The sequence below is a fragment of the Microbacterium sp. LTA6 genome (genome assembly GCF_045690355.1).
Taxonomy (GTDB): domain Bacteria; phylum Actinomycetota; class Actinomycetes; order Actinomycetales; family Microbacteriaceae; genus Microbacterium.
Window position 1 is genome coordinate 966,554 of record NZ_CP147855.1, and the last position, 57,671, is coordinate 1,024,224.

General features: G+C 67.7%; 52 protein-coding genes (2 of these 52 running past the window's edge). 19 read left to right on the top strand and 33 right to left on the bottom strand.

The window, feature by feature from the left end:
* The 13 genes from LTA6_RS04495 to LTA6_RS04555 all read right to left on the bottom strand — a co-directional run.
* Positions 1-279: the start of an SDR family NAD(P)-dependent oxidoreductase gene (locus LTA6_RS04495; protein ID WP_341976346.1), read on the bottom strand. The gene continues 1,239 nt to the left of window position 1, outside the view; 279 of the gene's 1,518 nt are visible here — the first part of the coding sequence; the start codon lies at positions 277-279; its stop codon lies off the left edge, out of view.
* Between the two features lie 160 nt (positions 280-439).
* Positions 440-1,411 (bottom strand): ROK family protein, encoded by a 972-nt coding sequence (locus LTA6_RS04500; protein WP_407358732.1) that lies wholly within the window; start codon positions 1,409-1,411, stop codon positions 440-442.
* Positions 1,408-3,075, bottom strand: coding sequence for an ABC transporter ATP-binding protein (locus LTA6_RS04505; RefSeq protein WP_341976348.1), 1,668 nt, complete (start codon positions 3,073-3,075; stop codon positions 1,408-1,410). The genes LTA6_RS04500 and LTA6_RS04505 overlap by 4 nt, the downstream gene beginning before the upstream one ends.
* Entirely contained in the window at positions 3,072-3,950 is an 879-nt protein-coding gene (locus LTA6_RS04510) for an ABC transporter permease (RefSeq protein WP_341976349.1), read from the bottom strand. Before LTA6_RS04510 ends, LTA6_RS04505 begins: the two co-directional genes overlap by 4 nt.
* Positions 3,947-4,963 carry an ABC transporter permease gene (locus LTA6_RS04515; RefSeq protein ID WP_341976350.1) on the bottom strand — a complete coding sequence of 339 codons (1,017 nt, stop codon included), beginning with the start codon at positions 4,961-4,963 and terminating at the stop codon, positions 3,947-3,949. Before LTA6_RS04515 ends, LTA6_RS04510 begins: the two co-directional genes overlap by 4 nt.
* Before the next feature lie 12 nt (positions 4,964-4,975).
* Complete coding sequence (locus tag LTA6_RS04520; RefSeq protein WP_341976351.1) at positions 4,976-6,787, bottom strand: peptide ABC transporter substrate-binding protein; 1,812 nt, start codon at positions 6,785-6,787, stop codon at positions 4,976-4,978.
* A gap of 154 nt (positions 6,788-6,941) precedes the next feature.
* Entirely contained in the window at positions 6,942-8,429 is a 1,488-nt protein-coding gene (locus tag LTA6_RS04525) for a M81 family metallopeptidase (RefSeq protein WP_341976352.1), read from the bottom strand.
* An 81-nt stretch (positions 8,430-8,510) separates the two neighbouring features.
* Entirely contained in the window at positions 8,511-9,683 is a 1,173-nt protein-coding gene (locus LTA6_RS04530; RefSeq protein ID WP_341976353.1) for an ROK family transcriptional regulator, read from the bottom strand.
* Between the two features lie 188 nt (positions 9,684-9,871).
* Positions 9,872-10,630: an SDR family oxidoreductase gene (locus tag LTA6_RS04535; RefSeq protein WP_341976354.1), complete on the bottom strand. Its 759-nt coding sequence runs from the start codon at positions 10,628-10,630 to the stop codon at positions 9,872-9,874.
* A 19-nt stretch (positions 10,631-10,649) separates the two neighbouring features.
* Positions 10,650-12,200, bottom strand: a complete 1,551-nt coding sequence (locus LTA6_RS04540; RefSeq protein ID WP_407358733.1) for an ATP-NAD kinase family protein — start codon at positions 12,198-12,200, stop codon at positions 10,650-10,652.
* Positions 12,197-13,813: an aminomethyl-transferring glycine dehydrogenase subunit GcvPB gene (gene gcvPB, locus LTA6_RS04545; protein WP_341976356.1), complete on the bottom strand. Its 1,617-nt coding sequence runs from the start codon at positions 13,811-13,813 to the stop codon at positions 12,197-12,199. The genes LTA6_RS04540 and gcvPB overlap by 4 nt, the downstream gene beginning before the upstream one ends.
* Positions 13,810-15,210, bottom strand: coding sequence for an aminomethyl-transferring glycine dehydrogenase subunit GcvPA (gcvPA, locus tag LTA6_RS04550; RefSeq protein ID WP_407358734.1), 1,401 nt, complete (start codon positions 15,208-15,210; stop codon positions 13,810-13,812). Before gcvPA ends, gcvPB begins: the two co-directional genes overlap by 4 nt.
* A complete protein-coding gene (locus LTA6_RS04555; protein WP_407358735.1) occupies positions 15,207-17,294 on the bottom strand; it encodes a beta-galactosidase in 2,088 nt (695 codons plus the stop codon). The genes gcvPA and LTA6_RS04555 overlap by 4 nt, the downstream gene beginning before the upstream one ends.
* 147 nt (positions 17,295-17,441) lie before the next feature.
* On the opposite strand from LTA6_RS04555, the gene LTA6_RS04560 reads away from it, so the two are divergent.
* On the top strand, positions 17,442-18,098 hold the full coding sequence (locus LTA6_RS04560; RefSeq protein WP_341976359.1) for a GntR family transcriptional regulator: 657 nt from the start codon (positions 17,442-17,444) through the stop codon (positions 18,096-18,098).
* Between the two features lie 48 nt (positions 18,099-18,146).
* On the opposite strand, the gene LTA6_RS04565 is transcribed toward LTA6_RS04560, so the two are convergent.
* The 5 genes from LTA6_RS04565 to LTA6_RS04585 all read right to left on the bottom strand — a co-directional run bounded on the left by LTA6_RS04565 (position 18,147) and on the right by LTA6_RS04585 (position 24,523).
* Positions 18,147-19,358 (bottom strand): MFS transporter, encoded by a 1,212-nt coding sequence (locus LTA6_RS04565; protein ID WP_363550547.1) that lies wholly within the window; start codon positions 19,356-19,358, stop codon positions 18,147-18,149.
* 191 nt (positions 19,359-19,549) lie between these two features.
* Complete coding sequence (locus LTA6_RS04570) at positions 19,550-21,307, bottom strand: amylo-alpha-1,6-glucosidase (protein ID WP_407358736.1); 1,758 nt, start codon at positions 21,305-21,307, stop codon at positions 19,550-19,552.
* A 2-nt stretch (positions 21,308-21,309) separates the two neighbouring features.
* On the bottom strand, positions 21,310-22,251 hold the full coding sequence (locus LTA6_RS04575; protein WP_407358737.1) for a carbohydrate ABC transporter permease: 942 nt from the start codon (positions 22,249-22,251) through the stop codon (positions 21,310-21,312).
* Positions 22,248-23,210: a carbohydrate ABC transporter permease gene (locus tag LTA6_RS04580; RefSeq protein ID WP_407358738.1), complete on the bottom strand. Its 963-nt coding sequence runs from the start codon at positions 23,208-23,210 to the stop codon at positions 22,248-22,250. Before LTA6_RS04580 ends, LTA6_RS04575 begins: the two co-directional genes overlap by 4 nt.
* Positions 23,211-23,212: 2 nt before the next feature.
* Positions 23,213-24,523: an ABC transporter substrate-binding protein gene (locus tag LTA6_RS04585; RefSeq protein WP_407358739.1), complete on the bottom strand. Its 1,311-nt coding sequence runs from the start codon at positions 24,521-24,523 to the stop codon at positions 23,213-23,215.
* Positions 24,524-24,670: 147 nt separating this feature from the next.
* On the opposite strand from LTA6_RS04585, the gene LTA6_RS04590 reads away from it, so the two are divergent.
* Positions 24,671-25,144: a hypothetical protein gene (locus LTA6_RS04590; RefSeq protein ID WP_407358740.1), complete on the top strand. Its 474-nt coding sequence runs from the start codon at positions 24,671-24,673 to the stop codon at positions 25,142-25,144.
* Positions 25,145-25,217: 73 nt separating this feature from the next.
* Here the strand turns inward: LTA6_RS04590 and LTA6_RS04595 are convergent, their stop codons facing one another.
* Complete coding sequence (locus tag LTA6_RS04595; protein ID WP_407358741.1) at positions 25,218-26,429, bottom strand: hypothetical protein; 1,212 nt, start codon at positions 26,427-26,429, stop codon at positions 25,218-25,220.
* Between the two features lie 40 nt (positions 26,430-26,469).
* The gene (locus LTA6_RS04600; RefSeq protein ID WP_407358742.1) at positions 26,470-27,687 is read right to left on the bottom strand and encodes a hypothetical protein; all 1,218 of its coding nucleotides are present in this window, start codon (positions 27,685-27,687) and stop codon (positions 26,470-26,472) included.
* Positions 27,688-27,819: 132 nt separating this feature from the next.
* On the opposite strand from LTA6_RS04600, the gene LTA6_RS04605 reads away from it, so the two are divergent.
* The 7 genes from LTA6_RS04605 to LTA6_RS04635 all read left to right on the top strand — a co-directional run bounded on the left by LTA6_RS04605 (position 27,820) and on the right by LTA6_RS04635 (position 34,696).
* Positions 27,820-28,920: a M4 family metallopeptidase gene (locus LTA6_RS04605; RefSeq protein WP_407358743.1), complete on the top strand. Its 1,101-nt coding sequence runs from the start codon at positions 27,820-27,822 to the stop codon at positions 28,918-28,920.
* Positions 28,895-29,311, top strand: coding sequence for a protealysin inhibitor emfourin (locus tag LTA6_RS04610; RefSeq protein WP_341976370.1), 417 nt, complete (start codon positions 28,895-28,897; stop codon positions 29,309-29,311). Before LTA6_RS04605 ends, LTA6_RS04610 begins: the two co-directional genes overlap by 26 nt.
* 51 nt (positions 29,312-29,362) lie before the next feature.
* Complete coding sequence (locus tag LTA6_RS04615; RefSeq protein WP_407358744.1) at positions 29,363-29,689, top strand: hypothetical protein; 327 nt, start codon at positions 29,363-29,365, stop codon at positions 29,687-29,689.
* Positions 29,690-29,797: 108 nt separating this feature from the next.
* Positions 29,798-31,357, top strand: coding sequence for a carboxyl transferase domain-containing protein (locus LTA6_RS04620; protein WP_407358745.1), 1,560 nt, complete (start codon positions 29,798-29,800; stop codon positions 31,355-31,357).
* Positions 31,358-31,362: 5 nt separating this feature from the next.
* Positions 31,363-33,399, top strand: coding sequence for a biotin carboxylase N-terminal domain-containing protein (locus tag LTA6_RS04625; RefSeq protein WP_407358746.1), 2,037 nt, complete (start codon positions 31,363-31,365; stop codon positions 33,397-33,399).
* Complete coding sequence (locus LTA6_RS04630) at positions 33,396-33,902, top strand: MaoC family dehydratase (protein ID WP_407358747.1); 507 nt, start codon at positions 33,396-33,398, stop codon at positions 33,900-33,902. Before LTA6_RS04625 ends, LTA6_RS04630 begins: the two co-directional genes overlap by 4 nt.
* Positions 33,902-34,696 carry an HpcH/HpaI aldolase/citrate lyase family protein gene (locus LTA6_RS04635; RefSeq protein WP_407358748.1) on the top strand — a complete coding sequence of 265 codons (795 nt, stop codon included), beginning with the start codon at positions 33,902-33,904 and terminating at the stop codon, positions 34,694-34,696. The genes LTA6_RS04630 and LTA6_RS04635 overlap by 1 nt, the downstream gene beginning before the upstream one ends.
* Before the next feature lie 277 nt (positions 34,697-34,973).
* On the opposite strand, the gene LTA6_RS04640 is transcribed toward LTA6_RS04635, so the two are convergent.
* On the bottom strand, positions 34,974-35,555 hold the full coding sequence (locus LTA6_RS04640; protein WP_341976376.1) for a TetR/AcrR family transcriptional regulator: 582 nt from the start codon (positions 35,553-35,555) through the stop codon (positions 34,974-34,976).
* Positions 35,556-35,660: 105 nt separating this feature from the next.
* Between LTA6_RS04640 and LTA6_RS04645 the strand changes: the two genes are divergently transcribed.
* The 7 genes from LTA6_RS04645 (at position 35,661) to LTA6_RS04675 (ending at position 42,125) form a co-directional block, all read left to right on the top strand.
* Positions 35,661-36,818 carry an acyl-CoA dehydrogenase family protein gene (locus LTA6_RS04645; RefSeq protein ID WP_363550527.1) on the top strand — a complete coding sequence of 386 codons (1,158 nt, stop codon included), beginning with the start codon at positions 35,661-35,663 and terminating at the stop codon, positions 36,816-36,818.
* 22 nt (positions 36,819-36,840) lie between these two features.
* On the top strand, positions 36,841-37,983 hold the full coding sequence (locus tag LTA6_RS04650; RefSeq protein WP_407358749.1) for a thiolase family protein: 1,143 nt from the start codon (positions 36,841-36,843) through the stop codon (positions 37,981-37,983).
* A gap of 277 nt (positions 37,984-38,260) precedes the next feature.
* Positions 38,261-38,488 carry a hypothetical protein gene (locus LTA6_RS04655; protein WP_407358750.1) on the top strand — a complete coding sequence of 76 codons (228 nt, stop codon included), beginning with the start codon at positions 38,261-38,263 and terminating at the stop codon, positions 38,486-38,488.
* A 61-nt stretch (positions 38,489-38,549) separates the two neighbouring features.
* Positions 38,550-39,323: a ribonuclease H gene (locus LTA6_RS04660; protein ID WP_407358751.1), complete on the top strand. Its 774-nt coding sequence runs from the start codon at positions 38,550-38,552 to the stop codon at positions 39,321-39,323.
* A gap of 191 nt (positions 39,324-39,514) precedes the next feature.
* Complete coding sequence (locus tag LTA6_RS04665) at positions 39,515-40,510, top strand: NADP-dependent oxidoreductase (RefSeq protein WP_407358752.1); 996 nt, start codon at positions 39,515-39,517, stop codon at positions 40,508-40,510.
* A 58-nt stretch (positions 40,511-40,568) separates the two neighbouring features.
* Complete coding sequence (locus LTA6_RS04670) at positions 40,569-41,429, top strand: alpha/beta fold hydrolase (protein WP_407358753.1); 861 nt, start codon at positions 40,569-40,571, stop codon at positions 41,427-41,429.
* 93 nt (positions 41,430-41,522) lie between these two features.
* Complete coding sequence (locus tag LTA6_RS04675) at positions 41,523-42,125, top strand: TetR/AcrR family transcriptional regulator (protein ID WP_407358754.1); 603 nt, start codon at positions 41,523-41,525, stop codon at positions 42,123-42,125.
* Positions 42,126-42,158: 33 nt separating this feature from the next.
* On the opposite strand, the gene LTA6_RS04680 is transcribed toward LTA6_RS04675, so the two are convergent.
* Positions 42,159-43,355, bottom strand: coding sequence for a sensor histidine kinase (locus LTA6_RS04680; RefSeq protein WP_407358755.1), 1,197 nt, complete (start codon positions 43,353-43,355; stop codon positions 42,159-42,161).
* 241 nt (positions 43,356-43,596) lie between these two features.
* Between LTA6_RS04680 and LTA6_RS04685 the strand changes: the two genes are divergently transcribed.
* Complete coding sequence (locus tag LTA6_RS04685; RefSeq protein ID WP_341976385.1) at positions 43,597-44,259, top strand: response regulator transcription factor; 663 nt, start codon at positions 43,597-43,599, stop codon at positions 44,257-44,259.
* 9 nt (positions 44,260-44,268) lie between these two features.
* Here LTA6_RS04685 and LTA6_RS04690 read toward each other — a convergent pair whose 3' ends face one another.
* From LTA6_RS04690 to LTA6_RS04715, 6 genes are all read right to left on the bottom strand, one after another.
* Positions 44,269-45,903, bottom strand: coding sequence for a PH domain-containing protein (locus tag LTA6_RS04690; protein ID WP_407358756.1), 1,635 nt, complete (start codon positions 45,901-45,903; stop codon positions 44,269-44,271).
* Positions 45,896-46,429, bottom strand: coding sequence for a PH domain-containing protein (locus LTA6_RS04695; RefSeq protein ID WP_407358757.1), 534 nt, complete (start codon positions 46,427-46,429; stop codon positions 45,896-45,898). Before LTA6_RS04695 ends, LTA6_RS04690 begins: the two co-directional genes overlap by 8 nt.
* Positions 46,430-46,526: 97 nt before the next feature.
* Positions 46,527-46,727 carry an aureocin A53 family class IId bacteriocin gene (locus tag LTA6_RS04700; protein WP_341976388.1) on the bottom strand — a complete coding sequence of 67 codons (201 nt, stop codon included), beginning with the start codon at positions 46,725-46,727 and terminating at the stop codon, positions 46,527-46,529.
* A 299-nt stretch (positions 46,728-47,026) separates the two neighbouring features.
* The gene (locus LTA6_RS04705; RefSeq protein WP_407358758.1) at positions 47,027-48,007 is read right to left on the bottom strand and encodes an SRPBCC family protein; all 981 of its coding nucleotides are present in this window, start codon (positions 48,005-48,007) and stop codon (positions 47,027-47,029) included.
* Between the two features lies 1 nt (position 48,008).
* Entirely contained in the window at positions 48,009-48,380 is a 372-nt protein-coding gene (locus LTA6_RS04710; protein WP_341976390.1) for a transcriptional regulator, read from the bottom strand.
* A gap of 350 nt (positions 48,381-48,730) precedes the next feature.
* The gene (locus LTA6_RS04715) at positions 48,731-49,270 is read right to left on the bottom strand and encodes a TetR/AcrR family transcriptional regulator (RefSeq protein ID WP_407358759.1); all 540 of its coding nucleotides are present in this window, start codon (positions 49,268-49,270) and stop codon (positions 48,731-48,733) included.
* A gap of 230 nt (positions 49,271-49,500) precedes the next feature.
* Between LTA6_RS04715 and LTA6_RS04720 the strand changes: the two genes are divergently transcribed.
* Together LTA6_RS04720 and LTA6_RS04725 are read left to right on the top strand one after the other, a co-directional pair.
* The gene (locus LTA6_RS04720; protein ID WP_341976392.1) at positions 49,501-50,250 is read left to right on the top strand and encodes an SDR family oxidoreductase; all 750 of its coding nucleotides are present in this window, start codon (positions 49,501-49,503) and stop codon (positions 50,248-50,250) included.
* A gap of 89 nt (positions 50,251-50,339) precedes the next feature.
* Entirely contained in the window at positions 50,340-51,077 is a 738-nt protein-coding gene (locus LTA6_RS04725) for an SDR family NAD(P)-dependent oxidoreductase (RefSeq protein ID WP_341976393.1), read from the top strand.
* A 108-nt stretch (positions 51,078-51,185) separates the two neighbouring features.
* Here LTA6_RS04725 and LTA6_RS04730 read toward each other — a convergent pair whose 3' ends face one another.
* The 5 genes from LTA6_RS04730 to LTA6_RS04750 form a co-directional block, all read right to left on the bottom strand.
* Positions 51,186-52,430 carry an MFS transporter gene (locus LTA6_RS04730; RefSeq protein WP_407358760.1) on the bottom strand — a complete coding sequence of 415 codons (1,245 nt, stop codon included), beginning with the start codon at positions 52,428-52,430 and terminating at the stop codon, positions 51,186-51,188.
* Between the two features lie 87 nt (positions 52,431-52,517).
* Positions 52,518-53,978: an aldehyde dehydrogenase family protein gene (locus LTA6_RS04735; RefSeq protein WP_407358761.1), complete on the bottom strand. Its 1,461-nt coding sequence runs from the start codon at positions 53,976-53,978 to the stop codon at positions 52,518-52,520.
* 302 nt (positions 53,979-54,280) lie between these two features.
* The gene (gene add / locus LTA6_RS04740; protein ID WP_407358762.1) at positions 54,281-55,258 is read right to left on the bottom strand and encodes an adenosine deaminase; all 978 of its coding nucleotides are present in this window, start codon (positions 55,256-55,258) and stop codon (positions 54,281-54,283) included.
* Positions 55,252-56,253: a nucleoside hydrolase gene (locus LTA6_RS04745; protein WP_407358763.1), complete on the bottom strand. Its 1,002-nt coding sequence runs from the start codon at positions 56,251-56,253 to the stop codon at positions 55,252-55,254. Before LTA6_RS04745 ends, add begins: the two co-directional genes overlap by 7 nt.
* Positions 56,254-56,264: 11 nt before the next feature.
* A protein-coding gene (locus tag LTA6_RS04750) for an MFS transporter (protein WP_407358764.1) crosses the window boundary here: on the bottom strand, positions 56,265-57,671 show its 3' portion. The gene runs 15 nt beyond the window's last position; the window shows 1,407 of its 1,422 coding nt (coding positions 16-1,422); its start codon lies off the right edge, out of view; it ends in the stop codon at positions 56,265-56,267.

The window sequence follows — 57,671 nt, forward strand, 5'->3', positions numbered from 1 at the left end:
GTCGTTGCCGCGCGTCTCGTCGTCGATGCGGTCCGGAGCGCCGGTCGCGGTGCGCGCGACCACGGCCTTGTCGGCCTCAGCGATGGCATCCCGGATCTGCTTGCGCCGGACGCGCTTGACGGCCTTGAACATCGCGGCTGTCGCGCGGCGCATGGTGACGAAGTCCGGATGCTCCTCGTCGAGCTGGTCCATCTGCGTGAGGACGCGCAACGCGGTGGCGAGGTCTTCGGGGTCGATGCCGGCGCCGTCGTCAGCGGGAGCAGTCGGGGCGTCGGTCATTGTGCCGATTTTACGCGACTGAGCTGGGCGTTCGGTCCGTCCGAGAGCGCCGCCTGCCAGCGCGGATCTCGGAGATCAGCAGCTTCTTCGCACGATGTGGCCGAATTCGTCCGAAGAACGTGCAGACCTGCGAAGAACGCGCAGCGCGCCGCGGGCCCGCTCAGCCCAGCGCGCGCTGCCGACGAAGCGCGGTGAGGACGGTCCCGTTCACGCCGGCCCACTCCCCGAGGGATGCCGGGATGATCGGCGGCACGCGGTGGAACGTCGCACGCTCCGCGACGTAGCGTTCCGCGAGCGTGACCAAGTGGTGCGGCGCCTGAGCGAGACCGCCGCCGATGACGATGCCTCCCGGGTCCACGAGAGCGCACAGCGTGAGGATCGCCTCGGCGAGCGCCGACGAGGCATGCTGAACGATCGTCGTCGCGGCCGTGTCACCCGCACCGAACGCGGCGAAGAGCGACTCCGTTCCGCCCGAGCCGCCGGCTGCCGTCCAGGCGGCATGCAGCGCCGGCGCACCGATGATCGTCTCCAGGCAGCCGAGCCTTCCGCACGAGCACATGCTTCCGGCCGGGTCGATCGTGATGTGCCCGAGTTCGCCGGCTGACCCGTGAGCACCGGGCACGACCCGGCCGTCGACCACGTGCGCACCGGCGATACCGGTGCCGAGCGCGAGCACGAAGATGTCCTCGACGCCCTTCCCCGCACCCCATGACGCTTCGGCGATGGCGGCGGCGTGGCCGTCGTTGATGACATCCACCGGAATTCCGAGTTCTGCTCCGAGCCGCTCGCCGAGGGCGCAGCCGTCGAGAGCGGGGATGTTCGTGGAGCGCACCACGACGCCGTTGCGTTCGTCGACGATCCCGGGGATCGAGAGGACGAGCCGGGTCAGCGTCCGTTCGCCTCGCACCGCCTCGGCGATCGCGGCGAGCCCGTCCACCGGCGCCCGCTTCGGCGTCGCGTTCCGTCCACGGGCCAGCGGTACGGGTGGCTCGGCGATCGAAGCATCCGCCCTGGCGAGCATATGCTTGACGCTCGATCCGCCGACGTCGATGCCGAGAACCACGGACCCGCCGTGCTCTGCGGCCGTTCGTCCCTCCGGGCCCTTCGTCGCGTCGGTGGCAGCGCCGATCACGACGCCATCGCCCGGGCTGCGGCCCGGGCCTCCCGCCGCAGCGCCTGTTTGTCCGGGTCGGGAACGGGAACGGATGCCAGCAGTCGACGACTGTACGGATGCTGCGGCGCGAGGAGCACGTCGTCGGCAGAGCCGGTCTCGACGATCTCTCCCTTCAGCATCACGGCGACGCGATCGGAGATCTCGTGCACGACGGCGAGGTCATGGCTGATGAAGAGGCAGGCGAAGTGCATCTTCTCCTGCAGCGTGCGCAGGACCTCGAGCACCGCCGCCTGCACGGAGACGTCGAGGGCCGAGGTCGGTTCGTCGGCGATGATGAGCTCCGGCTCCAGCGCGATCGCCCTGGCGAGGCCGATGCGCTGACGCTGGCCGCCGGAGAGTTCATGCGGGTACCGGGTCGCGTAGTTCGTCGGCAGCTCGACCGCGTCGAGCAGCTCGGCCACCCGGATTCGGCGCTGCGCGGCCGTCGTGGGGAACTTCCGTCGCTGCACCAGCATCGGCTCCGCGATCGCTTCGCCGACGGTCATCCGCGGGTCCAGGCTCGAACCGGGGTCCTGGAAGATCGCACCGACGCGTCCGCGGAGCTCGCGCTCGCGGCGACGCGATGCTCCGCCGCGGCCGACCTTCTCGCCGAACAGCGTGATCTCGCCACCGGACAGCGGCAGCAGGCCGAGGGCAGCGCGTCCGAGCGTCGATTTACCGGACCCGGATTCACCGACGAGTCCGAGGATCTCTCCCGGTTGGATGCGCAGGCTCACGCCGTCGAGCGCGAGGAACGGGCGTCCGGCGCGGCGATACGTCACGCTCGCGTCGACCAGCTCGAGCACGGCCGCCGTCTGGGGGACTTCGACGCTCCGCTCGACGACGGAGGCGAGATCGGGAAGCGACGGCACGGCGCTCAACAGCTTCTTCGTGTACTCCTCGCGTGGCGCAGTGAGGACAGTGCGGGTGTCGCCCACCTCGACCATCGTGCCGCGGAACATCACGGCGACGCGATCGGCGATGTCGGCGACGACGCCCATGTTGTGCGTGACGAGCAGGAACGCCGTTCCCGATTCCGCCGCGAGGCGCCGGATGAGGTCGAGGATCTCGGCCTGCACGGTGACGTCGAGCGCGGTCGTCGGTTCGTCGGCGATGATCAACTGGGGCTCGCACGCGAGGGCGATCGCGATGACGACGCGCTGACGCTGTCCCCCGGACAGCTCATGCGGGTAGCTCTTGGCCCGACGGACCGGCTCGGGGATTCCGACCCGCTGCAGGAGCTCGACGGCGCTCTCCCACGCGGCGGCCTTCGAGACGGGACTGTGGTTGAGGATCGCCTCGGTGATCTGGTCACCGATCCGCATGCTGGGATTCAGCGCGGTCATCGGCTCCTGGAACACCATCGAGATCTCGGCGCCGCGCACGGCGTTCATCTCGGACTCGCCGAGAGGCAGCAGTTCGCGCCCGCCGAGGCGGATCGAACCGGTGACGGTGGCCGAGCGCGGCAGCAGCTTCAGCACCGCCATGGCCGTGACCGACTTGCCGGAACCCGACTCGCCGACGAGAGCGAGGACCTCGCCCGGATGAACCTCGAGGTCGATCCCCTTCACGGCCTGGACGGGACCGTCCTCAGTGCGGAAGGTGACCTCGAGGTCGGTGATCGACAGCAGTGCGTCGCTCATGCGGCACGCCCCTTCACGTCGAAGAAGTCACGGAGCCCGTCACCGATGCTGTTGAACGCGCACACGGTGAGGACGATGCAGAAACCGGCGGGGAAGATCAGCCACCACGCGCCGGCGTAGGTGTACGTGATGCCGCTGGTGAGCATGGCACCCCAGTCGGTGGCCGGCTTCTGCAGGCCCATGCCGAGGAACGAGATGTACGCGACGAGCAGGATGGCGTCGGCGACCTGGAACGTCGCATTGACGACGATCGTGCCGACCGTGTTCGGCACGATGTGCTTGAGAACCGCACGGGGGTGGGTGCCGCCCATCGCGCGCAAGGCCAGCACGTACTCCCGCGACTTCAGCGAGATCGACTCTGCACGCACGAGGCGCGCAGGCACGAGCCAGGAGACGAGTCCGATGACGCAGATCATCAGCGGCACGCTCGGCCGCAGGATCGCGGAGAGGATGAGCAGCAGAAACGTCGCCGGGATCGCGATGCCGGCGTCGACGACGCGCATCATCACGGTGTCGACCGCACCGCCGACGTATCCGGCGATGGCTCCCCACAGCGTTCCGATGACCGTGGCGAGCACACCGGCGGCGAGACCGATGAGGATCGACACCTGCCCGCCCATCATCAGGCGACCGAGCACGTCGTAGCCGACATCGTCGGTGCCCAGCGGGTGACCGGCCGTTCCGGGAGGAAGCATCGTGCTGCGCAGGTCCGTGTGGATCTGATCGGTCGGGTGCACGAGCGGGCCCAGGAAGCAGAAGAGCAGGAACAGCACGATGGTCACGATGCCGAAGACCGCGAGCTTGTTCTGCAGGAAGCGCCGCATGCCGCGCTGACGCGGGGTCAGCGTGCGGGTCAGGATGGTCGTCGTGCTCACGAGAGCTCCTCACGGGTGCGCGGGTCGAGCAGCGCCTGGATGATGTCGGCGAGCAGCGAGCCGATGACCGTCGCGAGCGCGATGACCAGGATGCAGCCGAGCAGGACGGGGTAGTCGGATGTCTGGGCCGATGTCCAGAACAGCAGACCCATGCCGGGGTAGTTGAAGAGCGACTCGACGACGATCATGCCGCCGAACATCACGGGCAGGTAATAGCCCAGCATCGCGATCACCGGCGTCAGCGAGTTGCGGACGACGTGACGGGTGATCACGACGCGCACCGAGGTGCCCTTCGCCCGCGCTGTGCGGACGTAGTCCTCGGAGAGGTTGTCGATCGTGGCCGATCGCATGTACCGCGAGAACGTGGCGATGATGCCGAGCGCGGCGGTGAGCACCGGAAGCACCAGACCGGCCGGATTCGCCAGCACGTCGCCGATGGTCTCTCCCTGCGGCGCCTGCGCGGGCACGAGCCGCAGCCACTGCGCGAACACGATCACGAGGATCAACCCGAGGAAGAACGACGGCGTCGAGTAGACGATGAAGTTCCAGGTCGTCAGCACGTAGTCCGCGGTCTTGCCGCGGCGAACCGCCTGGAAGATGCCCATCGGGATCGCGACGATGAGCGCGACCAGCATCGAGATGAGGGCGAGGATCAGCGTCTTCGGGAGCCGCTGGCCGATGGCATCCGCCACCGGGCGATTGAGCTTGAACGAATCGCCGAGATCGCCCTGGACCAGCTGCCCGAGGAAGTTGAAGTACTGCTGCCAGAGAGGCAGGTCGAACCCGTTCTCACGATTGAACGCGTCGATCTGCTCCTGCGACGCCTGCATCCCGAGGATGCCGGCCGCAGGCCCTTGCGGCATGGCGAGGTGGAGCAGCGCGAACACAATCAGCGTCACGATGAGGATGACGATCCCGCCCTGGCCGACCCGTCGCAACAGGTACCACCAGAACCGAGAGCCGCCGGCCCTCTCCTTCTTCTGCGCGCTCGGCGCTGCTTCCACCACGCTCATGTCACCTACCTGTTACTTGGTCCAGGACCAGCGCTGCGGCAGGAACGACGCACCCGGGTCCTGGTGGGCGATGTCGAGTCCGTCGCGGACGACCGAGACCTGGTAGACCGGGTTCGGCATCCACATGACCGGAAGGTCGGTGGCGAGGAACTCCGAGTACTTCTTGGCGATCTCGGGGTCGGTCGAGAACGCCATCGCCTGGACGAGCTCCTCGGCCTCGGCGTTGTCGTACTGTCCCGCGTTCCACTTGGTGTCCTTCGCGAAGACGCGCTCACCAGTGGCGTAGGGCGGGAAGTACCAGCTGCCTGCCGTGCCGAAGAAGACGAGCTCCCACGTGCAGGTGGTGCCGGTCTTGCACTCCTGGGCCTGGGTGAGAACGCTGTCCAGCGGCTTCGAGTCGATCGTCATCTTGACGCCGACCTTGCCGAGCGAGGACTGGATCTCCGCCATCATGTTGTCGGTCTCCTGCGAGCCGCTCTGGGTGGTGACGACGATCTCCGCCTTCTCACCGGCAGCGATGCCCTCGCCGCACTGTCCGGCGCCGGCTCCGGCATCCACGCACTCGAGGGTGCCTTCGGAGTTCTTCTTCCAGCCGTTGTCCGTGAAGAGCTTCGCGGCCGCCTTCACATCGAAGGGGTACGGGTTGTTCTTCTGCACGTCGGACAGACCGATGGAGTCCGCCGTCTGCGGGATGGGACCGTAGTCGGGGGTGGCCGCACCGTGCCACACGACCTCGGAGATGGTCTCCTGGTCGATGGCCTGCTGCAGCGCCTGACGCACGTAGAGCTGCTTGTAGAAGGCGCCCTTGGTCGGGTTGGCGAAGTTGTACGGCATGTACGTGATCGACCAACCGGCCCACGGCTCGATGCTGTAACCCAGGTCTGTGAACTGCTTCTCGTTCGTCAGCTGCGAGCTGGTGACGTAGCCGTAGTCGACATCGCCGGAACGCACGACGTTCATCTCGGCGTCTGCCGAGGTGAACGGCAGGAACTCCACGTTCTCGATGCTGGGCTTGTCTTCACCCGTGTACTTCTTGTTCGCGGTGAGCTCGACGAGGCCGGAGTCCGACCAGCTCTTCACCGTGTAGGGGCCGGCGACGGTCTTCCACAGCTCGTTGGTGGCGTAGGTCTTCATGTCCTCGGCCTCGGAGAAGAGGTAGTCGAGCACCTGCGTCGAACCGGCGGCGTCGCGGTCGTGGTCACCGATCTCGCCGTCGGCGCTCGTCTTGTCCCAGACGTGCTGCGGCATCGGGTAGATGAGGCTGAGCTGGTTGCCGAGGAGGAACTCCTCGTTGTAGACCTTGTCCATCGTCAGCGAGAAGGTCTTCTCGTCGATGGTCGTGAACGCGACGATGTTGTCAGGCATGAGACCGGCCGAGTAACCGCCGGTCCGCTCGCCGTTGAAGCGCACGAGGTTGTACCAGAACTCCACGTCACGAGAGGTGACGGGCTCGCCGTCAGACCAGTCGAGGTCGTTGAGCGTGATGGTGATGGTCTTCTGGTCCTCGGAGAACTCGTAGGACTTCGCGGCGGAGGCGAGCTCGTCCCAGCCCATCTCTCCGTCGACGCCGTTGTATTCGAACAGGCGCGGCCACATCGTCGCCTTGATGGCGCTGTTGTGCGTGGCCATCTTGTCGGGCGACGAGATCGGCAGGATCCAGTTCGGTCCGGTGCCCACCTGGAGCGCGAAGCTGACCGAGTCCTTCTCGGACTCTGCTCCGTTGCCGCCCTGCGTGCCCGCCTGACAGGCGGTCAGGGCGAGGGTCGCGACGGCAAGCGCGCCCAGCGGGGCGAGCAACCGGCGACGCAGCGACTGAGTTCGCATAGAAACCTCCTTGTTCAACGCCTCACCGGGGAGACGTTCGTCCGAAATGTGACGTACTTTGCATCATGCCCGAAGTAAGTACGGGAAAATGGTCAGCCTTGTTACGTTTGAGTAACTTACTTAGTTCGCAATCGAAGAAACTCGACGGCTTCGCTCAGCGAACGATCTCGGCCTTCAGGTCCGGAGACTCCGCGAAAGCATCGAAGGGGTGCATCGGCCGCTCGATCCGGTGATGACCGAGTCGATCCAGATCCTGATCGACGCCACCGGGGGTGAGCGCCAGCGTCCAGCCGCGCATGATGGCGTAGAGCTCGGGCTCGAGGTAGCCGATCTTCGTCACCACGATCTGCGCGGATGCCGGGTCGAGTCCGATCGACGTGAAGTCCGAGACGTCGTGGTACGCCTTGCGGAACTCCGTCACGATCACGTGGAGGCCGCCCACCCGGATCACGGCGATGCCACCGGCATCCACGTCCCCCTCCTGCAGACTGTGCAGGATCCCGTCGACGACCACGGGACCATGCGGCCCGCTGTCGATGCGCGCGCCGACTTCGACCGAGACCCGATCCCCGATCCCATGGGCGCGCAGGACGTCGATGGCGCCCTTGTCGAACACCGATGCGCAGAGCGTCACCGGCGCATCGTCAGAGGTGAGCTCCGGCTTCTGCAGCAGCTGCGCGAGCGTCCAGGTGACGTCGCCGGTGCCGCCGGCGCCGGGGTTGTCGCCCGAGTCGCTGATGAAGTACGGAGTGTCGGATGCCGCCAGCCCCGCGGCCACTCCCTCATCGAGGGTTCCCGGAGGGCCGACGAACTCGAAGTCGTCGCGTACATCCCAGAACGCCCGCCCGAGTTCCTCGGCAGCACTCGCGGTCGCCGCCTCGTCGTCGCCGGTGACCACCACGGTGGCGTGGCAGCGCGGCTCGTCCGCCCAGGCGTAGCCGATCCAGATCGCGGCATCCGTGATGCCGGGACGCGCCTCGATCTCCGGGATGCGGGCGTACAGGCTCTTGGCCGGCTCGACGCGAGTGCTGGTCTTCTCGCCGGGAAGCAGGATCGGCACACGCACCCAGGCTCGGTGCGGCGTGACGCCGTCCTCCAGAGCGTGGACGAGGTTTCGGATCGCGCGGTCGCGGGTCTCCCAGGTGTCCTCATGCGGGGCGAGGCGGTAGCAGGTGATGATGTCGACGTTCTCGACGAGGGTCCGCGAAACATTGCCGTGCAGGTCCATCGATGCGGAGACGACGACGTCGGGTCCGATCACCGCGCGGATGGCGCTGATGAGGTCGCCCTCGGCGTCATCCATCCCGACGACGCTCATCGCGCCGTGGATGTCGAAGAACAATCCGTCGAGCGTCGCACCGTCGGCGACGAGTTCGGCAAGACCGTCGCAGATCCGCGCCTTGATGCTGTCGTAGACCTCGCGGAGCACCGCACCGCCGGGAATCGATCGCGCGTAGTAGACGGGCAGCCAATCGGCACGGTCCGTGAGCTCACCGTCGCGCAGGGCGTCGTAGCGATTCACCAGATCGTCGCCCTCGACGCGCTGGAAGTCCCGTTCGCCGGCTCGATGCGGCGAGAAGGTGCTGGACTCGATCGCCATGCCGGCGATCGCGATGCGGGGGCGCGAGGGGGTTTCCGTCATGCCTACGAGTTTAGGGCTCCACTCGAAGCCAAACGCAATACTTGATCCGAATCCGCGAAAACTTAGATCGATTGCCGCACTTTATGCCGGTGTGCGCAGTTCCTCATCGATTCGCGCCGGGTCGAGCATCCGCTCCAACAGCTCCCAGCCGACGCCGCGCGCGCCGGCAAGTGCACCGGCTCGGCTCACGCCGATCTCGAGCGAATCGGTCGACATCGGCAGGCAGAGCGTGAACAGCGCCTGCCGGACTCCCGCGACGAAGGCGTCGGCCGTGGCGAGCCGTCCGCCGAGCGCCAGCGCCTGCGGGTTGAAGAAGTTGATAATGGTGGCGAGCACCTCGCCCGTTCGAGCGCCGGCCTCTCGCAGCAGCGACGTGGCCTTGGGGTGCGCGTCCTGCGCGAGGGCGAGGACGTCGTCGAGCGTCTCCACCGACACGCCCGCTTCCTTCAACGCATCGACGATCGCCGCTCCGCTCGCGACCACGTCGAGGCAGCCCACCCGACCGCAGGAGCAGATGATCGGTGGGGCGTTGTGCAACGCCACGTGGCTGATGTCGCCGGCGACCCCGCGGAACCCCCGGTACACCGCGCCATCGAGAATGATCCCGCAGCCGATTCCGCTGCCGGCTTTGACGAAGACCAGCTGCTTCTCGTCGCCGCCCCGCTCGATGTACTCGCCGACGGCCATGGCGTTGGCGTCGTTGTCGATGAGGTACGGCAGACCGGTGACGGATCCGAGGACCTCGCCCACGTCGACACCGTTCCAACCCGGCATCCGGGTGGGGGCGAGCAGCCGCGAGGTGCGCGAATCCACGGGACCGGGCAGGCTCATCGCGATCCCCTCGATGCGCAGGCCATCGTGCTCCGCCGCCAACTGCTGCGCGAACTCCCAGACCTGGCTGACGACGCTCTCGACACCGTCGAACAGCGAGACCTGCACGACGGTGGATGCGACGATGTCCGCCCGGCGGTCGAGGAGTGCGATCGTCGCGTGGCGCTCACCGAGGTCGACGCCGGCGACGACGCTGCCGCCGCCCTTCACTGCCAGCACTCGCGGACGACGCCCTCCCCGGGATTCGCCCTGGCCGTTCTCCTCGATGAAGCCGTGGGAGATGAGCTCCTCGACCCGGAGCGCGACCGTCGACGCCGACAGTCCGGTCAGGCGCGCCAGATCAGCGCGGGATTGGGCACGGCCGGTGCGCACCAGCCGAAAGAGCTCGCCCTCGGAATGCAGGGTCTGTGTCGCCGGGGTCACGGTGTCCTCGAATCATCTTGTTCCGTTGATCAAACAAAGATACTCATAAGACTGGAGTAATGTCACGGATCCGGCCCGCCCGCGCATCCCCACCGCATCCGCCGCGCCCCGCTCCGGTCGCCCTTGACGTCGCCCGGCCGGCCGCACACCCGCACGAACTGCGACGGGAACGAGCACGGGAATGGTCGCTAGGCGATCCCGCCGCCGTCGACGACCAGAGCCGATCCGGTGACGTACGAGGACTCGTCGCTCGCGAGCCAGACCACGGCCTGGGCGACCTCGCCCGGCTCGCCCATCCGGCGCAGCGGACGGTCGGCGGCCTCGGCGAGGAATGAGGTCGGGTCCTGCCCCAGCTGACGGGCCTCCTCACTGAGCATTCCGGTGTTCACATCGCCGGGGTTGACCGAGTTGACGCGGATGCCGGCCGGACCGTGGTCGATCGCCAGGGCGCGGGTCATGTTCACGACGGCGCCCTTGGATGCGCAGTACGAGATCGCCTGGCCGCCGCCCTTGAGCCCCCATCCGGAACCCGTGTTGATGATCGAGCCGCCGCCCGCAGCCTCCATGATCGGCACGATGTGCTTGCACATCAGGAAGATCGAGCGCACGTTGACGCCGAACACGCGGTCCCACTCCTCGACGGTGGTCTCGACCGCGGTGGTGCGACGGATGATGCCGGCGTTGTTGAAGACGACGTTCACGCCGCCCAACTCGGCGACGGAGGCGGCCACGACGCGCTCGATGTCGGCCTCGCTGGAGACGTCGGCGGCAATGGCGATCGCCGTTCCGCCTGCGGCGCGGATCTCGGCCGCAACGGCCTCGGCGGCCTCGGCATTGAGATCGACGACGGCGACGGATGCGCCCTCCGCGGCGAGCGCGAGACAGGTGGCGCGACCGATGCCGCCGGCTCCGCCGGTGACGATGGCCTTCTTGTTCTCCAGACGCATGATGGTTCCTTTCAGGGGTTCAGTGGTTCAGCGCGGATGCCGCGAGTTGCAGCTCCGGCGCGATGACGGGGTACAGACTGCTGGTGCCGACGCCCGTGACGATGCGGATGTGTCCGGACAGCCGCGCATCGAGGTCGAGGTCGCCGGTGTCGACGATGAGAGGCCGACCGTGCAGGTCGATGAGCTTCTGCTCGGGTGCGACCACGACAAGCGGGTCATCGCCGAGCCGGGAGAGCACGGATGCCGAGAGCTGCTGGTTGCCTCGGCCGAGGAGGAAGCCCTGGCCGCCGATGACCGTGATCACGGCCTGCGCCGGCCCCCGAGCGATCTCGTCGAGGAGCTCGTTCTCACTGGCGCCCGCACAGACGATCACGCCGTCGAGGACCACGTCCACGCCGAGCGGGGTGCCCTCGATGCCGAGCTGTCTGGCGACCTCGGCGGTGGTGCCGCCGGGGCCGAGCAGGTAACGGATGCCCGGTCGCATCAGTCCGACGACTCCGCGGGCGGCCGCCGCCACGGAGGCGGCTTCGCTCGTGGGAGTCGCGGCCTTGCGTGCCTGTGTGCGACCGCTGCGGAACGGTACCCGGAGCATCCCGTGCAGAACGGGTTCGACCCGGGCACGACGCATCGCCGCCTCGTCGATGTCGAGCACCTCCTGATCGGCGGTGGGCAGGCCGCCCTGCGAGACCCAATCGGCCGCGATCGCTCCGGCCGCCGAGGGGCTGACAGCGAACACCGGCGAGTACATCTTCACCCCGGCAGGGATGCCGAGGACCGCCGGCGCGACGATACCGGTCGCCGGGACGATACCGGCCGCCGGGACGATCCCGGTCGCCGCCGGCATCCCGGCCTCCTGTGCCACTTGCAGGACGGATGCACGGATGTCGGACGATCCTTCGGCGTTTCGTCCTGCATCTGTTCTTTCGTCCTGCACGTGGTACACGTCGGAAGGCGACGGATCGGCGTCCGACGCTGAATGACGCGTTTCGTCTCGGTCGCCGAGGGCTCCCTCGCTCAACGACCAGGAAAAGGCTTCCGTTGCCGGGTGTTCATGACTCCGGAAAGACGTGCCGGAATCGGCCGAATCAGCCCGAGAACGGTCCAGCTCGGGCGATTCTTCCTGAGTTATGAACGGGGCGGCCGTCGCATCCGCACCCGAAAGCCGCGGCCGGACGAGTGCTGCCGCGGCATCGCGCAGCGTCCCATCGCCACCGACGACGAGCACCAGGTCGGCCCCGGAGGCGGCGACGGCGGCGACCGCAGCCGTCGTGTCGGCAGCATCGGTCGGCAGGGCGGCTGCGCCCGCGGTCGTAGAGCCTGCCGCGTACACGACCCGCGGCACGAGGCCGGCAGCGCGCACGGCATCCGCCCCCATCGCGCCGGCGGCCGTCAGGATGACGAGCCCGGGATGCTGCGCCCGAAGAACCGCCAGCGCCGTGGCCGTCCGCTCCTGCGCGCGCGAATGCGCACCTCGCGTTGCCGCAAGGCGCTGCACATCCGCGCCGTCGGAGCCGGCGAGGCCCGCAGGCCCGCCGACTCCGGCGACAGGATTGACGACCAGTCCGATCACGCGACGCCGACGCCCTCGGGGATCGGCTGCACCACGGCATCCGCCCGCACTTCGCCGAAGTACTTGCGACGGTAGGCGCGCCAGGTGACCGCCCATCGTTCCGGGTCGTCGAGATCGTCGTGATGGGTGTGATGCACGGTCTGGTTGTGCGGGGCCGTGCGCACGAGCTCCGGGTTCTCCCGCGCTTCCTGGGCGACGCGGGCGAGGGCGGCGACGTACTCGTCCATCTCCGCCTTCGAGTAGCACTCGGTGGGCTCCAGGGTGAACGGCTGCGGCACGACGTAGGGGTGGTGGCTCGTCCAGTAGTGGAAGCCGTAGTCGGCCATGCGGATGCCGATTTCCTCCGACGTGATGCCGGTGTCCTCGAACAGCTCCTGCCATGAGTAGCGAACCTGCTCGATGCGGCGGCGTCCGGTCGCGTACGGCGCGGATGCACCCGGGATCTCGAGCACCTTCTTCAGCAGGTAGTTGTTGTTCAGGACGGCGATCTGCGAGGCGGTCAGCATGCCCTCCGCGCCGAGCGCCATGATCCAGGCGTAGGCACGCACCACATGCAGGATGACGCCGTGCGCCGGAGCGACGTGCCCGATCGACAGGTCGCCGGGCTCGCGGACCACGAAGCGGCCGTCGACCTGCTCGACGCGCGGGCCGGGCAGGAAGGGCGCGAGTTCTGCCGTGACGGCGTTGGCCGCCGCACCCGGTCCACCGCTTCCGTGCGGCGCCGAGAACGTCTTGTGCAGGTTGAACTGGCACACGTCGAAGCCCGCGTCGCGGGCGCGGGTGATGCCGAGGATACCGGCGGCGTTGGCCTGGTCGTAGGAGGCGAGAGCTCCGACGGCATGCGCGGCGTCGACCCATTCGGTGATGGCCGGGTTGTAGATGCCGGTGTCCTCGGGGTTGGTCACCATGATCGCCGCGGTGCGCTCGGACAGGGCGGCCTTCAGCGCGTCCAGATCGGGGTAGCCGTCGGCGTCGGGGTAGATCGTGATGATCTTGTACCCCGCCACCTTCGCGGCCGCCGCATTGGACGGGTGGCTGAAGATCGTCGTGATGACCTCGTCGCGCTGATCGCCTTCGCCGCGCGACTCGTGGTACGCGCGGATCATCGCGATGTTGGTCCAGATCCCGGCCGACCCGCCGGGGGAGGCCAGTGAGACGGCATCCATCCCGGAGATCTCCGCCATCAACCGCTCAAGGCGCCAGATCATCTCCAGCGCGCCCTGGGTGTCGGCGGGGTCCTGCTCCGGATGCAGCGCACGCAGCTGCGGCACCTCAATGAGCTGATCGTTGATCTTCGGGGAGTACTTGATGGTGCAGGTGCCCTGGCCGATGTCGACGTTCAGGTCGGACCCGAGGTTCTCCTGCGACAGACGCAGGTAGTGCTTGAGCACCCGCATCTGCGCGATCTCGGGCAGCGCGGGCGGCGCCGGGCGGCGCATCCCTTCGGGCAGGGATGCCACGACATCACCGACCGCGTCGCGCACGGCGGATTCCACAGGCGTGATCGCGATGCCGCGCTCGCCGGGGGTGGACAGCTCGAACACGATCGGCTCGTCCCAGCTGGCCTGCTGGAATCGGCGCGGGCTGGTTTTGGGTGCGACGGGAAGGCTCATGCGCCGTGCTCCTTCGAGGTGTCAGTGGTGCCGTGGGTATCGAGCGCGTCCGTGAGTGCTGCCGCGAGGCGATCGATGTCGGCGGCAGAGGTCGCGTCGGTCACGCACACGAGCAGCGTCTGCTCGTCGACGACGACGCCCGGTTCGATGCCCTGCGCCCGCAGCGCGGTGACGATGTCGGCGGCGCGAACGCCGCCGAACCGCACCGTGAACTCGCGCAGGTGCAGCGCGGTGTCGCCGAGCGTCACACCGGGGATCGCGGCGAGCTTCTGCTGCGCGTAGCGGGTGCGCGCCAGAAGCAGCTCACCGAGCTCGGCCATGCCGGCGGGGCCCATCAGCGCGAGGTACACGCCGGTGGCGATCCCCCACAGCGCCGCTGCGGTGCCGACCCATTCCTTGCCCTCCTCGCGCTGGGCGAACGAGGTGCGCTCGTAGGCGACGTCGCCGAAGCCGTACTCACCCGGCACGTCAGTGGATTCCAAACCGAACAGTCGTGACGGCATCTCCATCACGAAACGCGGGTCGTCGTGCACGGCGATGAATCCGGCGTGAGCGCCGCCGAACCATTGGTGCAGGCCGAGGGACTGGATGTCGCCGGTGACGATGTCGGCACCCTGCATCGCGGGCGGGGTCAGCACGCCGTACCCGATCGGGTCGGTGCCGACGACGACGATCGCGCCCACCGCATGCGCGGCCTCCGCGATCACACTCAGCTGCGTCTCGACGGCGCCGGTCGCGCTCGGCGTCTCGATCCAGACGGCGGCGACCTCGTCATCCAGACGGCTCCGCAGCGCCACGAGGTCGGCGGTGCCGTCTGCCGTGGGGATCAGTTCGATGTCGAGACCCGTGCGGGTGTAGTCGTGCGCCTTCGAGAGCTTCTCCGGCAGCACGTCGCTGAGCGCGAGCACCCGGCGGCGGCCGGTCAGCCGGCCGGCCATCGCGAGTCCGGTGGCGGTGGCCTGATAGCCGTCGTACGTCGGCACGTTCACGACATCCATCGCGAGCAGCTCAGCCATCAGCGACTGGTATTCGAAGAGCGCTTGGAATCGCCCGTGGTCTTCATACGGCTCGCCCGCGTATGCGGTCAGGAACTCGCTCCGCCGAATCACCTCGTCGACCACGGCGGGCACGTAGTGGTTGTACGTCCCCGCGCCGAGGAAGCTCAGTCGCTCCTCGGTCGAGCGGTTCTTCGCGAGGATGCCGCGCACATGACGTGCGAGATCCTGCTCGGCCGGCAGCGGAGCCGGCACGTCGAGCAGCCGCCGCAGACGCAGCTTCTCCGGGACGTCGGCGTAGAAGTCCTCGACGGATGCCGCACCCACGGCGTCGAGCATCGCCTGCTTGACGTCGGGGGCGGTGTTGGGGATGTACGGATGCACGAAAGCTTCAGTCGTCATGCGTCCTCCTTCACGGGTGTGCGGATGAGGGTCGGAAAGGGGATGGCCGCGGAGCGCGGCGCGGCGAGCACGACGACGCCGAAGCGGCCGAGCTCGAGACGGTCCTCATGACGGATGCCTGTGAGCAGGTCGGTGCCGGGCATGTCGAGGTGGAACGTCACCGGGTTGCGTCCGTGGTTCAGGACGAACGTGTAGTCGGTGGTGTCGTCGGCACGGGTGACGACTTCGATGTCCACGTCGGTCGCATCACGGGCCGGGATGCCGGCGGTGCGCAGCACGTCGCGGAAGAGCGGGAGCATCCCGTCCGGGTCGACCATCGCGCTGAGGTACCAGGCAGAGCCGTTCCCCACCGGGCGTCGGGTCACCGCGGGGAGGCCGTCCAGCTCGCCGCTCGTGTAGCGACCGCGCACCTCGACGTCGGCATCCGCCTCGATCCACTCGCTCCAGCTCGGAACGGTGAGGGTCTCGCCGGCGTAGTCGATCTGCTCGGTGAGGCCGTCGGCGATCGGCCACTGCTCGTCGACCTCGATGCCGAGAAGATCGCGCAGCAGACCGGGAGCACCACCGTCGTGCACCTTCTCGGTGGCGTCCGCCACGCCCGAGAACGGACCGACCACGAGGTGCCCGCCGCGTTCGACGAAGGCGCGGAGCGCATCGGCCTGCGGCTGCTCGACGATGTAGAGGTTCGGCACCACGACCACGTCGTAGGCGTCGAACGGGCCGACGGCACGGACAGCATCCACCGGCTGCCCGAGCGTGTAGAGCGCCCGGTGCCACTCCCTCGCCTGGCGCGCCCACTGCAACCGCTGCGAGGGCAGCGACTCGGTGGCACTGGAGCCCCACCACGAGTCCCAGTCGACCACGAGCGCGACGCGGGAGCGCACCCGGGTGCCGCGGACGGGCTCCAGCAGCTTCAACTCGGCGCCCAGCGCCTTGGTCTCCTGGAAACTGCGGGACTTCTCGCCGCGGTGGCCGAGCATCGAGGAGTGGAACTTCTCCTGGCCGTACTTGGCCTGGCGCCACTGGAAGAACATCACGGCGTCCGACCCGTGCGCGACGGCCTGCAGGCTCTCGACGCGGATCTTGCCCGGCGCCTTCGGAACGTTGACATCGCGCCAACTCGTCGCGCTCGCCGAGGACTCCAGCAGCAGCCACGGCTGCCCGCCCTTGAGCGAGCGCATCAGGCCGTAGTTGAGGGCGGCGCCGACGTGCGAGGTCGGGTCGGCGGGTTCGGGGTAGGCGTCGTCGGTGACGACGTCTTCGACGGCGGCGAAGTCCCAGTAGTCCAGGTCGCGGAACATGCTCATGAAGTTCGTGGTGACGGCGATGTCGGGGGTGACTTCGCGCAGCCCGTCGATCTCGATCTGGAACAGCTCGAGCAGAGCATCCGAGCTGAACCGTTCGAAGTCGAGCAGCTGGGTGGGGTTGATCGGCCCCGGCGCCTTCTTCGGCGTCTCGATGTGCTCCCACGAGGTGTATCGCTGACCCCATACGTTCACGCCCCAGGCTTCGTTGAGCCCGTCGAGGTCGCCGTAACGGTTCTCCAGCCAGCGGCGGAAGTGCTTCGCCGTTTCGGGGCACCAGCAGCGGGAGGTGTGGTCGCCGTACTCGTTCGAGATGTGCCACATGGCAAGTCCCGGATGCTTGCCGTAGCGCTCGGCCATGGCCCGCGTCATGCGGGCGACGTTCTCGCGCCAGATCGGCGACGAGGGGCAGTAGGTCTGGCGCGAGCCGAACTCCAGTCGGTGCCCGTCGGCATCCCAGGGCGCCATTTCCGGGTGCGCCCGAAGCAGCCAGGACGGCGGCGTGGCGGTGGCCGTGGCGAGGTCGATCGCGATTCCGGCATCCCAGAGCAGATCGATGATGCGGTCGAGCCACTCCCAGTCGTAGACGCCGGGCTCGGGCTCGAGCTGCGGCCAGCTGAAGATCGGCAGGCTCACCATGTTGACGCCGGCTTCGCGCATCAGACGGATGTCTTCGTGCCAGGTCTCCTCCGACCACTGGTCGGGGTTGTAGTCACCGCCGTAGGCAAGAGCGTTCAGTCGCACGCGCCGGATCGACTGGTCACCGCTGGGTTCGGCCACGACGGCTCCTCTCTGAGTCTTTCGCCGCTCCGACATTGCTCTGGCGCATTCGTCGAGGCCGCTGTATTCTGTATACACCACACTAGATCGTCACCCCAGGGTCGTCAACCCATAGGCTGACGGCAGGCATGACGCAGAAGGGATGCCATGGCCATCGAACGCAAGAACCTGCGCTCGCAGGTTCGCGAAGAGCTCTTGGCCCGCATGAGGTCGGGGCTCGTCCAGCCGGGCGAGGGCATCAACGAGGTCCAGCTCGCCACGGAGCTCGGTGTCAGCCGCACCCCTCTGCGTGAAGCGCTCATCGCTCTGGAGTCCGAAGGACAGATCGAGAGCGAGAACGGCAAGGGCTTCCGCTTCGTACCGCTGAGCGCCTCGGAGTTCCAAGACCTCGCGCCGGTGATGGCTGCGCTGGAGAGCCTCGCCCTCGAGCTCACCCCACCCGACGACCTGCGCCGGATCGGGAAGCAGCTGGAAGAGCTCGCTGCCTCATTCGCCGACGAACTCGTCGAGCATCAGCTCGTGATCACCAAGGACGACGAGTGGCACTCGGTCATGCTCTCGGCCTGCCCGAACTCACGATTGCTCGCGGTGATCGAGAGCGTGCGCAGCTCGTTCCATCGTTATGAGTCGCTGCTCGTGCCGGAAGACGTCAAGGTCGAGCGCGTCGCCGCCGAGCACGCCGCGATCGCGAAGCACCTCGCCGCCGGCGACGTTCCGGCCGCCGTGGAGGCGCTGAAGGTGAACTGGATGCACGGCATGAAGCGCATCCTCGACAACGCCACGAGCTCCTACTTCACGGCGTAGTTCGCACCGACGCGCTGAGCGGGCTCACGCCCCGCCCCCGAGGAAGACTCAGACCGACGCGCCGAGCGGACTGACCTCACGAGCATCGGCCCGCGCCACGGACCGGACGCTGATCAGGTGCAGCACCAGGGTCAGCGCGACGATTCCGGCCGACAGCAGCGGGAGCCTGTCGGCGGCGACTCCGACGGTCAGCGCCAGCCCGCCCAGGGCACTGCCCAATGCGCTGCCCATCGACATCGCGCTGCCGTTGAGAGCGAGCACGAAGGCCGCCGATTCGGGCGCCATCGCGCCCAGGCGCGCCTGCAGCGGCACCCCGGATCCGCCGTTGAAGAACGCGCAGGCGACGAACCACAGCACCGCGGCGGTCGCTCCGAGCACACCCGGGAGGAGGAGTCCGGCCGCGCCCAGGAGCGCCGCGACGATGAGCGAGCCGATGATCAGGGTGATCACGCGGGTCGGCGAGATGCGGTCGGTGAGGTGTCCCGAGATGATGTTGCCGGCCAGGCTCACGATCCCGTACCCGAACATCACGGCGATCATCCCGAATCCGTCTCCCACCCGGGGGACGAAGATCAGCGTCGCGTAGGTGAAGCAGAAGTAGCTCGCGCACATGAGGCCAGCCGGAATCAGCAGGGCGAAGAGAATGTTCCCCTGCGTCAACGGCCGAAGGGATTCCCGCAACTTCAGCGGCGGAAGGTGCAGGCGCGGCACTCTCAGGATGATCCCGACGAGTGCTGCGGTTCCGGCACCCACGACCATGAACAATGGAACGCGCCAGTCCTGCTGGCCGACCACGAGCCCGATCGGCACACCCAGCGCGGTCGCCGCCAGCCATCCGCCCATGACGAGCGACAACGCGCGCCCGCGGCGCTCGGGCCGCGCCTTCGCGATCACGTAGGCGGCGATCACGGCGTTCAGCAGCCCGCCGCCCAGGGCGGAGATCACGCGACCGGTCATCGCCCACGCGTAGGAAGGCGCGAGGGCGACGATGAGGTTGCCGACGACGAACACGGCCAGCGAACCGATGATGGTGGCCTTGCGCTCCCAGCGCCCGGTCAGCGCGCCGAGCAGAGGTCCGGCGACGGCACCGGTGAACGCGAACACCGTCATGAGCTGCCCGGCAGCCGCCTCGGTGACCTCGAAGTCGTCGGCGATCTGCGGCAGGAGCCCGGCGAGCACATACCCGTCGATCCCCATCGAGAAGGTCGCCACGGCCAACCACAGCAACGCCCCGACACCCGCGCTCCGGGTCTCATCCATCTTCTGCACCCGATCATCTAAGCAGAGGCCTGGGACCCGAGGGCCCGTTTTAGTAAATCGTCCTGCTATATATAGGCATCCCGGACTCTGCCCCGGCATCCGTCTCGGCATCCGCCCCGTTCACAGAGCGCAAAGGGTTCGATTCCGGACCAAAATCGAGCCCTTTGCGCTCTGTGAACGCGGGAGAGGGGCTACCGCGACAGCCCCACCGCGAGGTCGATGAACAGCGCGGCCGACCAGCCGAAGGCGGTGGTCGCACGGTCGGCCTTCTGGCCGGTGCGCGGATTGAAGTACTCGTGCGGACCGCCGCCGTGGACGACGAGCGCCACGGTCTGCTCGCGCAGCTCGCGGGCCCGCTCGGGGTACCCGGATGCCTCCAGCCCCTCGGCGATCAGGGTGTTGGTGTTCACCCAGATCGGGCCGCGCCACATGCGCTCGGCCGAGAAGTCCGGATCGGATGCTGCGACCGTCGGCAGCCCCCACTCCAGCGCGTACCGGGATGGGTCGTCGACGGCCGCACGCAATGCGGAAGCGATCGTGGCCGGCAGCGTCCCGGTGAGCAGCGGCATCAGTCCCACGATCGTGTCGCTGAGCTGCGCCTCCCCACCGCCGTAGGCGAGGAATCGCCCCTGATCGGAAGACCACATCTGCAGCAGCAGGTCCTGCGTGACGGCGGCGCGCTCGCGGAAACGAGTCCCGTCGACACCGGGTTCGTACCGCTCCAGGAGCGCGGCGATCTCCAGATCCTGACGCACCAGGTAGGCACCGAGGTCGGGCGCAGCGGTCGGAAGCGGACCGTCGAAGATCGGACTGTCGTCGAGACCCGAGGAGTACGGATGCCCGTACTCCGGCATCCCGTCGTGATCGAGGTCACTGCCTGCGAACCACCATTCCTGCGAGCGGATGACGCGGGCGAGCTGCTCGCGCGCCCAGTCCGGAGCATCCTCGGCCTCGAGCACCTTGCGCAGCGCCCAGGCGGCGAGCGGCGGTTTGGTCAGCGGCACCGGGGCGCTCGGATCGGCGATCTGCGAGCCGGCCCGACGCAGGTTGGCGCGATCGCTCTCCGGCAGGTCGTCGCTCGTGGCCAGCACGCCGAGTTCGTGCACGACGTCGGGCAGCTGCCCATCCGCGCCGGGGAACCGGAACGCGATCTCGAGCTGCTCGCGGGCGAGCTCGGGGTCGCCGTGGCGAAGCCCGACGGCGATGAAGTAGGCGTCCCACTGCCAGAGACCGACGTACCCGATCTTCGACGGGACGATGGCCCGCGCGTCGCCCAGCGACGGGAGTTCGACGATGTTCGCGCCGAGCACCCACCAGCAGAACGCGGCCATCTCCTGAAGGTCGTCACGCACCAGCGGGCACTTCGCGAACCAGTCGCTCCAGATCCGGTCGGTGGCGGCGAGCGCCGCGGTGTGGTCGCCCAGTTGGACAGACACAGAACGGTCGGCGGCGACGTGCAGCCGGATGCCGCGCTCGAGCGGATGCTCCTCGACCCGCCCATCCGGATGCTGCAGCCGCACCCGCGACCCGGAGGGGCCGCCGAGGCTCAGCGTCGAAGGATCGGCGAAGGTCAGCGTCACCTCCGCCTCGGACGTCGACGGCGGATCCACGCGTTTCGTCTCGTCGCTGCGCTCCTCGCTCAACGACCGGGAATCCCCACTGGTCGTTGAGCGAGCGAAGCGAGACGAATCGCACCCTTCCGTCCGGCCGAACGTCACCTTCCCCGGCAGCACGTCGGCCACCGGCAGCTCCTCGCCCTCGGCATCCAGCACAACCAGCGCGTCGAGCACCCGGCAATCCGAGAGCCGGCGTTCGTACTCCGAAGTGTGCACCCGCACACCGTCCTCGGAGCGGAACACCAGCACGCGCGAGCGCGGAAGCGTGAACGGCGCCGAGATCAGGTCGAGGTGGCGCCCGGCGAGCGTGGCGAGCGCAGCAGCATCCGTCACCGTCAACGCCCTCCCAGCCCCGAGGCGGCCATGCTGTTCAGGATCTTGCGCTGCCCGATCACGAACACGATCAGCATCGGAACGGTCGCGATCGCGGATGCCGCCATCACCAGGCCGTAGTTGATCGACCCGAACTGGCCCTGGAACGAGGTCAGCAGCAGCGGCACCGTGAACAGGTCGGGCGAGTTCAGCAGTACGAGCGGGAACAGGAAGGCGTTCCAGACGCCGAGTGCTGTGATGATCGACAGCGCGGCGAGGCCGGGCTTGAGGTTGGGCAGGACGATGCTCCAGAAGATCCGCCAGCGTCCGGCCCCGTCGACGATCGCCGCCTCCTCGAGTTCCTTCGGCAGCGACAGCACGAACTGCCGCATCAGGAACACCGCGAACGGGTTCGCGATCATGCCGGGCACGATTAGCGCGAGATGCGAGTCCACCCAGCCGAGGTTCGACATCAGCAGGTAGAACGGGATCAGCGTCACCTGCGCCGGGATCATCTGCGTCGCCAGGAACACGATGAACAGCACCCTGCTGCCGCGGAAGCGGATGCGCGCGAACGCGTAGCCCGCCATCGAGGCCGTGATCAGGGTGCCGACCACGACGAGCACCGCGATGTACGCGCTGTTCAGGTACGCCTGGGCGAACGGCACCGCGGTCCATGCCTCGGTGTAGTTCTCGACGGTCCACGGGTTCGGCAGGAACTCGAGCGGGTTCTTCAGCAGCTGCGGCAGCGTCTTGAACGATGTCAGCAGCATCCAGATGAAGGGGAACACCATCGAGATGCCGGCGATGATCAGCAGGACGTGCAGCAGCGTTGCGGTCGCCCGGCGACCACGGCGGCCGGGTCCGTTGCGTCCGCGCTGCCGATACCCGGGGGCCACGATGGCGACGGTCGAGTCGGTCGCCGGACCGGCGGGCTGGGTCAGGGAAGGGGTCTGGAGGCTCATGCCGGGTCATCCTCGTAGTGGACGAACTTCTTCTGCGCGACGAACTGGATCGCGGTGATGACGAGCGTGAGCGCGAGCAGGATGATGCTCGCCGCGCTCGACGGCCCGAACTCGAAGCGCCCGAAGCCCAGATCGTAGATGTGGTAGACGATCGTGCGCGTCGCGTTGTCTGGTCCGCCGCCGGATACCAGCACGTAGACGATGTCGAAGGTCTGCAGCGAGGAGATGAACGCGATCACCGAGGAGAAGAAGATGATCGGCGACACCAGCGGCAGGCGGATGCTGGTGAACAGGCGCACCGCGCCGGCACCGTCGATGCGTGCGGCCTCGATGACCGAGGGCGGCACGTTCTGCAGACCGGCGAGGAAGATCACGACGTTCAGACCCATCGACGACCAGATCGTCACGATGCAGACGGCCAGGAGCGCCAGCTTGGGGTCCTGCAGCCAGTCCGGCGGGGTGATGCCGAAGATCTTGCCGATCGTGGTGGAGAGGAGCCCGTCGGCACGGAACATCTGCTGCCAGATCATCGCCACGGCGATCGTCGAGGTGACCACCGGCGAGAAGAACAGGATGAGGTAGAGCGCCCTGGTCTTCAGCTTCTCCAGAGCGACAGCGACGATCACCGAGAGGGTGAGGCCGATCGGTACCGTGATGACGGCGATCAGCATCGTGTTGATGATCGCGCGGCCGAGCAGCGGGTCCTGAAGCTGATCGACGAAGTTCGCGAGGCCGACCCAGCTGAGCTCACCCAGCCCGTCCCAGTCCGCGAACGCCAGTACGAGGCTGGCCGCGAACGGCAGGACCACGAAGAGCCCCATCCCGATCAGCTGCGGGGCTACGAAGATGTATCCCCACAGCCGGTCGCGGCGACGCCACGCGGCTTCCTTGCGAAGGGGCGGAGCGGATGCCGCAGGCTCGGCCTGCGGCATCCGCTCGTGCTCGGTGAGAGTGGTCACTCCTACTTCTCCGACCGTTCCTTGACCACGTCCGCGATGGCATCGAGCGCAGCCTGAGCATCCACCTTGCCCTCGTAGAGCTTCTGGAACTCCTCCGCGATCGCAACCGGCAGACCGGGGACGCGCGCCTCGGCGGGGTAGTCCTCGAAGCCGATGTCGCGCATGTCGAGGAAGGTCTGCGCGTTCACCGGGTAGTCGCCCTCGAGCACGACGTCGTCGGCGCCCTTGATCGACGGGACGGCGTTTCCGCCGCCTTCCAGGCGGAACGTCTGCCCCTCGGCCGAGAGGAACTCGGTCCAGAAGGTGAACGCCGCGTCCTTCACCTTGGTCTTGCCGTTGATGGCGAGGAACGAGGTCGCGACTCCGGTCGGGGCCTCGACGCCGTCCGGCGTCGGCCAGCGCACGATGTCGTAGCTGTCCTGCTCGCCGGTCGCGCTGACGGTGCCGATCGTGTACCGGCCCTGCGCGAAGAAGCCCGCCTTGTGCGTGACGAACACGCTGTCCGCGCCCGCGCCGTCGGGCAGCGTGTCCGCCACGACGAAGGTGCCGTCCTGGAAGAGATCGCCGAACTCCTGCACGGCAGCGACGGTGTCGGCATCCTTGTTGGCGACGAACTCGCCGGACTCGTCGTACGGCGCGTCGAGGCCCTGCGACGAGAGCCAGCTCCAGTGCGTGGCCCAGTAGTTCCAGTACATCGTTCCGGCGAGGCCCGCGTCCTGCAGTTTCGCGTTCATCTCGAGGAACTTGTCGGTCGTCCACTCGCCGGCCTCAGCGAGAGCGGCCGGGTCTTCGGTGATGCCCGCCGCGGCGAGCGCCTGCTTGTCGTACCAGAGCGCATCAGGGTTCGAGTCGTTCGGAGCGGCGTAGATCTCGTCGTCGGCTTCGGCGGCGCCGAACAGACCGGGGAAGAAGTCATCCGGCTTGGTCTTACTGTCCTTGGACTCCATCAGCTCGGTGAGCGGCATCAGGCGCTTCGAGTCGACGAACTGACCGATCATGTCGTCGCCGACGTAGAACACGTCAGGGGCGGTGTTGCTGGTCAGCTGGGCGAGCAGCTTGGAGTGGTAGTCGCCGTAACCGGCGACCGGCTGGAGCTTCACCTTGATGTCGGGGTGACGCTCCATGAAGTCCTTGTTGAACTCGTTGAAGCGGGTCAGCTCGTCGGCTGTGCCCCACGTCGACCAGACCACCGTCGCCGTGCCGTCGTCGGCCACTCCGCCGCCACCGCCGCCGCCGCTGCATCCGGCCAGCCCCAGCACCAGGGCACCGGCAGCGCCCAGAGCCAGATACCGCGTCGCGTTCGCACGTACCATCTCGCTACCTCTTTCGTCTTTGGAAGAGCCTGTTCGGGCAGAACTCTCATCCGTTTCAGGATGTACTCGTATTCTGTATACAAAACGCAGAGGTTGTCAAGAGGTGACTCGTTGGCTCACCCACCGACGCTGGCTCAGAATGTCTCCATGAGCGCATCCGACCCGCACCTGATCGGCCCCGGCCTGCTTCCGACCCCCTTCACCGCCGCCCAGATCCGCGACGCCACCGGCGCCGGAAAGACGATCAGACTGCGTGTCGAACTGCCGGACGGATCAGATTTCGAGCGGGTGAATCGGTTCCGGGAGACGGATGCCGAGGGCGCGACGCTCGACCGCTGGAGCAGCGATGCGCCGGATGACGTCGCCTCGGGGCGCGTCACATGGGTCGAGCTCCAGGGCCACGCCGCTTTCCCTGCCGAACGCACCACCCTGTCGACCGAGACCCTGGAGCTGCCGATCGGACGAGTGGAGTGCCTGCGCTACGTCACGCGCGATGCGCCGGACGCTGAGCCGGAGACGTTCTGGTTCTCGATCGCCCACCCGGGGATGCCGGTGCGCTACGAGGCGCCGGCCGATGGCGGCGTGATCCGCACCACCGTCGTGAGCATCGAGCGGGACTGACGACGGTCCACCCGGGCGCGCAAGAGGGCGGGCCCGGTTCCCCGGCGCCCGCCCTCTCGATTCAGCGTCGGCCTCAGTGACCGGCGCCGCCGACCACGACGAACTCGTTCGGCACGACGTCCAGATCGGCCGTGGCCACGGACTCACCGGTGTGCAGATCGATCGCGTGGATCTTCTTCGCCGCCGGCTCGGTCACGTACGCGATGTCGCCGACCACGCGCAGACCGGGGTGCGGCTGCTGCCACTCCTCCGGGCCCTCCCACGGCTCGATGACGCTCCACGAATCCTGTACCGCCCCGGTTTCATCGAGCAGGTACAGCGAACCATCCGCGCCCAGCACGACGATGTTGTCGTGGCCGTCGCGGCCGACACCGCGCCAGGTGTACTCGACTCCCTCGGGCAGCTCGACGACGGACAGCGCGTTCGCCTTCGTGTCGACGATGGCGAGTTCGGAGAGCAGGTACCCCTCCTGGTCGGGATCGGACTTGTAGTCGCCGACCGCGATGGAGCTCGTCCCGGTGACGTAGGCGTTGCCGGTGCGGCCGAACTCATCGGGCGCGTCGACCTTCGTGAACGCGCCGTCGGCGAAGAGCAGCACGCCGTCCTCGCAGCCGAACATGATGACCTCCCCCTTCAGCGCACCTTCGCCGTGCACGGACGGGCACTGCTCGTTGCGGGAGAGTTCGGAGCCGTCGGCGGCGAGGTGGCGCACACCGCTGCGGGTATCGGGCGTCCCGATCGTCGAGAGCGCGGTGCCGTCGGCGAGCTCGATCGCGACACCGTGGTGCGCGGCTTCCGAGGAGAGCGTGTCGATCTCGGGCAGCATGCCGCCGCCGATGTCGTCGGTGTCGAAGATGCGCACCTCGCCGGTGCCGTCGTCGAAGAGCGCCGTGCGCCCGGCGTGCGGAACGACGTGGCCGGCCGCGATGGCATCGAACACCTCTCCGGTGAACGCCACCTCTCCGGAGGCGAGGCCGGTGCCGAGAACATGGAAACCGTCCTCCGCCGTGACGAAGACGTGTCCGTCGTGGTCGCCGGCACTGTTGACGCGAAGGAATCCGTCGCGTTCGACGCCGCCGACGGTTTCGAGGGTCTCGCCGTCGAGCACGAGGATGCCGCCGTCATAGGAGACCGCGACGCGGGTGTCGCCTTCGTGCTGGTGCTCGGCGGAGGCGTCGGGATCGCCGGATGCCGATGGCGCCGGAGTCGCACATCCGGCGAGCGCGACGACGGCGAAGGCCGCGACGGCCCCGGCCGCGAAGCGGGTGCGGGCAGGTCGGAACATGGTGTTCTCTCTTTCTTCTGTGGTGTGGGGGCGCGGCGCTTCAGCCGACCTGCTGGAGGAACCAGGGCTGCAGGTCGGTGAAGGTGCGGGTGACGACCGCGCCGTCGCGGTGATCGATCTCATGGACCGCTCCGGCAGCGGGGTCGGTGAGGTAGGCGTGGTCGGCATCGACGATCAGTCGCACGCGTTCGCGAAGGGCGGGGTCGCTGACGGATGCGGCGACCAGCGGTTCGGTGCGGGCGAGCACGGCGCCGTCGGCGGCGAGCACGCGTACGCGTCCGCCGGCGTCGACCACGACCGTCCGATCGGCGTCGTCGCCGATGGCCACGGCGCGCAGCAGAGGTTCGTCGGAGGGAAGCAGCGTCCAGGTGCGCTGCCGCACGCCCAGGAGCCAGGCGCCTTGCGCACCGGCGACGCCGGCGAGATCGGGCCGATCGGGGCGGCCGGACAGCTCGGCGACCGGGGTCGCCCCCTCGGGATACGGGATGGCTTCAGCGACGACCTCGCCACCGGTCTCGCGAGTGAAGAGCACGGCGCCGGTGGTGCAGGCGAAGACCGCGCCCACCCGGGTGGTGTCGGCATCCGTCACTCCCGGGCACGGCATCCCCCGATCCCGCTGGACGGCACCGGAGTCGTCGACGACCTCGACCGTGTCGGAATCGGATGCCACGAGCAGATGTCCGGCGAAGGGAAGAACCGGGCCAGCGAGCGCGAGCGGGGCGGCGCTGCGCGGCGGGTCGACGAGATCACCATCGAGGTCGTCGTGGGTGAGATCGACGAGGTCTCCGTCTTCGCCGAACAACGCGACGATACGGCGGTCCCCCATGCCGACGGTGACCGCGCCGGCGCCGTCGATCGCCCCGACGATGCGCGCCTCAGTCTGGAACGAATGCGAGTGGTCTCCGTGGGGCATGGTCCAGCGACCGGTGTCGACGACGTCGACGGCAGTGCGCGCGCCGTGCAGGCGGGTGACGGCAATGAAGCGCCCATCGCCCTGGAAGCTCGCGACGCCTGCTCGAGCCTTCGCGAGCACCGAACGCTCCTCAGTCGCCAGGTCGATGAGAGTCAGTTCACCGTTCTCGTCGCCGACGACCAGGGCGCGAGCCGGCTCTGCGATCTCGCCGACCCCTTCGATGTCGCTGGTGCGCGGAGTGACGTCGGGCGTCGCCACGACAGATGGCGCGCACGCCGAGACGGCGAGCGCCGTGAGGAGCGCGGCGGGCAGGAGAACGAGGCGGCGGTGAGCGGTGCGATGCATAGAATGCCCACCTTATTGAGAAGGGTTATCAATATCAATTCGGCGAGGGTGGCGTCGTCGCTTTCGATCGCCGACCCGACGACTCGCGGATGACCGAGCGGAGAAGTCGGAGGCCCGGCGTAGGGTCGGAGCATGAGCAGCTCAGCATCTGCAGAACGTCACGGGGTCGTCCCGTCCTACCTGCTCGCGCGTCTCGCCGAATCAGGCCGGTTCCCCCGCGCCGCCGCCGCAGCGCGACAGACGCTGACCAGCGGACGCCCTCCTTTCCGGGCACGCATCGACCTGTCGATCGACGAGAACGGCGACCTCGTCGCACAACTCTCCGACGCCCCGAACCGCACGATCAGCGATGCCGGCAACACGCAGCAGCTTCCGGGCGCCGTGGTGCGCAACGAAGACGATCCGCCGGTGGCCGACACCTCCGTGAACGAGGCGTTCGATGGCCTCGGTGCGACCTTCGAGCTGTTGCTGTCGGCCTTCGGCCGCAACTCGCTCAACGACGCCGGAGCCCCTCTCGATGCCACGGTGCACTACGGCGTCGACTACGACAACGCCTTCTGGGACGGCGAGCGCATGGTCTTCGGCGATGGCGACGGCGAGGTGTTCCGCGGGTTCACCGGTTCAATCACGGTCATCGGGCACGAGCTGGCGCACGGCGTCATCCAGCACACCGCGAACCTCGAGTATCAGGGCCAGCCCGGCGCTCTCAACGAGTCGATCGCCGACGTCCTCGGCGCGCTGACCGAGCAGTTCCTCCTCGACCAGACGGCTGATGCGGCGACATGGCTGATCGGCGCCGAGATCTTCACCGACGCCGTCGAGGGCAAGGCACTGCGTTCCATGCTCGAGCCGGGCACCGCCTACGACGACGATGAGCTCGGCAAGGATCCGCAGCCGGCGCATATGAGCGACTTCGTGCAGACCACCGAAGACAACGGCGGCGTGCACATCAACTCCGGCATCCCAAATCGCGCCTTCGCCCTGTTCGCGCGCGACCTCGGCGGCAACGCCTGGGAGCGGGCCGGAACCGTCTGGTACCGCGCGTTGACCGGAGGATTGTCGAGCACGGCGACCTTCACGGAGTTCGCCGACGCCACGGTCGCGGCCGCCTCCGCGCTCGATTCTGCGCACGGGAGCGATCCCGCCGGACGGGCGAAGACCGCGGATGCCGCTCGACGCGCGTGGCGCGCCGTGGGAGTCTATGAGGATGAGCGAGTCCCCTCCACTCGGTGAGGAGCGCGAGCCGACTGCGGAGCGCGAGCCCGCAGAGGAGCGCCAGCCCGCAGCGGAGCGGGAACCGGACGACCTCGGACCGGCACGCGGACGGAAGCCCTCCGGCCAGGGCGGCACGGTCGTCATCGCGGTCGTGCGCATGGGCGGCATCGCGGGCATCTCTCGTCGTTGGCAGGTCGAAGCCGAGCCCGCCGAGGCCCCCCAGTGGATCGCGCTCATCGACCAGTGCCCCTGGGATCAGACCTTGAACGACCAGCCCGGCGCCGACCGATTCGTCTGGAGCATCCGCGCCAGGACGCCGTCAGAGCGCAGGGAGCAGGACGTCCCGGATTCGGAGCTCTCCGGCCCGTGGCGCGAGCTCGTCGATGCGGTGCGCAAGGCGAAGGGCTGAGCGGCCTACGCTGTTCCTGGAATCCGTGACGGACCAGGAAAGAGAGATCGAATGCTCACCGCCGACGAAGCCACCCGCCTCCTGCAGCATGCGACAGACGCCCGCACCCGAGGCGATCTGCTCCTCCATCTGCAGGTCGAGGTCAGCCGCCTCACCGGCGAGGCGTCGTCGTGGGGTTCCGCCCAGAATGCCCTCGCGAGCAACGAGAGCATCGGCTACTTCCTCAGCCAGGTCGAGGGGATCGGCTGGCGTCTCGAGCACACCGGATACACCTTCGTCGAAGCAGGAGCCACGACCTCGGCCCGGATGCTGAGCACCGGAACGGGTGTCGTCAACCACGGCGCTGTGGCGGGCTACTTCACCTTCCGCCGGGTCTGACGACACCGTCGCCGACGCCGGCGCTGCGGCCGAGTCCGCGCACGTAGACATTTCGGTTAATGATCAGTAATCTAAATTCCGTCCGATCATTGCCGATGGAGGGTCACCGTGCCGAACGCGTCTGCCTACCGTGAGCTCGTCGACGAGCTCCGCGAACGGACGGCCACGGCCCGCCTCGGCGGGCCCGCGAAGTCCCGCGAGAAGCATGTCGCCCGCGGCAAACTGCTCGCGCGCGACCGCGTCGACCAACTGCTCGACGTCGGCAGCCCCTTCCTCGAAGTCGCCCCGCTCGCCGGGTACGAGCTCTACGGTGGCGACTGCCCGTCCGGCGGCGTGGTCGCCGGCGTCGGACTGATCCACGGCCGGCACGTGATGGTCGTCGCCAACGACGCCACGGTGAAGGGCGGCACCTACTACCCGATCACGGTCAAGAAGCACCTGCGCGCGCAGGAGATCGCCGCCGAGAACCGGCTCCCCTGCGTCTACCTGGTCGATTCCGGCGGCGCCTTCCTGCCGATGCAGGACGAGGTGTTCCCCGACCGCGATCACTTCGGGCGCATCTTCTACAACCAGGCACGGATGTCGCGCGACGGCATCCCGCAGATCGCGGCCGTCCTCGGCTCGAGCACCGCCGGCGGCGCCTACGTCCCCGCGATGAGCGACGAGACGGTGATCGTCCGCGGCCAGGGCACGATCTTCCTCGGCGGGCCGCCCCTGGTGAAGGCCGCGACCGGTGAGGTCGTCACCGCGGAAGAACTCGGCGGAGGCGAGGTGCACACCCGCGTCTCCGGCGTCGCCGATCACCTCGCCGAGAACGACGCCCATGCGCTGCAGATCGTCCGCGACATTGTCGCGACGCTCCCGCCGTCGCCCGCCTACGTCGTCGCCCCCGAAGAAGAGGTCGCCGCACCGGCATCCGTCGACCTGCTCGATGTGGTCCCGGTCGAGCTGACCGTGCCCTATGACGCCCGCGAGATCATCCGCGCGGTCGTCGACGGCGGCGAGTTCGCCGAGTTCAAGCGCGAATACGGCACGACCCTGATCACCGCGTTCGCGCGGATCCACGGGCACCGGGTCGGCATCATCGCGAACAACGGCGTGCTCTTCGGCGAATCGGCCGAGAAGGGCGCGCACTTCATCCAGCTGTGCGACCAGCGACGCACCCCGCTGGTGTTCCTGCAGAACATCACCGGCTTCATGGTCGGCCGCGAGTACGAGGCCGGCGGCATCGCCAAGCACGGCGCCAAGATGGTCAACGCCGTCGCCTGCGCCACCGTGCCGAAGCTCACCGTCGTCGTGGGCGGATCCTTCGGTGCCGGCACGTACTCGATGTGCGGCCGCGCCTACTCGCCGCGCTTCCTCTGGCTCTGGCCAGGCGCGCGCGTCTCGGTGATGGGCGGACCGCAGGCGGCATCCGTGCTGTCGACCGTCCGTCGCGACCAGATCGAAGCCGCCGGCGGCACCTGGTCGGCCGAGGACGAGGCTGACTTCCAGGCTCCGATCCGCGCCGCCTACGACACGCAGGGCAGCCCGTACTACTCCACCGCTCGCCTGTGGGATGACGGCATCATCGAGCCGGACCAGACCAGAGACGTGCTCGGCCTCGCGCTCGACGTCATCATGCGGGCTCCCTTCGACCAGCCGGGCTACGGCGTCTTCAGGATGTGAGTGAAGTGTTCGATACCGTCCTCATCGCCAATCGCGGCGAGATCGCCTGCCGCATCATCGCGACGCTGCGCCGTCTCGGCATCCGCTCGGTCGCCGTCTACAGCGATGCGGATGCCGGCGCTCGCCATGTCGCGCTGGCCGACGTCGCCATCCGGATCGGTCCGGCGCCTGCGGCGCAGAGCTACCTGAGCATCGACGCCGTGATCGCCGCCGCCCGCGAGACCGGGGCGCAGGCGATCCATCCTGGCTACGGCTTCCTCGCCGAGAACGCCGAGTTCGCGCAGTCGTGCGCCGATGCCGGCATCGTCTTCATCGGGCCGACGCCCGAGGCGATCCGCACAATGGGCGACAAGATCACCGCGAAGAACACGGTCTCCGCCCGCGATGTGCCGACCGTTCCCGGCATCGCGCGCGTCGGGCTAGCGGACGCCGATCTCACCGACGCGGCGCCGGGCATCGGCTACCCGCTGCTCATCAAGCCTTCGGCCGGCGGTGGCGGCAAGGGCATGCACGTCGTCTCCGAAGCCGGAGAACTGGCGGCGGCGATCGCCGCCGCGCGTCGTGAGGCACAGGCCAGCTTCGGCGACGACTCGCTGTTCCTGGAGCGTTACCTCACGACACCCCGGCACATCGAGGTGCAGGTGCTCGCCGACCGCCACGGCAATGTGATCCACCTCGGCGAGCGCGAGTGCTCGCTGCAGCGGCGCCATCAGAAGGTCATCGAAGAGGCGCCGTCGCCGCTGCTCGACGAGACGACCCGCGCCGCGATCGGCCTCGCCGCCTGCGAGACCGCCCGCAGTGTCGCCTACGAGGGCGCCGGCACGGTGGAGTTCATCGTCGAGGCGACCCGGCCGGACGAGTTCTTCTTCATGGAGATGAACACCCGGCTGCAGGTGGAGCATCCGGTCACCGAGCAGATCACCGGCATCGATCTCGTCGAGCAGCAGCTGCGCATCGCGGCGGGCGAGGTCCTGGCCATCGCCCAGGACGATGTCGTGCTGAACGGCCACAGCATCGAGGCGCGCGTCTACGCGGAGGACCCGACGGCGGGCTTCCTGCCCACCGGCGGTCACGTCGACCTGGTCTCGCATCCGGCCGGGCCCGGCATCCGGGTGGACACCGCCATCGACACCGGACTCGACGTCTCGATCGACTACGACCCGATGCTCGCCAAGGTCATCGCATGGGGCGCGACCCGCGATGAGGCCCGTCGTCGCCTGGTGCGCGCGCTCGATGAGACCGCTGTCTTCGGGTTCCCGGTGAACGTGGAGTTCATGCGCCTGCTGCTCGAGCTGCCCGAGGTGGTCGCCGGCGATCTCGACACCGGCCTGATCGCCCGACGGCTCGACGACATCGCGTTCACCGAAGCCGACGACCGGGTCTTCGCCGAGGCGGCACTGCTGCTCGACTCTGCGGCACCCGTCGGCGGTGACCCGTGGCGACGGCATGACGGCTGGCGCCTGGGGGATGCAGCGCCGCGGCGCTATGCGCTGCACTCCGGCGTGCACCGTCGCGTGGCCTTCGTGTCCGGATCGGGTACCGGACTCTCGGTGCGGGTCGAGCAAGTCGGCGACGAGCCTGCGGAGGACGCCGCCCCTGTCGCGGCCTCCGTCCGCCCCCGCGGCGACCACCGGTACACGATCGACATCGCCGGCGAGGCGCGCACGATCTCGGCGATGACGTCGACCGGTCGCGTCGCCGTCGCGCACGGCGGCGCGGTCTTCGACGTCGCCGTCGAGCGCCTCGCACACGGTGCCGGCGACGATGCGGCCAGCGGCCCCCAGCTCGATTCACCGATGCCGGGCACCGTCGTGCTGGTGTCGGTCGAGAACGGCGCGCACGTCGAGGAGGGCGACCAAGTGATCGTCGTCGAGGCCATGAAGATGGAGCACGTGCTGCGCGCCGGAGTCTCCGGCACCGTGTCGTTGCGCGCCGCTCAGGGCGATACCGTGTCGCGAGGGCAGACGCTCGCCGTCATCACCCCCGCGGCATCCGCCGATGCCGGTGACGCCGACGACAGTGACGAGAGGGAGCAGCGATGAGTGGCCAGCGCATCGAGCAGCGCGGACTCTACTTCGAGGAGTTCGAAGAGGGTTCGGTGTACCTGCACCGCCCTGGCCGCACGGTCACCGAGGCCGACAACGTTCTCTTCACGACGCTCACGATGAACACGCAGGCGCTGCATCTGGATGCCGCGTGGAGCGCCGGCACCGAGTTCGGCGAGCGCCTGGTGAACAGCATGTTCACCCTGGCGACCCTGGTCGGGCTCTCGGTGTCGCAGCTGACCATGGGCACGATCGTCGCGAACCTCGGCTTCAGCGACGTGTCGTTCCCCGCGCCCGTCCGCGTCGGCGACACCCTGTACGCCGAGACGCTAATCGTGTCGAAGCGGCGCTCGTCGTCGCGGCCCACCCAGGGCATCGTGCAGTTTGCGCACACCATGCGCAACCAGGACGGCACGGTCGTCGCCGTCGCGACCAGGTCGACGCTGATGCAGTGCCTGCCCGCGGCATCCGAGGCCGAGCCGGCATCCGAGGAGTCCTGATGAACGGTCCCGCTCTCCTGTTCTGCCCCGGCGACCGCGGCGACCGGTACGAGAAGGCGCTCGCAGCGGCCGACTCGGTCATCCTCGACCTCGAAGACGCCGTGGCGCCCGACGACAAGCCCGCCGCGCGGGAGCAGGTGGCGGCATCCGCTCTCGATCCCGCCCGTGTGATCGTGCGGGTGAATCCGGCGACCACCGCCGAGCATCCGCTCGACCTCGAGGCGCTGGCCCGCACCGAGTACCGCACCGTGATGCTCGCCAAGACCGAGAGCACGACCGACCTCGATGCTCTGCACGCCGGCGGCTACCGGGTGCTCGCGCTCTGCGAGACGGCGACCGGCGTCGAGCGCGCGGGCGAAATCGCAGCGCACCCGGCCGTGATCGGCCTGATGTGGGGCGCGGAAGACCTGATCGCGAGCATGGGCGGGCGCTCGAGCCGCTACGACGACGGCCGCTACCGCGATGTCGCCCGCTACGCGCGTTCACGGGTGCTCATCGCCGCGAAGGCCGCAGGGAAGCTCGCCTTCGACGCAGTCCACGTCGACATCGCGGACACCGCTGGTCTTCAAGACGAGGTGTCGGATGCCGCCGCCAGCGGCTTCGACGCCACGGCCTGCATCCACCCGTCGCAGGCCGCCGTCATCCGCGCCGGATTCGCCGCGACGCCGGAAGAGGCCGCATGGGCCGAACGCGTGCTCGCCGAGGCCGCTGTGCAGCCCGGGGTGTTCCGCTTCGAGGGGAAGATGGTCGACGAGCCCGTGCTGCGCCAGGCCCGCGCCATCCTCGGGCGTTAGTCCCGCGCTCACCTGCCTGCCTGCAATCTCGCAGAACAGCAGCAATCTCGCAGGCATCCGCCGAATCTCTGCGAAGTTCGCGCAGATCTGCGAAGTTCGTGTCGCGCCGAGCCAACAGGGGACGCAGATTGTCGCTTCCCATCGGACGACGCGGCAATGTGCGACCCCTCCCGCGCGATGAGCGCCGCCCGAAGCCAGCAGGGGACGCAGATTGCCGCTTCCGGTCGCGTGAGGCGGCAATGCGCGGCCCCTCCCGAGGAGAGAGAGCCCAGAGACCTCAGGACGCGGCGAGCACCCGGAGCGCCGACGACGCGAGGATGTCACGCACGTCGTCAGACTCGGCGTTGTCGGGGTTGTGCGAGGTCGAGTTGAGCAGGCCGAAGACCGCGTGCATGACGATCTGCAGGTGCGCGGTCGGTACGGCGGGGCGGATGCGGCTGACGACGTCGACCCAGAGGTTGAGGTACTGGCGCTGCAGCATCCGCACGCGCCGGTTCGCCTCGTCGGGAAGAGTGCCGAGCTCGCGATCCTGCACGCGGATGATGTCGCGATGCGCGAGCGCGAACTCGAGGTGGAAGTCGACCAGGTCGCGCAGCAGCGCCTCGTCGGAGTCGTGCGGCTTCTCGACGATGTCTTTGCCCCCTTGCAGGAGGTACTCGCTGATGCCGAGCAGGATCTCCTCGAGCATCGCCTCCTTGCTCGGGAAGTGCCGGTAGAGCGCCGGTCCGCTGACGCCGATCGCCGCCCCGAGTTCACCGATGGAGACGGCGTGGAATCCGCGCTCGGCGAAGAGCCGCGCGGCGGCATCGAGGAACCGCCGACGCGTCCGCGCCTTCCCCGTTGCTCGCGCCGTTGCCATCACGTCCTGATGCTACCGCCCCCTGGACATTCCGGTAAACGATCGATAACCTATATTTCAGTTATCGATCGTTTACCAAGCGCGCCCGAGGGAAAGTGGGTCCCCATGTCCGAGTCGCTGCAGTCCGAGCTTCCCGACGAGTACCGCCAGCTGTCGGCCGCCGTGCGCGACTTCACGAACGAGGTCGTCGCTCCCGTCTCTGCGAAGCACGACCGGGAGCACTCATTCCCCTACGAGGTGGTGGCCGGGATGGCCGAGATGGGCCTGTTCGGTCTGCCGTTCCCCGAGGAGTACGGCGGCATGGGTGGCGATTACTTCGCCCTCTGCCTCGCCCTCGAAGAGATCGCGAAGGTCGACCAGAGCGTGGCGATCACCCTCGAGGCCGGCGTCTCGCTCGGTGCGATGCCGGTGTACCGCTTCGGCACCGAGGAGCAGAAGCAGCAATGGCTCCCCCAGCTCGCCTCGGGTGAGGCGCTCGGCGCCTTCGGTCTGACCGAACCGGATGCCGGCAGCGACGCCAGCGGCACCCGCACCACCGCGAAGGAAGACGGCGACGAGTGGGTGATCAACGGCAGCAAGCAGTTCATCACGAACTCCGGCACCGACATCACCTCTCTCATCACACTCACCGCGGTCACCGGCGAGACGGCCAAGGGCAAGGAGATCTCCACGTTCCTGGTTCCCGCCGGCACCCCGGGGCTGACGGTCGCGCCGCCCTACGACAAGGTCGGCTGGAACGCCTCCGACACGCACGGCCTCGCCTTCGACGACCTGCGGATCCCGAGCGAGAACCTCCTCGGCGAGCGCGGCCGCGGCTACGCGAACTTCCTGCGCATCCTCGACGAGGGGCGCATCGCGATCGCCGCGCTCGCGGTCGGGGCGGCACAGGGATGCGTCGACGAGAGCGTCCGCTATGCGAAGGAGCGCCACGCCTTCGGCACGAACATCGGCAGCCACCAGGCGATCGCCTTCAAGATCGCTCGGATGGAGGCGCGCGCCCACGTCGCCCGTCGTGCCTACTACCAGGCGGCTGCTCTGCTGCTGGCCGGCAAGCCGTTCAAGCAGGAGGCGGCGATCGCGAAGCTCGTCGCGAGCGAGGCCGCGATGGACAACTCCCGCGACGCGACGCAGATCTTCGGCGGCAACGGCTTCATGAACGAGTACCCGGTCGCTCGGCACTACCGCGACTCGAAGATCCTCGAGATCGGCGAGGGCACGACCGAGGTCCAGCTGATGCTGATCGCGCGCGGCCTCGGACTCTGAACGGGCGAGTAGGCTCGCCCCCATGAGCACGAATGACGCGGTCATCGTCGCCGCGAAACGTACCGCGGTCGGCGTCGGCAAGCCCGAGAAGGGCGCCCTGTCCGGCATCCATTCGGTCGATCTCTCCACCTACCCGATCCGCGCGGTCCTCGCCGAGACCGGGATCGATCCGGCACTGATCGACGACGTCGTCTGGGGGTGCGTGTCGCAGGTCGGCGAGCAGTCCTTCAACGTCGGGCGCAACGCCGTGCTCGCGGCCGGGCTTCCGGAGTCGGTGCCGGGCCGAACGGTCGATCGACAGTGCGGATCCTCACAGCAGGCGATCCAGGATGCCGCGGCATCGCTCATCGCCGGGTACGCCGACGTCGTGATCGCCGGCGGCGTCGAGGTGATGTCTCGTACGCCGATGTTCTCCAGCACCGGCGGCCTCGACCCCTTCGGCACGCTCATGCACGAGCGGTACCCGAACCTGGGGAATCAGGGCGTCGGCGCCGAGCTGATCGCCGCGAAGTGGGGGCTCAGCCGCACCGATCTCGACAGCATCGCGGTCGAGTCGCATGCGCGGGCGGCGGATGCCGTGCAGCGCGGACTCTTCGCAGAGGAGATCGTTCCGGTCGGTGACGTGGTGACGGATCAGGGCATCCGCCCCGGCAGCACGCTCGAGAAACTGGCGACGCTGCCGAGCCCCTTCATCGAGAATGGTCTCGTGACGGCGGGCAACGCCTCGCAGATCTCCGACGGCGCGGCGGCCGTGCTCATGATGACGAGCGCGAAGGCCGCGTCTCTGGGGCTGACGCCGATCGCCCGGGTGCACAGCGTCGCCGTGGTCGGGTCGGACCCGATCATGATGCTGACCGGTCCGATCGCGGCGACCGCGAAGGTGCTGCAACGGGCCGGGCTCTCGGTCGACGACATCGGAGCGTTCGAGGTGAACGAGGCGTTCGCGTCCGTGCTCGGCGCGTGGCTGCAGGAAACCGGCGCGGACCCGGCGAAGGTCAATCCGCGCGGCGGGGCGATCGCGCTGGGGCATCCGCTCGGAGCATCCGGGGCACGACTCACCACGACGCTGCTGCACCACATGCGCGCGAACGGCATCCGCTACGGACTGCAAACGATGTGCGAGGGCGGCGGCATGGCCAACGCCACCATCTACGAACTGCTCTGAGTCAGCGGCCGGCGCAGCGACGGTCGCAGATGGTCGTCTCTCGGCGAATGATGCGACCAAGTACGTCCTCTCCCGGTGCGCTTCCTCCATGCGCGGGTCGCAGATGGTCGCCTCTCGACCGCCGACGCGACCAAGTACGTCCCCTCACGGCGCGCACCCTCCACACGAGGGTCGCAGATGGTCACCACTGGGCGAACGATGCGACCAGGTGCGTCCCCTGACGGTGCCGGCGCGGGAGTTCGGCCCCGCAAAGTCGCCGACGGCGCACAATGGACTCATGGGACTGTTCCAGAACCGACCGGAAGAACAAGAGAATGTGTGGGCCGGCCTGCCCGCGGAGCCGCGCGGCGACGAGGACCAGGTCGACACGCTCTCGACCTCGTCGGTCGACCCTCTGACCGTGGGGCTCGGCGCCTCGGTCAGCTCGATCGTGTTCCCCGTCGCGCCGCCAGCGCCGGAGGCGGTCGTGATCGAGGATGCCGAGCCGAAGGACCCCGAGGCCTGAGCCCAAGGCTCGCTCCCGCGACGCGCCGGAGCACCCACCCGGCCACCGTTACGGTGGAGGGATGACGATCACCGCCGCCGCAGACGGCTCCGCCCTGGGCAATCCGGGCCCTAACGGCTGGGCCTGGTACATCGACGACGCGAACTGGGCGGCCGGCGGATCGCCGCACGGCACGAACAATCAGGGCGAGCTGCAGGCCGTCCTCGAACTGCTGCGGGCGACGGCGGGCAGCGATGAGAAGCTCGTGATCGAGTGCGACAGCCGCTACGTGATCGACTCGGTGACCAAATGGATGCCGGGCTGGAAGCGTCGCGGATGGCGCAAGGCCGATGGCGGCCCGGTGCTCAACCGCGAGCTGATCGAGGGTATCGACGAGGCGATGCGCGGGCGCGACATCCGTTTCGAGTGGGTGAAGGGGCATGCCGGGCACCCGCTGAACGAGGCCGCCGATGAGCGGGCGAACGCCGCCGCGAAGGCGTATCAGCAGAAGCAGGAGCCGCGCCGTGGACCCGGGTTCGTCGGCGCCGGAGGCGCGGGTGCTGCGGTCGCGGCATCGGCACCCGTCGCAGCCGGGGCAGCCACCGCACGAGCGGATGCCGAGACTTCGGCCGATCGCGGCGCCGCCTCCGGGCAGCACCCCGCAGCATCCGCATCGGTTGCGGCAGCAGCACCGCTCTGGGCGGAGATGTCCGATCTCCTCGACGGCCTCGATGCCCCCCTGGCGGATCCGATCGAGTTGCGCCTCACACTTTCCGGCCCCGAGCACGCCCGCCTGCAGGATCGCGCTGCCGCCCAGGGCGTCTCCCTCGAAGAGGCACTGCGCCGCCTGATCTGAGCCTCGGGTTCACCCCGAGCACACCCTCGTCACCACGGGCACCGTCGGCGACCCCTTCGGCGCGCCCGGAAAGCCGACGGCATCCGATGGGCAGGCGCCCCTTCTTGACAAGATAACTGAGTTGACTCATAATTGAGTTCACTCGTTATCTTGAGAGAACCCGCATCCGCGGAGCCGAAGGAGCATCAGTCATGAGAGCGTTCATCCTCTCGAAGTACAAGACCCCACTGCGTGAGGCGGATGTGCCGGAACCCGTCGTCGGCGAGCACGACATTCTCGTTCGAGTGCAGGCCGCCGGGCTCAACCCGCTCGACGAGAAGATCCGCCTGGGTGAGTTCACGGCGATCCTGCCCTACCGGCTTCCGATCACTCTCGGCCATGATGTGGCCGGCGTCGTCATTCGAGTGGGTGCCGCCGTCCGCCGGTTCACGCCCGGCGACGAGGTCTATGCGAGGCCCCGCGACGGGCGCATCGGAGGCTTCGCCGAACGGATCGCCATCCACGAAGACGATGCCGCGCTCAAGCCGGCATCGATCACCATGGACGAGGCCGGCTCACTGCCCCTGGTCGCACTCACCGCATGGCAGGCGCTGGTCGAGCTCGGCGACGTGCACGCCGGCCAGAAGGTGCTCGTGCATGCCGGGGCGGGCGGCGTCGGCTCCATCGCGATCCAGCTCGCGAAGCATCTGGGTGCGTACGTGGCGACCACGGCCAGCGCGTCGAACGCGTCGTTCGTCCGGGAACTCGGCGCCGACCGGGTCATCGACTATCGCAGTGAGGACTTCGAGCAGGCACTCAGCGGCTATGACCTCGTCATCGACAGCCTCGGCGGCGAGAACCTCGAGAAGTCGCTCCGCGTCCTGCGCGCAGGCGGAAAAGCCATCAGCATCGCCGGACCGCCCACCCCCGAGTTCGCCAGAGCATCCGGACTCAACCCGGTGCTGCGGATCGCCGTCGCCGGATTGAGCAGCAAGATCCGGAAGCAGGCGAAGCGACTCGGCATCAGCTATCAGTTCCTGTTCATGCGCGCGAGCGGCGATCAACTGCGCGAGATCACGGCACTCATCGACGGCGGCGTCATCCGTCCCGTCGTCGGACGCGTCTTCCCCTTCGACGAGACCGTCCAGGGCCTCGAGTCCTTGACGGCCGGCGGCATCCGCGGCAAGGCCGTGATCAGCAACCCCTGATCGCGCGCTCGTCTGCTGTGCCCGCACCCGCACCATCCCACGAACAAGGAGCACCATCATGAACAGCACCTCGAACGAACCCGTCATCACGTCGTACGCGCAGGCTCCGGCGAAGACCATCACCGCCGGAGGCGTCACCTACGCCTACCGCGAGCTCGGCCCGAAGGGCGGCATCCCCGTCGTGTTCTTCGTCCACCTCGCCGCGACCCTCGACAACTGGGATCCCCGGATCATCGACCCCATCGCCGCACACCGGCACGTCATCACCTTCGACCAGCGCGGCGTCGGCGCCTCGAGCGGCACGGTGCCGAGCACGCTGGAGGCGGTAGCCGACGATGCCTACGCGTTCATCACGGCGTTGGGCTACGACACGATCGACGTGTTCTCGTTCTCGATGGGCGGCATGATCGCTCAGGATCTCGTCATCAAGCATCCGAATCTGGTGCGAAGGCTGATCCTGACCGGCACCGGCCCTCGGGGTGGCAAGGACATGGACAAGGTCGTCCGCACAACGTACGGGGATATCGTCCGGGCGACGCTGACCCGCTCGGATCCGAAGGAGTTCCTCTTCTTCAACCGCGATACCGCGGGCAAGCGTGCCGGCAAGGCGTTCGTCCAGCGTCTCTCCGAGCGCGCGGTGGATCGGGATGCGGCGATCGGCACGAAGGCATTCCAGACTCAGCTCAAGGCGATCCAGCGTTTCGGTCGCTCGGCTCCCTCCGATCTGTCGCGGATCACGCAGCCGACGCTCATCGCCAACGGCGACAACGACCGGATGGTCCCCTCGGTGCTGTCCGAGGATCTGCACCGGCGCATCGCCGGTTCCGAACTCGTCATCTATCCGAATTCCGGCCACGGCGGCATCTTCCAGTACCACGAGCAGTTCGCGCCGACCGCGGTCGAGTTCCTCACACGCTGACTTGCCGAGCCCACGGCCGAGAGCCGAGTTCGGCCTGCCCGACTGCCGTGGGAGAATCGTCAGACGCCATCGATATCGTTCTTGAGGACACCAATGACTGTCGACACTCCCGCACTGGGTCGGCGCGAGCGCAACAAGCTCGACAAGCTCGAGCGCATTACCGCGGCGGCGAGCGAACTCTTCGCGGACCGCGGGGTCGACGATGTCACGACGCAGGAGATCGCCGACCGGGCCGACATCGGCACCGGAACACTCTTCCTCTACGCGAAGACGAAGGGCGAGCTCCTGCTGCTCGTGCAGAACTCGATGTACGCCGCGGCGCTCGAGCAGGGTCGCACCGATGCCGCGGCCACGCAGACCGTGCATGACGGCGCCCTGGCCGTCATCCGTCCGGTCGTCGAGTGCAACCGCAAGCAGATCGACAATGGACGCACCTACCTCCGCGAGATGATCTTCGGCGATCCGGAGGAACCGCACCACAGCCAGGCGCTCGACCTCACGAAACAGACCGAGGAGCTCCTCGCCGAGGTCATCGCGCGCGATGGACAGGTGACCCCCGAAGCGGCTCGCACCCTCGCCCATATCGTCTCGGCGATCATGTTCGTCAGCATGGCTGCGACTGTCAACGCCGAGCGTTCGGTCGACGAGATCGTCGAAGAGATCGCGGTGCAGATCCGCGAGATCCTGCCGGGTTGACAGAATCCGGCCGGCCGCGCGAACCGCTCGACCTCAGCGCTGCGGCAGGGTCGCGACCACGGACCAGACTCCCTCGGCGGCGCCGGCATGGAAGCTCCCCCCGAGGAGCGCCGCACGTTCCCTGAGTCGCGCGAGCCCGAACCCGGACGACGAGAGGGAGGACGTACCCGGGCGATGCGGACTGTTCACGACGCGCAACGTCACGGCGTCGCGGGGGAACGTCAGCAGCAGCGCGACGGTGCGCGGCGACGCCGAGTGCTTGACGATGTTCAGGACTGCCTCCCGCGCCACCCGCGCCAGTGCTGCGTCGATGCTCTTCGCGAGCGCGGGTCCATCGGTGATCTCGACCACGACGTCGTCGCCGAGGGCGCGCAGCTCTCCTTCCAGTTCCCCGAGAACCGTGCGGATATCGGCCGTCGCGGCGCGGGAGGGTTCCGGGACATCGGTACTGCCGTGGATCAGATGGAGGATGCGCCTGGTGTCGGCGAGGGCCTGCCCTGCGGCATCCGAGATCGCCCGCTGCGAGGCGGAACGCACCGAAGCGTCGTCCGAGCGCTCGAGCACCCGGGCGTGCATGGCGACGATGGCGATGTCGTGAGCGATCACGTCGTGCAGTTCGTCAGCGATGCGATTCCGCTCGGCCTGCAGTTCGAGAGCGAGCCGCTCGGTCTGCGAGTCGAGCTCCCGTCGCAGGGAGTAGTTGCGGTCGACGACCATCCGGATACCCCGGCCGATAACCGCCGACGACAGGGCGATGACGAACACCGTGAGCACGCCACCCGTGCGGAGCCCTGGGGGTATCACTGCGACGGCGACGATCCAGGCAAGACCTGTCGCGCAGAACGCGAACGAGAGTCCGACGCTGCAGGTGAAGAGAACGAGTCCGACGCCTGCTGAGAGCGCCGTGAGATAGCTCCCGCCTTCCCCCGCTGCCACGGCCACGAAGCCAGAGAAGAGAAGGGCAGCTGCCGAGACCGGCGGACACCACGCCATCAGCAGCAGACTGAATGTGACCAGCAACGACGACGTGAACGACAGCGCTCCTCCGCCCAGCTCCCCCGACGCGCGCAGCAACGCCTCGATCGCCGCAGTCACCGCGACGAGGATGACCAGCACGACCCGCACCGAGCGTGCCAGCGGGACGAACCTCCAGAAGTCGACGCGGAGCGCCGTTCCCGGTCGCAACAGCGCGACCGGGCGGTCTTCGCTCAGTAGCAGATCCGCAGCCACTGGCAGATGACTGGCCACATCTGGTTCTTGGCGGGGACGATGAAGATCACGGTACGCTCCTTCGGGTGTTCCGATAGCCGACCGGTCCGGTCCGCCATGCATGATCCTGGCATGGAGCCGGCGCCGCCCGATTCATCCTTTCGACGCATTCTCGCCCGCAACCGGTCCACTGCGGCGCCCGGTCGGCCCCTGGGGACTTCTCCCCATGTGTTCTCGTCAACCCGTTGCCTAAACTGTGCACGTGCGTGACGTCCGTGTACTCATCGTCGATGACGAAGCTCTCGTCCGTCGCGCGCTCACGATCTTCGTCGACACTGCCCCGAGCATGCACGTGGTCGGCGAGGCGCAGGACGGACCGTCCGCCGTCGCCCGGTGCCTCGAACTGCAGCCGGATGTGGTGCTGATGGACCTCCGGATGCCGGGAGGAGACGGCTTGACCGCTATCCGGCAGCTCGGCGAGCAGGTACCGGGGACACGGGTGATCGCCGTGACCACGTACAGCTCGGATGACGCGGTGATCGAGGCGCTGAACGCCGGCGCCGTCGGTTTCCTCGTCAAGGACACCGAGCCCGATCAGATCGTGTCGGCGATCCGGAACGCCCAAGAGGGTGGCTACGTGCTCTCGCCCTCTGTCGCGCAGGAGCTGGTTCGCTCCGTATCGAAGCACGCCGCGGTGCGGGCGTCGCTTCCACTGAGCGCCTCGGAAACGGTCTCGCAGCGCGAGCAGAATGTCATCCAGCTGCTCGCAGACGGCATGTCCAACGCCGAGATCGCCCAGCAGCTCTTCCTGTCGGAGGCGACGGTCAAGTCGCACCTGCGTCGCATCATGACGAAATGGAACGTGCGCGATCGCGTGCAGGTGCTCGTCAAGGCCGCCAAAGCCGGCCTCGTCGACATCTCCTGACGTCGCCGCTCATTCCTTTGCGCCGACCAGCGCGTCGATCTCGCTCAGCGCCTCCCGCCGTGCAGCGGCGTTCTCGCGGGCCCGGCGGATGCGCTCCGCGCGCTGCTCGCGATCGCCGAGTCGGTTCTGCAGCGCGTCGATCTCCTGCTCGGAGAACCACACGCTCCCGCGCTGACGGGCCTCTCCCGCGTAGTAGTGCACGGTGACGTATCGGGTGCGTCCGCCGAAGACCGTGCTGTTGACGAGATGAATGGCGAGCGCATCGAGGTAGGTCTCGCGGTCCACGATGAACAACGCCCGCAGCGCGACCGTGCCGCGGGATGTGTCGTAATCGAGCCGCGTGACGAGAGGTCTCGCGAAGACGACGAGAACGGCCCAGCCGATCAGACCCGCGACGATCGCGAGCCCGAGAGCCACGCCGGTGCTGTGCAGCCACCAGCCGAGAGCAGACGCGAGAGCAGTGACGACTGCGAACACGAGTGCGGGCAGCAGAGGCAGTCGGCGACGAGTGGCAAGGTTGCTCTCCGGCACCCGGTCGCCGAACCCGGCGGCGAGGATACGCGCGACGGTGGCGCGGGGCAGCGAGGGCAGCAGGAGATTCGCGCCGAACTGCTGACTGGTGTCGGTGGTGAGCAGAGCCAACCGGACCCGGCCGAGGAGCATCTCGAGAATGTTCCGCTGCAGCACGACTCCGGTGATGGCGGCGGTATCGATGACGCGTTCGTGCGTCTCGACGAGTCCGTACGTGACGATGATGGCGCCATCGGAGACACGACGTACCTCCAGGCGTGCGTAGCGGACGACGCTGGCGGTGATGCCGATCCCGATGATCACGAGTGCCACGAACACCGCGAATCCGATCGCTCCACCACCCTGGAAGAACGTCAGGATGCCCAGGAGGCCGAACCTTTCGAGTTGCTCGTAGAGAGCGAAGGCGATCGCGACGCCGATGAGGGCGAAGCGGCCGAAGAGGATGCTGGCGACCACGAGATCGAGGAGCGTCGCCCGGTAGAGCACGGTGTCTGAGGTGCCGGTGGCGATCGCGGGCCGACGCGTCGCTTCGTCGCGAACCGTTCGAGAGGCGGCAGGGGTGTTCAGGGCAGCAGCGGCGTTCTGCGCGGAGAACTCGCGTTCCGGCCGATCATTGTCGGCATCCGCTTCGGGTTCGACGGCGCCGGTGTCAGGCACAGGCGAATACTCGAGGATCGTGTCACGCAGTTCGCGGGTGATTCCGGCGAGCGTGACCTGGGTGCTGAGATCGCCACCCTGCGCGATACGCACCCGCACGAGGCTGAAGAGGCGGTGCGCCCACGGCGCTGTGCTCTCGACCGTGCGGACCGCGTGCCAAGGAATGCTGCGAGTGCGGCGGTTGATCAAGCCGTTCGTCACGGTCAGTTCGTCCGCCGACAGGCGAATGCGGGTCGTGCCCCACTCGTAGATGGGGTCGATCATCCGGAACAGGAAGATGGCGCCGAAGACGGCGATGGCCCACTGCCCCGGCCAGATATCCGGGTTCAGGAGGAACACGGTGATGGCGACGACCGTGCCGATCGTGGTGACGGCATGAGCGAGATACGAAGCGCCGAGGTAGGACAGCGGCAGCCGCTCGGACGCCTCGGTCGGGGCGGAAGGTCGCTCAGACACGGTCGGTGCCGTTCTGCGAAGCGAGGATGGTGTCTCGGATCTCGCGGGCGGCGTCTTCGGTGACACCGGTGATGCCCTCGACATCGGCGATGCAGGTGAAGCGCACCTTGACGAGGTCGAACGCCCGCAGCAGCGGCCCCTGCACGATCTCGACGTTGAGGATCTGTGCGGTGGAGAGGGTGGTGGTGCGGCGCACGAGGAGTCCGCGGCGGATGAAGACAACCTCTGGTGTGACCGTGTATGAGGTGTTGCGCACTTCCCACCTGTTCACGAACGGGATGTCGATCACGAGTCCGACGACGGTGAAGAAGCCCAGACCGATGAGGATCCACAGGCGCCAGGTGAGGTCGGGGATGAGCAGCGTGGCGGCCGCGAGAAGCGGGGTGCCGACGGCGGCGAGGATGATGTCGGACGTGTTCTGGTAGCGCAATGCTGCGGGTGCGAGGCGGTGCGTGCCGTGGCTCTGCGGTCCAGGAATGCGGTGGCGCACCGCGGCATCCGCGTCTGTCATCCGGTCCGTCGTCATGAGTACCATCATTCGTCCTAGCTCGTCCTGGTTCTACCGTCGTAAGGATGATTCGGTGCGGCCGGTGAGCTGCACCGGCCGCACCGAGTCGACATGCTCAGCCGAACAGGCGGCGGTAGATCTCGCCGGCGATCCAGGCGATCGTCGAGCCGCGCTCAAGCCACTTGTAGATGGTGCCCTTGTTGTCCCAGACCCAGGCGATCATCTTCTTGGTCTTGGCAGCGCCCCACGAACCGACCTTGCCACCGATGTACTTGACCAGCTCGTAGATCTTCTTCGCCCATTTGAGCCAACCCATGTGAATCTCCGATCGTTGGTTTCGCGGACCGTCTTTGGTGCCGCGACTCGAAGCTACGAATCGGCGAGGGGGCCGGACTTCCGGCGTGAGATGGAACCCGGTCGCCCCAGGGCGGCACCGTCGGCTCTGAAGATGCACGGGTTTGGGATCGCTCGAGGGCGCGGTTGCGTCTTTCGGCGGAAGCGGCGCCAAGCGGATCCGGGCAGGGTGCACTCCGGGTCCTCACGAATCTGGCGGTAGACGCAGAAATCCGGCCGATTCCCGAGGGAACCGGCCGGATTCTGAGGAGTTGTGAACGGTCAGACCGTGAGCAGCTCCCGCTCGAGGCGAGCGTACGAGGCCTCCATGCCGTCGGCCATGCCGGTGGCGAGGATCATGTCGCGCGTCTCCTTGTCGGGGTACTCGATGAGGGCGGTGATGAGCGTCGCGCCGTCCTCCTCGTAGAGGTTGAGGTCGTTCAGCGTCTCGGGGCTCGCCATGCCCTGCATCCGCTCGGTGGTGACGGCCCGGCGCGGGGCGTCGATGAGCAGTACTTCGCCTTCGAACCCGAAGGGCTGCCCCTCGGTGTCGCCCACGGGTGCCCAAGAATTGCGGTAGCTCTGGCCCGGTTCGGTGCCGATGACGCACTCGGTCATCTCCCATCCGTCCGGCCCGAGCATCCACCGGCGCATCAGCTCCTCCTCGTTGAACGCGCGCCAGACCAACTCGCGCGGACCGTCGACGAGACGCGTGATGCGCACGTGGGTGTCGTCGAGCAGCTCGACCCGGGTGCCCTTGCCCTGCGCGTAGTCGCGGAGGTCCTGCAGGACGGTGTCGAGCTGGGCCATCGACATCTTCAGACCCTCGACCATGCCCATACCGACGAGCTGTTCGATCGCTTCGACAGAGGGGAAGTGGCTCGTCGAGACCATGCGGGTGCCCTCGGCAGTCGGCTCGAAATCGAACGTCATGCGCGTTGCGGGGAAGTCCGCGAGCGGCTTGCCGTCTTCATCGGCGAAGGTGTCGATCACCTCGAATCGACTCGGCGCCTCGATCGCGAGGAACTCCCACGACGCAGAGGAGCGCTCGCCCCGCGGCCCGTTCATCGTGTAGTTCGCGCGGCCGCCGACCGTGTGGTCCCAGGAGGTGAACGTCGCCGGCCATCCGGGAGGACCCCAGAAGCGCTCGAGCTGGCGCGGGTCGCTGTAGGCGCTCCAGACCCGCTCGACGGGTGCTGCGAAATCCGCGGTGACCGTCATGGTCAGGTTCTCGGTGTCGGTGGTGACATCGGTGACAGGCATTTCACTCTCCTTGTTCGGTTCGTGCGGTGGGGGATGCCGGCGGTTCGGCCAGCAGATCGTCGAGGCGGGCGATGCGTGCCCGCCAGAGCTCTTCGTAGCGGGCGAGGAGCGCTTTGGCGCGGGCGATCATCTCGGGATTCGCGCGGACGAGCCGCTCGCGTCCTTCGGCGCGCTTGACGATGAGGTTCGCGGCTTCGAGCACGGCCACGTGCTTCTGCACCGCTGCGAACGACATCTCGTAATCGACCGCGAGGGTCGACACCGACTGCTCTCGCTCGATCGTCCGGCGGAGGATGTCCCGTCGGGTCGAGGCCGCCAATGCGTGGAACACACGGTCGATCTCCGCTTCGCTGAGTTCTCTTTGTACAACCATTTGGTTGTAGGTTACGGCGGGGCGGATGCCGTGTCAAGAGGTTCTTTGGCGGCGCGAGGACTCCGGATGACCTGCATTCCGAAGGCGTCACTGCGCTGGACGCGCGCGAACGCCCACACGGCGCTAAACGATCGGAAACCTGGAGCACCACCAGCCCGGGTGGCGCCATCACGGACACGCCGCACAGTGCGGCTCCGCCCTCGACTGGAATGCGGACATCGAGTCGATGCGCTCACCGCTGAGGCCGGGTACGGCTCGCCGTCGATTCGATCAACCCCGACGCGTCACGCGCGAGAGCCCGTCGCCGTCGATCCTTCGAGCAGCCCCTGAAGCCACACGGAGCTACTGGATCACACCGCCCCAGGGTCGGCCCTGAGCCCTCGGATCGCATGGTTGATGATCGAGTTCACGGCCCTGTCATCGACGCTCGCATGCCCGACGAGGGTGCGATAAACGAGGGGACCGAAGAACAGATCGATCACCTCGTCGATATCAGCATCGGCTCGAAAATACCCTGACTCGACGCAGCGCTCGACCAACGTGGCGAACCCCTTGCGACGCTCGTCCAAGAAGAAAGTGCGAAAGTACGCCGCGGTCGTCGGATCGTTCGCGCACGCACCGACCAGCTCGGCGAAGGTGACGCCCAGCGGCCCGCGGTAGAAGGCGCCGATATCCACGAGATAGGAGACGAGATCGGCGGGCGGATCGTCCGTCTTCGGCACCACGAGGTGCTCTCTCATGAGTTGACCGAAGGCTTCGGCGGCGATGGCCTGACGGGACGGCCAGTGCCGATACAACGTGACCTTGCTTACCCCGGAAACGTCCGAGACCGCCTCGACCGTCGCCGCCTTCAAACCGCCGGAGACGAGCAGATCGGCAGCTGCGTTCAATGCCTTCTGGTGGACGGCGGCACTCCGAGCCCCCTGGGGAAGGCGTGAAACTTCAGCCCTGACATCGGCGGGAGTCTGATGCCCCATGGATTCTCCTCGTGCTTGGTGCCCTCGTGGGCCTCGAGTCAAGTATCGCCGACCGCCGGCTCATGGCGAGGCGACCCCCGGTTTGTATGTGAACACTACGTACAGTACAGTTAAAGCCAGACATCGACAAAAGGAGGCGAGAAATGACGAGCCTTGAGGGCAAGACCATACTCATCACCGGGGGAAACAAGGGCATAGGCCAGGAGATCGCTCGCGCATCGGCCGCCCGCGGCGCCAGGACGCTGATCGCATTCGGCGGAGATCATGCAGCAGCGGCATCCACGTTGGGCGAATTGGAGGCGCTGACCCCGGGCGCGGCGGCGTTCCAGGCCGATCTCGCCACCGAGGAAGGCGTGCACGACCTGTTCGATCGAGTAACGACGCATGTCGGCACGATCGACGCGCTCGTCAACTCAGCCGGGGTCTTCGCGACCGCTCCGCTCGAGGAGGTCACCGACGATTCATTCGCGTACCACTTCGCGCTCAACGTCTTCGGTTTGACGCACGCGATCAGAGAGGCGGTCGCGATCTTCTCCACGGCTGGTGCGAGTGTCGTCAACATCGGGTCGAGCGTCTCCTCCTTCACTCCCGCCGGCTCGGTGGTCTACAACGCGAGTAAGGGAGCTGTGGACGCGATCACACGCACCCTCGCCAACGAACTCGGCCCCCGCGGGATCCGGGTCAATTCGATCAATCCCGGACTCACTTCGACCCCCGGCATGCGGCGAAGCGAGTTCTCCGCCGAGGCGTTCACGCGCGAGATCGAAGCGCGGACCCCACTCGGCCGCATCGGCGTTCCTGCCGATCTGGCCGGCGCGGCCTGCTTCCTGATTTCCGACGAGTCGTCCTGGCTCACCGGGGAGACCATCGTCATCGGCGGCGGCCTTCATTAGCGGTCATCATCCCGGGAGGGTCTCCGCCCCCCGAAACCATCCAGCCCCACTAGCCACTTCTCTCTTCACAACAGCAAGGAAACAGACAAATGAGAATCTCTGACAACACGATCTTCATCGCCGGCGGAACCTCCGGAATCGGACTCGAACTGGCGATTCGCCTCTCGGCCGAAGGCAACAAGGTCATCGTCGGCGGCCGCCGACGCGACCGCCTCGATGAGATCACAGCAGCACATCCCGAGCTCGGAGCGGTCGAAATCGATGTCGACGACATGGCATCCATCACGCGTGCATTCGAGAAGGTCACGTCGTCATACCCGGAGCTCAACGTGCTCGTGACGATGTCCGGCATCATGTACCCGGAGGACCTGAAGTCGGCGGACTCTCTGCAGGTCGCCGAGCGAACGGTGACGACGAACATCCTGGGCACCATCCGACTCGCTTCGCAGTTCATTCCGTTCCTGAGCGAGAAGGAATCCGCCACCATCGTGACGGTCACATCGGCACTGGCCTTCGTCCCGCTTCCGATGACCCCGACGTACAACGCGTCGAAGGCGGCGATTCACTCCTTCACGGAGAGCATGCGGGTGCAGCTGGCAGACACCTCGATCCAGGTCATCGAAATCGCTCCTCCCGGGGTCCGTACGTCGCTGATGGGCCAGGAGAACTCGGAGGCCGCTATGCCTCTGGATGCCTTCGTCGATGAGGTCATCGCTCTGCTGAAGGCGAACCCGCAGGCCAAGGAGATCATCGTCGAGGCCGCTTCGGGGTTGCGGAACGCGGAGGCGAACGGCAACTACGACGAGATGCTCGCGATGCTCAGCTGACGCGTGGCGTCAACCACGCGGGCGCGAGCTCGCGACTCTCGGACGAGGTCGGTGCATCATGCACCGGCCTCGTCCGTTTGCGTGACGCGTTCCGGCACGCGGACGCTCTCACAGGTCTCGGCGCCCAAGACCTCGCTGCCGGGTCGTGAGAAGGAGGCCGCTGATGAGGGTCACTGCCGCCAATACGAGCATGCTCGCTTCCACAACCAGCCACGAGCCGGTCTGCATGCGCACGAGGCCGGCGACAAAGGGGAAGACCGCGGCGATTGTGTAGCCAAGGCTCTGGGCTCGCCCCGACAAAGCGACCGTCGCGTGGGCGGATCCGGCAGCGATGCTGAAGATCACGATGCTGAGAGAAAACGCCGCGGTCACCCCGACGGCCAGCACGACGGCTCCGCCGAGCGCGACGAATCCGGTTCCGCAGAACACGCCCGTCGCGCCGACGATCTGGAGAGTCGAGACGACGAGGATCATCCCCCGCAGCCCCACCTTCCCGAGCGCCAACGAGGGCGCGACGAGGCATGTGAGGACTCCGGCGAAGCTGAACGCGCCGACCCCGAAGGTCGCCTGCTCGATGCGATTCGACTTCTCCATGAGCAGCGGGAGCAGCCACGAGGCCGCAAGGTAGAAGAACGACGCCTGCGCGCCGAAGAATGCACCTGCCATCACCACGGTGCTCGCGTCCGCCTTCGTCTTCGTCGATGAAGAAGGAAGGTGTATACGAGGCCTGCCGGCCTCGTATACGCGCAGGACAGGCATCAGCCAGGCGACCGCAGCGACGGCCGCGGTCGCGGCGGTGATGGCGAGCGCCACTCGCCATCCGGCCCGAAGCCCATCAGCGAGGGGAAGCGCAAGCGCGACGCCTGCGCCACCACCGGCCGAGATCAACGCCGTGCAGATGCCCGTCACACGGCCGACGCGGTGAGGGAAGAACGCTCGTGCTGCCACTGGAAGGAGGACGTTCCCGACGCACAACCCGGCAGCGATGAGAGCTGTGCCCCCGTAGAGAAGCGCAGCACCGGGTGCCACGCGAAGCAGGCTCCCCACCACCACAGCCGACATCGCCACAGTCAGCGCCGTGGTGATCCGCACCCGATGCAGCAGCGCGGGGACCATCGAGGAGAACATCGCGAAGACGATGAGGGGAACCGATCCCAGGAAGCCCAGTTGCGCCACGGACAGTTCCCCGCCGGCCAGCATCGCCGGCGTCAGCGCACCGATCGCGGTCAGCGAGGGGCGGAGCGCCAGAGACGTGACCCCGAGCGCAATGAGCGCGGATGACTTCGATCGCCCGGAATGGATCGGGCCGATCGGGGATCCGTCGGATGGGGGTGCCGAATCATTGCCGGTCATGTGATTACTCCAGGGAAGGCACACGAAGAGCAGGGAGCCGTCAAGTTGTCATGGCTCCCTGCTCGGGCGCGGCGCCCAACCGTGGGTTTAGGTGGAGGGCGGTGTCGACGTCGCGACGGTGATGGACTTCAGCTGGGTGTACTCGTTCAGCGTCTCGAAACAGAACTCACGACCGAGGCCGCTGTCCTTGAATCCGCCGAAGGGTACGCCGCCGGAGAGGTTGAAGTACTGATTGATCCATACGCTTCCGGCTTCGAGTCGGTCAGCGGTGTCCATCGCGTTCTTCAGGTTCGAGGTGTAGATCCCCGATGCCAATCCGTAGGGCGTGTCATTGGCCTCCGAGATCATCGTCTCGTAGTCATCCCACTTGATGACGCAGAGAACCGGTCCGAAGATCTCCTCCCGCGCGACTGTCATGGAATTCGTAACCTCAAGGATGGTGGGCTCGATGAAATTGCCGCTCTCGTAGCCGGCCACATGGGCGCGGTGCCCGCCCGTCACGAGCCTGGCCCCTTCTTCGATTCCCGCCTCGATCATCGACATGACCTTGTCCGCATGCGCGGCGTGGATCATGCCGCTCAGGTCGGTGTCTTCGTCGAGGGGCGGTCCCACCCGCAGTGACTGGAAACGTGCGACGAGCTTCTCCATGAAGCGGTCATAGATCTCCGCGTGGACGAAGAGCCGCGTTCCCGCGAGGCAGGACTGACCGTTGCACATGAGAACACCGAAGGTCGCGTTCGCCACGACAGCATCGATGTCCTCAATGTCGGGGAATACGATGCTCGGGCTCTTCCCACCCAGTTCCAGAATCGACGAGACGAGCCGTGACGACCCGGCCTTGGCCACCGTTCGACCGGTCTCGGTGCTACCGGTGAAGGCGAGCTTGCGGACCTTCGGATGCGCCGTCAGCGCCGACCCGACCTCGGTCCCGTACCCGGGGACGACGTTGAGGACACCAGGAGGGAAGATCTCCGCGGCGAGGCGGGTGATCTCCATCACCGACACCGACGCATTGCGATCCGGCTTCAGGACCACCGTGTTGCCTGCCGCGAGAGCGGGGGCGATCTTGAACGCCATCATGACCGCGGGGTCGTTCCAGGGGATGATCTGTCCACACACGCCCAGCGGAACGCGCTTTGCCACAAGGTATCCCGACGCGAGCTGACGCCCGAATCCCTCGTGCGCAAGAACGACTGACGCGAAGTAGCGCAGTTGCGTCACGGTCGCAGCATAGTCTTCGCGCATCTCGCGGATATGGCGCCCCGTGTCGACCGATTCGAGGCGTGCAAGCCGCTCCGCGTTCGCCTCGACTGCCGCTGCGAACTCCATGAGCAGGCCCGCTCGATGCTCTGCGGGGAAGGCGGCCCATGCCGGGAAAGCTCGGTCGGCGGCCTCGACAGCATCGTCAACCTCCGATGGACCGGAGCGTGTCAAGCGCGCGAGCAACTGGCCCGTCGCCGCTTCGCGAGCCTCGAACCACACCGGGCCGAGCGCGCGGAACTCACCATCGATGAATGCGCCGTACTCCCGGACTCGTTGATCTGTCATGGCAACTCCTTCAGTAGTCCTGGCCTAGTGTACTGTACGTAGCGTTTCGTTACAACCGATGGTCTCCACCCGTCATCCCACCTACTGGTCTCGAACGTCCACTTCACCCCCGAAGCCGGTGCGCTGGGCGTTCGCAAGCGGACTCCACCCCGCGCCACCCAATTCACAATCCTGCAAAGGTTGCGACGGGCGGGCGCTCGGTTTCTCAGCTCGCCGACGTACCCGGTCGAGACGAACCTATGCGGCGCACCACCCCGACCGATCATCGGCACAACCTCGCCGGCTCGGACGAAGCGTGCCGTTCAACGAGGATTGAGAAGGCGACTCCTCCACGAAGCACGGACTGAGTCGTCGACGAATGCAGCCTCGACACTGTCTGCATCCAATCGATCGAGCGCGACGGCATCGAATCCGAGTTCGTCGCGCAGGACAGCTCGCTCGGCGGACAGCGGGGACTGGGTCTGCCGGGGGTTGTCATCTCCGAGGACGAGCGCGACTCCCGCCTCACGGAATTCGGGGGCGGGATGCTGGCGGCGTGTCGAGATGGCGCCGGTGTAGAGGTTCGATGTCGGGCAGATCTCGATGTAGATGCCTTGGTCCGCTATCCGCCGCAACGCCGAAGGATCGTCGGCGAGGTGCGCGCCATGGCCGATCCTGGTGACGCCGAAGAGATCGACCGCGTCGAGCGCTGCGTGGGCGGGCGCGGCTTCCGCGGCGTGGCAGGTGAGCCCGAGCCCTGCGGCGCGGGCGATGGCGAACGCGTTGACGTAGGGCTCGAGGTCCGGGAAGCGGAGCTCGTCACCGGCGAGGTCGAATCCGACGACACCGCGTCCGGCAAACCGAGCGGATGCGGTGGCGACCTGTTCATTGCGCTCGGCGCCGTGCAGGCGGAGCGCGGCGACGACGACGCCGGCTGGCATACCGCTGTTCTTCGTTCCTTGGGAGACGCCTTCGCAGACCGCGGCAATGACCTCGTCGAGGGAGAGCTTCGGGTTCACATGCGTGGCGGGACCGAAGCGCAGTTCGAGGTAGTGCTGGCCATCAGCGGCCGCGTCCTCGACGGCCTCGCAGGCGATCCGAGCCAATGACTCGTAGTCTGCGAAGAACGGGTACGTCGAGGACACCTTCTCGAGGTACGCGGTCAGGTCGGCCGGGGCGTCGAGCTGCAGTGCGTGTTCCCAGTCGCGGTCGACGCCCGGGAGCTTGAGCGTGCGCGCGAGTTCGAAAGCGGTCGCGGGGCGCACGCGTCCCTCGAGGTGGGTGTGCAGGTTGATCAGCATTCTGCAGCCTCCGTACGTGGCGCCCCGACGGTGACCGTATCGATGAGGTGAGCCCCGAGCGGGCGATCGGTGGCGAGGACGACACGGGTCCGGGCTGTCGGATGATCGACCGGTCCCAGCCGCTGGTTCCGGAGGTCCGCGATCACCTGGCCACGACCCGGCCCTCCACTCGTGTCGACGGTGATCGGAACGCGGGGCGCCCGTGTGGGCGTCACGCCGCCCACGGCTACGGCGGCTGCGAGGGGGTCGTGCAGCGCGCAGCTGCGCTTGCCGTAGAGGGGCAGGTAGAACTCGAAGTAGTGATCGAGCATCTCCCCGAGTGCTCGCGCGGCCGGGTTCTCGGCTTCGAGGAGTCGGACCCGATCGTCCTCGTCCAGGGTGTTCTCGAGCGTGACGTCGAGCGGCACGAGGGTGATGTCCCAGTCCGCCGCGAATACCTCGGCCGCTGCCTCGGGGTCGTTCCAGATGTTCGCTTCCGCCACGGGCGTGACGTTCCCCGACACGAGCGCCGCGCCGCCCATGGCCGTGAGGCTGTGCACCCGCTGCGGAAGGGTCGGATCCTGTCGCAGCGCGAGGGCGACGTTCGTCAGTGGCCCGACGGTGACGATGCGGAGTTCGCCGCGATGGTCGTGGGACAGCCGGATGAGCAGGTCTGCCGCGCTGTCGGCTCCCGGCTCGCGGAGCGACCGCGGAAGCGCGACGCCCCCGATCCCGTTCGCGCCGTGGATCTCAGGCACACCGCCGTCGAACGCCTTGGCGAGGTGATCGCGAGCGCCGAGGCTCACCTGCACGTCGGTCGCGCCGATCAGCCCGAGCAGATCGAGGGAGTTCCGCGCCGCCTGCTCGGCACTCGTGTTGCCGCTGACGGTCCCGATTCCGACGAGTCGGACGGCCGGAGAAGTCGCGAGGTAGGTGAGCGCGAGGGCGTCGTCGATGCCGGTGTCGCAGTCCAGGTAGACGGGGATGCGGTCGGACTCGGCGGTTTCGATGGTCATGTTGTGTCCTCTCACATCCGCTGCCCGGGGCGGGCAGCGATCAGCAGGCTGGCGATCAGGGCGAGGGCGACGATGCCTGCCGAGATCCACAGCGCGGTGGCGAATCCGGCGGTCGTGATCTGCGTGACGAACGGAGCCACGATGCCGATGCCAAGGCCGGCACCGATGCCGAACGCGGCGCCGTTGAGGCCCGGCAGAGCAGCCGGTGCATCCTCGGGCGAGAGAAGCACGCCCAAGCCGTTGACCGTGGTGAGGACCAGACCGTTGTAGGTGATGCCGAGAATCGCGATCGCTGTGATCACGACCCCCATGTTCTGCGGGAACAGGGCGATCAGAGCCACGGCCGCGAGACTGACCACGAGGCCGACGCGCAGCAGCAGTATCCAGCCGAGCTTCCCGGCCAGCCAGCCGGACAGCGGCGCAGCCGCGACGCCGATGAGGGCCGGCGGAACGAGGAACAGCGCTGCCGCAGTGGGGGCGTCGAGCCCGAACCCGATCTCAGGTGTCTGGCTCAGCACGACCACCGTGAAGTTGATGACGGCGAAGACGCTCGAGAGGGTGAGCACGGTCGTGGCGATGACCGGCCACACCTGACGGGACTTGAGGTGGTGCACGGCGATGAGCGGCGAACGACGCCGCTTCTCGACAAACCAGAACACGACGAATGCGACGATCGCGCCTGCAAGGTACGCCAGGGCGAGCGGGTCCAGCCATCCGACGCTTCCCCCCTGGGAGACGAAGTAGGTGAGGCAGATGAGAGCGATGGACAGAGCAGCGGCTCCCCACCAGTCCATCTTTCCCGTGGTCACCACCGGGCCATCCTTCGGGACGGTGACGATCACGCAGAAGATTGCGAGGATGCCTACGACGAAGATGACCGCGAAGATCGACCGGTATCCGAAGTTCTCGACAAGCAGCCCACCGATGTAGCCGTCGACACCGCCGACACCGCCGTTCACGGCGGTGATGATGCCGAGGGTCATACCGAACACCTTGGCGCTCAACGACTCGCTGAGGATGATGTACGCGAGCTGGAACGCCGCACTCGATGCGCCCTGAAGCGCGCGGCCGACCAGGAGGAGCGGCAGGTTGGGAGCGAAGAGGCACAGCAGAGTGCCGACGGCCAGGATTCCGAGCACGATGAACAGCGCGCGTCGGCGGCCGATGTAGTCACTCCACCGTGACAGCACGATTCCGCCGATCGCGCCGGCGAGGAAGAACAGCGAGGAGACCTGGGAGATGGCGCCGACATCGACGCCGAGTTCTGTCGCCATGTGCGGGAGCGCCGGCGTAAGCATGCTGGCGTTCAACTGGTAGGACAGCACGCCAAGGACGAGCGTCACAACAAGTGCGACCGCGCGGCCACCCCGCACGAGAGTGATGTCAGCGCCGGGTTCCGTTCGGATCGCGGCGGTGGG

Excerpts from the sequence above, each read along its gene's own strand:
- LTA6_RS04505 (WP_341976348.1), bottom strand. The coding sequence starts at position 3,075 with ATGAGCGACGCACTGCTGTCGATCACCGACCTCGAGGTCACCTTCCGC.
- LTA6_RS04515 (WP_341976350.1), bottom strand. The coding sequence starts at position 4,963 with ATGAGCGTGGTGGAAGCAGCGCCGAGCGCGCAGAAGAAGGAGAGGGCC.
- LTA6_RS04520 (WP_341976351.1), bottom strand. The coding sequence starts at position 6,787 with ATGCGAACTCAGTCGCTGCGTCGCCGGTTGCTCGCCCCGCTGGGCGCG.
- LTA6_RS04525 (WP_341976352.1), bottom strand. The coding sequence starts at position 8,429 with ATGACGGAAACCCCCTCGCGCCCCCGCATCGCGATCGCCGGCATGGCG.
- LTA6_RS04535 (WP_341976354.1), bottom strand. The coding sequence starts at position 10,630 with ATGCGTCTGGAGAACAAGAAGGCCATCGTCACCGGCGGAGCCGGCGGC.
- gcvPB (WP_341976356.1), bottom strand. The coding sequence starts at position 13,813 with ATGAGCCTTCCCGTCGCACCCAAAACCAGCCCGCGCCGATTCCAGCAG.
- gcvPA (WP_407358734.1), bottom strand. The coding sequence starts at position 15,210 with ATGACGACTGAAGCTTTCGTGCATCCGTACATCCCCAACACCGCCCCC.
- LTA6_RS04560 (WP_341976359.1), top strand. The coding sequence starts at position 17,442 with ATGGCCATCGAACGCAAGAACCTGCGCTCGCAGGTTCGCGAAGAGCTC.
- LTA6_RS04565 (WP_363550547.1), bottom strand. The coding sequence starts at position 19,358 with ATGGATGAGACCCGGAGCGCGGGTGTCGGGGCGTTGCTGTGGTTGGCC.
- LTA6_RS04575 (WP_407358737.1), bottom strand. The coding sequence starts at position 22,251 with ATGAGCCTCCAGACCCCTTCCCTGACCCAGCCCGCCGGTCCGGCGACC.
- LTA6_RS04585 (WP_407358739.1), bottom strand. The coding sequence starts at position 24,523 with ATGGTACGTGCGAACGCGACGCGGTATCTGGCTCTGGGCGCTGCCGGT.
- LTA6_RS04590 (WP_407358740.1), top strand. The coding sequence starts at position 24,671 with ATGAGCGCATCCGACCCGCACCTGATCGGCCCCGGCCTGCTTCCGACC.
- LTA6_RS04595 (WP_407358741.1), bottom strand. The coding sequence starts at position 26,429 with ATGTTCCGACCTGCCCGCACCCGCTTCGCGGCCGGGGCCGTCGCGGCC.
- LTA6_RS04600 (WP_407358742.1), bottom strand. The coding sequence starts at position 27,687 with ATGCATCGCACCGCTCACCGCCGCCTCGTTCTCCTGCCCGCCGCGCTC.
- LTA6_RS04605 (WP_407358743.1), top strand. The coding sequence starts at position 27,820 with ATGAGCAGCTCAGCATCTGCAGAACGTCACGGGGTCGTCCCGTCCTAC.
- LTA6_RS04610 (WP_341976370.1), top strand. The coding sequence starts at position 28,895 with ATGAGCGAGTCCCCTCCACTCGGTGAGGAGCGCGAGCCGACTGCGGAG.
- LTA6_RS04615 (WP_407358744.1), top strand. The coding sequence starts at position 29,363 with ATGCTCACCGCCGACGAAGCCACCCGCCTCCTGCAGCATGCGACAGAC.
- LTA6_RS04630 (WP_407358747.1), top strand. The coding sequence starts at position 33,396 with ATGAGTGGCCAGCGCATCGAGCAGCGCGGACTCTACTTCGAGGAGTTC.
- LTA6_RS04635 (WP_407358748.1), top strand. The coding sequence starts at position 33,902 with ATGAACGGTCCCGCTCTCCTGTTCTGCCCCGGCGACCGCGGCGACCGG.
- LTA6_RS04640 (WP_341976376.1), bottom strand. The coding sequence starts at position 35,555 with ATGGCAACGGCGCGAGCAACGGGGAAGGCGCGGACGCGTCGGCGGTTC.
- LTA6_RS04645 (WP_363550527.1), top strand. The coding sequence starts at position 35,661 with ATGTCCGAGTCGCTGCAGTCCGAGCTTCCCGACGAGTACCGCCAGCTG.
- LTA6_RS04650 (WP_407358749.1), top strand. The coding sequence starts at position 36,841 with ATGAGCACGAATGACGCGGTCATCGTCGCCGCGAAACGTACCGCGGTC.
- LTA6_RS04655 (WP_407358750.1), top strand. The coding sequence starts at position 38,261 with ATGGGACTGTTCCAGAACCGACCGGAAGAACAAGAGAATGTGTGGGCC.
- LTA6_RS04660 (WP_407358751.1), top strand. The coding sequence starts at position 38,550 with ATGACGATCACCGCCGCCGCAGACGGCTCCGCCCTGGGCAATCCGGGC.
- LTA6_RS04665 (WP_407358752.1), top strand. The coding sequence starts at position 39,515 with ATGAGAGCGTTCATCCTCTCGAAGTACAAGACCCCACTGCGTGAGGCG.
- LTA6_RS04670 (WP_407358753.1), top strand. The coding sequence starts at position 40,569 with ATGAACAGCACCTCGAACGAACCCGTCATCACGTCGTACGCGCAGGCT.
- LTA6_RS04675 (WP_407358754.1), top strand. The coding sequence starts at position 41,523 with ATGACTGTCGACACTCCCGCACTGGGTCGGCGCGAGCGCAACAAGCTC.
- LTA6_RS04695 (WP_407358757.1), bottom strand. The coding sequence starts at position 46,429 with ATGACGACGGACCGGATGACAGACGCGGATGCCGCGGTGCGCCACCGC.
- LTA6_RS04700 (WP_341976388.1), bottom strand. The coding sequence starts at position 46,727 with ATGGGTTGGCTCAAATGGGCGAAGAAGATCTACGAGCTGGTCAAGTAC.
- LTA6_RS04705 (WP_407358758.1), bottom strand. The coding sequence starts at position 48,007 with ATGCCTGTCACCGATGTCACCACCGACACCGAGAACCTGACCATGACG.
- LTA6_RS04710 (WP_341976390.1), bottom strand. The coding sequence starts at position 48,380 with ATGGTTGTACAAAGAGAACTCAGCGAAGCGGAGATCGACCGTGTGTTC.
- LTA6_RS04720 (WP_341976392.1), top strand. The coding sequence starts at position 49,501 with ATGACGAGCCTTGAGGGCAAGACCATACTCATCACCGGGGGAAACAAG.
- LTA6_RS04725 (WP_341976393.1), top strand. The coding sequence starts at position 50,340 with ATGAGAATCTCTGACAACACGATCTTCATCGCCGGCGGAACCTCCGGA.
- LTA6_RS04730 (WP_407358760.1), bottom strand. The coding sequence starts at position 52,430 with ATGACCGGCAATGATTCGGCACCCCCATCCGACGGATCCCCGATCGGC.
- LTA6_RS04735 (WP_407358761.1), bottom strand. The coding sequence starts at position 53,978 with ATGACAGATCAACGAGTCCGGGAGTACGGCGCATTCATCGATGGTGAG.
- add (WP_407358762.1), bottom strand. The coding sequence starts at position 55,258 with ATGCTGATCAACCTGCACACCCACCTCGAGGGACGCGTGCGCCCCGCG.
- LTA6_RS04745 (WP_407358763.1), bottom strand. The coding sequence starts at position 56,253 with ATGACCATCGAAACCGCCGAGTCCGACCGCATCCCCGTCTACCTGGAC.